A 57,143-nucleotide genomic window follows, 5' to 3' on the forward strand; every position below is an offset into this window, starting at 1 on the left:
TGCACAGGGAAAAACAACTCAAATCCGCCAAAGGGCGGCAATTTATCCGGAATCTCATCGATGGTCCGGAGCGGGAGTAGACCGTCGGGCTCATATCCGCCAGCTGGCGGACATTGGTTCGAGTCCAATCCCCGCTACCAAAGTGGAAAAAGAGGCAAAATTCAGACCCAGTTCTGGTATGCCTCTTTTCTTTTTTGTTGTAATTTGCTGAAAATAAGCAATATACAAAAACAACAAATTTATTCTCGAGGTTCGACTTTCATCTGTTTTCTTACTGTACCTAATGCCTTGAGGGAAGAGTAAAAACTGGATGCGCTGCTTGGTGTTATAATCGGCATAAACCCACTTTAAAGGCAATTCAAGGGCGAATTTGATAACGAATCCGATGCTATCATCAAGGTTCGACACCTGCCGGGACAGCGTCATCAGTTTTTCCTCTATTTCTTTCCTCTCATCGTTGTATCGTTGATGGTATTTGTGGTACAGTTCACCCCCTACTTCCTCTTCGATATATCTCTCCTCGAGTCTATTGATCTTGATTACGATTTCCCGGTGCTGTTGCTGCAGATGTTGGTAGTCATCTTGCTTACCGGCGGTCAACTGATTGAATACGGCCACGGTCTGCTGCTTTATCAGATCAATAACATCCGTTGCCTTATCGATTTTAAACGTGTCCAGGATCCTTTCAAAAAGGCTGTTGAGAACCTTTGCGCTTTTGTTGTTATTGCAGGCTTTTGTGCAGCATTTGTAATAGTGTAGATTCTTTTTCTGGACAATATAGCCGCGGAGGGGCTTTCCGCAATGATCGCAAATCAGAAATCGCTTGAGCGGGATATTGGCGTTTTCCTCTTTGACGGTGTATCCTTGATGGTTTTCTTTCAGCAGGCCGTTCACCTTCAGGAATACTTCCCGAGATATCAGTCTTTCGTGATTACCTTCCACCACCTTACCTTCCAGCATGTTGTGCGCCATCAGGCCGCAATAAAACGGGTTCCGCAGGATATTGGACATATGTTGTTTGCCGACCTTAAACCCTTTTTCGGCAAGCTTTGCCCTAACACTCTCCGTGGAGAGGTTATCATAGGCTTTCCATTCGAATGCCTGCCGGATGAGCCGACCCTTGGCATTGGCGACAATCTTGCGCTTACCGTGCTGCCGGATGATATCGTAGCCGAGAGGTGGTTTGGTTGGCCAGTCCCCGCGAAGGAGCATCTCCCTGATACCTGCCATGCACTTCTGTCTACGCAGCTGGTTGTCGAACTCGCCGAACAAAAAAAGCATCTTCTGCTGCATTTGTCCGGATGCATTAGAAGTATCGATGGGCTGCGTTACGGAGACAATTTCAATACCTAGTTTCCTCAACTCATTAGTGAGCCAGATAGAATTATCATTACGCGAGAAGCGCTCAAGGCTGTATACAAGGATATAGGATATCTTCCCCCGGTACCTCTTCACGAAGGAAATCATGGCGGTGAACTGCTTCCGCTCGTCCGTCTCGGCACTTTCATAAGTTCCCCCGAAAGTGGAAGCGATATTATATCCCATCTTCTCAGCATACAGGGTGCAGGCTTTCAGCTGTGTGGCCAGGCTGAGGTTGTCGGCTTGCTGCTGACTGCTCACCCGTGTGTAGATAACACAGTCCTTACTGTTCTTCAGTGCCTTGGCCTCTTTCTTACCTTTGGCAAAGGCGTCAAAAAATAGCATATCTGACATTAGCGATCAAATTAAAGGTTCGTGTTAGACAATGCTCTAATATACTAAAAATCACTTGATTTACCTTGCTTTTGCTTCTGATTTTTATAACAATCGAGTGCTATTTCCACAAAAACACGAATAGTTCGGATGACCTCCTGCGCTTGTTCATCTGTAACATTTTCAAACATGGGGAAGGACTTTACTTCTTCCACAGTAAGATCGTGTTTCCTTGTTATATCTTCTTTGTTTATGTATTTCATGTTGGGTTGTCTATGAATAAAGAGCGGCGGATCTATCGCTTCTATCTGAATTAAAAACCACAATAATTTGATATACAGCATATTATTAGCTATATTTGTCTATATAAGGAGACCTTGTTATGAAGACATTCGTTTACCTGTGTATCACCAGCATTATCGGCTCCGGGGCATTCCTTGCCGCATTGTCCATGTCCAATCCGTGGCCGGCGTATGCCGTGGGCTTTGGGGTGTGGGCACTGTTCTTTTGGGGAGTGGTTAAACGGTCTCAGGAGGCTGCAAAACGTCGCAAACGGGAAAGGCTTTTCGATGATTGGCTAGGTTCGCAGTCACGGGGCGGCAGGAATTATTGAGACGGCAACGGCTTACCTTTTCCCCACACCGTTGGATTTCCGAAAGCTACATGGGATTCCCGAATGGCCTATTTTTCTTTTTGCCGGTAGATGCAATGAATAGAATCGTCAGCGACTAGGTCCCATGGACAATGGCCTGTCGATAGACAGGATATCAATTTGAGAGGCAGTGAAAACGACATATTCCGGTTCATTCTTACCAAAGTCGGAAATAATGCCATCATACCGCGCTTCGACCATCATCCTGTGGGCATCTTCGTTATTCAGGGCGTCGTGCATCTCGCCGAGTTCTCCCAAACTTATTTCATCATACAAAGCCCGTAGCGCTGTGGGATTGTCCAGTTTTTCCCCGGTACCGATTTCCCAGATCAGGGACGCCTGGCTTTCCTCGTTGAAAATGGAATGGATGCGCAGGTCGAGGGGATTTCTGATGTCCAAGTGCGCGGTGACGATGGTGTCGCCGAACATCAGGACGTTTTCTTTTTTGCTGGAAAAGAAAAAACCATGCACGGTATTATCCCAAGCGGTATTACTGCCGCGGTAGTGATCCTCAAACTGTTCGAAGAATGCGTGCGTACCATGGTAGAACAGCATATTCGGATCGACTTCCATCTTTTTATATTCATACATCTATTTCGGGATTTAGCGGTTTTTCAAAAGCGGTCAATTGCTCACCGATTGGGTAATTGGCCACGAGCATTTCGGTCTTGGTCTTTTGGTCGCCGCCTTTGGCATTGACGGAGACCTTCTGCCTGACCGACCATTTCTGCCAACCATGTTGTTTGGTATACCGCTCAAGTGGCGGAGAGGGATAGGATGAGAGCAGGAATTTGCCCTTAATCTTGCTGAGTAGGTATAGCAATTCCTCGTAATCCCGCTCGCTGTACCCGTCGTAATGGCCGAGGTCAGAATTGTAATAAGGCGGATCACAATAGAAGAAACTATCCTGGGTATCCCTGCTGGCAATGACATACAGCGCATCGGCGCATTCAAGCTGGCACCTTTCCAGCCGGGTTGCAAATACCTTGGTAAGTCCGTCTCTTTTGGTATTGATTTTTCTGGTGGTTGTGTTGGAAGTCACGTCAAATCCCCAACTACCGTTGAGCTTACTGCTGAACGATTGCGAGCTGAGCACCCATACGGCCCAGGCCCGTTTTACGTCCGAAAACATGTCGGGATTGTTGTAAACGACCCATGCCTTGCGGTGCATGTCGCGGCTATGGAGGGTGTTTCGTATTTCGGTTTCCAGTCCGGCAAAGCCCTCCTTGACTACCCGGTAGAAGTTGATCAGCTCGCCGTTGGTGTCGTTGATGACCTCAACCTTAGAGGGGCGCTTGGCAAAGAAGATGGCGGCACCGCCGATAAACGGTTCGCAGTAGAGCGTGTGGTGCGGTATGAGCGAGACGATGCGAGCGGCAAGCTTCTGTTTTCCGCCGTAATAGCTGATGGGAGTCTTTAGCCTGATCATGTTCATATCTATTGTTGTAAAGGGTCAGAGAATCTCGTTGATGGTAAAGTCCATGGGTTTGCCTTCCACGAGCAGCGTGACGCGGCTCTTGAGGGCAGGCTTATCCATGCCCTGAACGGGGAAGCGCTTGCCATTGAGGTGGTAATGCGGCGAAGACGGTTCAAGGTTGAGTGTGGCGTAGCCAGATGCCCTGATCCGGTCTACGCGCTGGAATAATTTGTTCATGCTGAATGGTTTGGTAAGAATAATATATTCTGTTATGGGATAGTCTTGTGCGGTGGATAAAAGCGTTGTCTTAAAGCGCACGGGCGGTATTTGCCGGTGGTTGGGGGTGCGCTTTATGTCCACGCGTGCGATGCCCAGGAGGTTTGCGGGCGTCCCGCCGCTGGAACGCACCCGGCGATAGCGTGGTGCGCAGCGGTTTAGGGACGACCGCAGTCCTCCGGGCAATGGCTACCTCCCCCGCTTCCGGCCAGTCTCCTGCTCCGGTTCTTGCTGCCATGGCAGCGGTTCGGTTTTTTTACCGTTTTTGTGTTCAACTGATTCCGATGGTGCCTCCCGCTTCTCCTTTTTCGCCGTCGCCTTTTCCGGGAATATCGTTTCGTCCCGGATTTCGGCCATGTCCTTGTCGTAAATGTCGATGGTCTTCATCTGCGGGTTAGCTGCGATGGAAACAGGCACGCTTTTCCGGCCAACGGCCAACGTGGTGTGAACATAGTTGCCATTTCGCAGCGCGATCATGGCCTCTTGCATCTTTTCAGGCGTGTCAAGTCCCTTGATTGGGTATTTGCCCAGTGCTTCGTTTAGGTCATAACCGTATTCCGGACGGAACGTGCGCAGTGGGTGATTGCCGTAGGCATCGGTGATATCGAGATTGAGTCTGAACCACATGGGTATCTTATCAGGTTGCGCTCCCTGTTGCTGGCCCTCGCCTTTATTGCGAAGGAAAACCTCTTTCTCCAGTGAAAATCCGGAAAGCAGCTTGAAGGCTTGGTACGCCGTGATGCGGTGATCCCGCGCTAGATCGAAAGTTTGCTCCCGAACGATGGGGTCGTCCTTTTTCAGTAGCGTGACCCGGTAATCGTTAAGAAAATACATATCGCTTTCTTTGGAGCGGTTAAAATTGATCCGGAAGTCGAGAACTTCCGTTCTCGCATCGCCGAAGTCCCTACTTTCAGCAGGCCTCATCCGGGTGTTCACGCCCAAGCTGAATTTGGGCATTTCACGCTGGATAGCGGTTTCCAGTACGTCGTGGAGCTTAGTGCCAAAGCCCAGCCCTTCGAGGGTCTTCTTGAGGTATTCCAAATTGTTCTCGTTCATGCTGTATTGGATTTAAAAAGGGGTTTGAAAAATCAATGTTAATTAGAAAAGGGTCGTCTGTCCTCGTGGCGGCGGCTTGTACCCGTTCTCGATAGCAAGGTTCTCGCCGATGGCAGTCACCAGTTCCTCGATGGAGGTGTAGTCGGTTCCGTCAAGCACTTGGGTATGGAAGAAATGGGATCGGTATCCCGTTTCGCTGATGATGGGCGATTCAGCCCGGTATTCGATGTGGCTGAATAGCGGGTCTTTCTGGTCTTCCTCCTTTTTACCGGGCCAATAGAACCGGTAATTGGCTTGTACGGGAAAGCCGAACACCTTGATCTCAAGGCTGGTATTCTGCTTGAATTGTTCGGGGATCATAATGTTAAGTTTGGTGGCACAGGTCATTCAAGCGATGGACGACCATCGCGGTAAAGGACACGAAGCCCCGCGGTTTGAGGGTGCGATAGGTAGACCGCACCCCGGTGAGCGTGCGGAATCGGTGCAGGGAGAATCGGGGTGCGGGAACACGGAAAGTACTGGCCCTATAGGCAAACGCGACCTCACCGTCGTCCAATATAAATGAGGCATCCCGGCCCATCTGCCACAGCGCGACCTTGCTGTCGAGCACCCTGCCGCAGAGGTCGTCGTCGAATACGCCGACCGACCTAGCGTTGGAATAACGGTGTTTTAGTTCCAGCAGCTGGCTTGCAGTGGGACGTAAACCTATTACGGTAAACACATTGCTGCCGGCTCTTGAGAGGAGATTAGGATGGAAGTGACAGAAGCACAAAGCATCGATAGCGGTATGGAACAGGAAGTGCTGCCGTGCCATACGCGGTTCTACTACGCCTACCGTACCCGTCAGAATAGGTACTGCACCGGCGGTGTCGTCCAGCCAAGGTGCAAAGTAATCCTGCACCCGCCTATCGACATACTGTAACAACAGCATCATTGTTTATCGGGAGCGGCTTTTGCCGTTTACCCTCTGCTGCTGTTCCTGCTCGATTTCCCACTGGGGGATGGATGCTTGTTGCGGCGGCGTCTGCTTTGCGCGTTGCCATTGCCGCATGTCCTGCATTGCTTTTTGATAACCCTCTGTATAGGGGTCTTTTTGTGAGGCTTTGTTGCCGAAGAGGTTGCGTAGGCTGCGGAGCAGCAGGTAGGAAATACCACCATCGAGTATGAGCGAATACATAAGTGCCTCCCTGTTGGAAGTTACCCCGCTTCGGCTGCTTGCACGGCGCTGCAGGCGTGTCCCGTCCGCAAGCTGAACGACATCTCCACTCCGGTATTGCTCTTTCTGGAGTTCGGACAGCTTCTCACCATTGACTTTTGCTGGGACTTTTACGCTTGCAGGGTCTGAGGATATGAATTCCCTGGTCTCGGGATCGTACTCGATAACCCATGATTTCTTCTTTCCGTCAGCCGTATGATAGGTTTTCAGTACGTGGGTCAATGTGCCCTGTTCGAGCTGTTCCGCCTCGACATCCAGCAGCAGCGGATGTTTCTTTATATCACGATAGATGGGATGCAGCTGTACGGTTACGTGACCTTCCGGGGTGCGCTGGAGCGATAGTTTGGCGTCCATTTTCCTGATGTGGATGCTGTCACTGCTCAGATCTTGCAGCGTGATGAGGTCCGTCCTGTGCCCTGCGAGCAGGGCGGTGAGGTCTTCGTCTGAAAGAAGGGGCTTGCCGTTCCTGACAAGACCAAGTTTACGCAGATCACCTATCGGCAGATCATTTTCCTGAAATTGATTGTCCATAATTAAATCGTGTTTAATGTTCGCTTTTGGAGTGTTCGATAAGTTTTTGCAAAAACTTCCAAGGGTTAATGTAAGTGCCGTTCCTTTGGATGCCGAGGTGCAGGTGTTCACCGGTGGCGCGTCCCGTCCTGCCGGTGATGCCAAGAGGATACCCGGCTGTAACAGGCTGGCCGGGTTCGACAGTTATACGTGATAGGTGACCGTAGATACTCTGCACGGCATCATGATCAATGCGGACGTAGTTGCCGAGGTGCCTATGATAACCGGTGGCCGTGACCGTGCCGTCCATGATGCTCCGCACGACCTGCGCGCATGCGGCGAGGTCGATACCCTTATGGAAACTAGCCTTTCCTGTAATTGGGTGCTTGCGCCAACCAAAGCGTGAGGTAATCCTGTACTTAGCCAACGGCATATGTACCGCGGGTACCGATGGTTCGGACGTGCTAACAGCAGGCTTCGGTCCCCGGACGTGGGTTTGGATTTCCGGTTTGCGCACCGGGAATTCCACGGGATGGAGTGCAACGTGCTTGATGCAGGCTACCTGTGCTCCCGCTGCATGAGGTAAGAATAGTAGGGCAAGCATCTGGAGCATCCAATAAATAGCTGGCGTATGCGCCATCATCGTCCCGTCCCTTTCTGCCAGTGCGGTTCCCTATCCTGCGGAAGGGTCAGTTCCAGTCTGCTGGATAAGGGTATCGTGGCTGAACGGAGGATTTGCTCATTGATGAGCGCCATTCCAAGCGCCTCGTGCTGTTGGCGCGGTGTTCCGTTCTCGAGGATCATGCTGATGCTTAGCAGAATCTTGAAGTCCTGTGCGTCCATGTCCCGGAGGGCATCCATCATATCCCGGAAAAGTTCGCTGTGCGGTTTGAGCACGAGTAAGGTATCGGTGGTGTACAGCGACCTGTGTTTGTCCGCAAAGCTGACCTCGATAACCTCATTGTCATAACTTACGTGGGAAACCGTGCCCAGTTGCCCTTGCCTGTCCGCAGGGTCTGTGGTCAGCTCGGGGTGCACCAGCACGGGTCTGCCTATTAAATCTTCCATAGTACGGTATGTTTAATGGTGAATGGATTACTTTTTGAAACCCGGCCGCATGGAGCCTTTGCCCTTCGGCTGGGGCCGGGGCGGGGCGGGTGGTTTGAATTTTCCTACGACCGCCTGCACTTCGGCATTGATACGATGGAAATTCTGGAGCAGTATCTCGTCTTTCCGACCGCCCAAGTCATAGAATACGGGTAACTCGGGATAGGCTTCTTCCTCTTTGCGGATCGCTTTGAGGTCGAGGTCAATGCGACAATTGACAGCAGATGTCTCAAATTTGCCCGTGTACTTGTCGACGGCATCAGACGCAAGGATGCCAACCATCTCTCCGGCTTTGAGCGAGGCGATCTTACCTGCTGGGATAAGCGGTTCAAGCCGTTCGTTGATTGACAGCGAGGTTTTCGTCCGGTCGATGGAAAGGCTTTCGCCCATCTGCTTTACTTTTCCAAAAAGACGTTCCATCCATTCGAGTCCATCCTTATCACGGATGGATCCGCTGAGGATGTTTCCTACGATAGAGGTTATCGTGTCCGCGGTTTCCTTACCGTATTGTTGCCTGAACATGGTCAGCCCCTGTACCCCCAAAATGGCCGAAACGCGATTACTTCTGGCCTGTGAAATGATGTCCTGTACTTTATATAGGTATAATGTTGGAGCCTCATCCACCACCAAACCGACCGGGATGTTGCCCCTGGTGTTAATCAGTTTGGTAATCCGGTTGATGACCACCGAATAGGATGCGGAGTTTGTGCTCTGCGTATTCGGATTGCTCGCCAGTATCAGTATGGATGGTGCATCGGGATTGCTGATCTTGAGGTCGAAATCATCGCCCGAAAACACCCAGAAGGTTTCTTTGGTGGCCAGCCTGCTGATGAATATCTTGAGCGTGCCGACTTGCCCTTCCAACTGGTCAAAGGCGCGTGCCTTGTAGGCGGTCATGAATGGCGAGAGCAGGGATTCGAGTTCCTTGTTGGAAAACAAAGTGCTGAATATTTCCTCGTACGATCGGTTGAGGAAAGCCAGTACATGCGGGAAGCTGGAATACCGGCCACCCTCGTGTTTGCTGAAAAAGTAGATACAGGCAGCCAGAAAGTTAACGGCGGATTGCGTGAAAAATTGGTCGCTCCCGGTGGCCTTGTCGCCTTTCTTCATCGGTTCCACCAATGCCTCGGCAGTTTCAGAGGCTTCGGCCAGGGTCTGCAGGTAATCACTTCGCCAGGGATTGATACGCCTGCTCTTTTCCGGCTCGTTCAGGTTAATCACATGAAACCCTAAATCTTTCAGTTTGCCCTGTTGTTTGCCGAGCAGGTAATGGTAATAGGTAACCTGCCCAAGGTCAGGGAACTTGAAATCGAATACACAGAGTGTCCACTCAAGTGCCACGAGTTGGCGGATGATTGGCATAAAAACTGAGAAGCTCTTGCCCGATCCAGGGGTTCCGATTACCAAGCATCCGCGAAATAAATTCTCCAGCACGATAAATCCCTTGCGCACTTTCTTCCGGTAGTAGAATAGCATCGGGATGTTCACCGCGTAGGGTGTTATCTTCGGTTTGGTGGGCTGCATGAAAGATTCTTCCTCGACATTCCACCTGTCCTTACCGAGCCGCGAGCCGATAATTTTGGACACGTTATCCATCGCGATGTGCAGAAGCAGCGTTCCGATGACCGTGCATCCGATATAGCCCAGATCGTACCAACCGGTATAGGGCAGCGGCCAGCTTCCGGATGGCCTGCCATAAAACCAGAGGCTTGCTGCCAGCAATAGCAGCCCTGCGGCCAAGGGATACGCGATAGCGTTCTTGGGGTTGAGGTCTTTCTCCTTTCTGCTGAGCGTACCGATGGAGACGAGGCAGATCAGGGTGAACGTGAACAATTTGCTGTGGATCGGGTAATGGTAGATGGCAATCTTTGCCATGCGTACAAGGAAGTGCGATAATCCGTACCGTTCGCTAGCTGGACTGGCCATTACCTTTTCGGCGTAGATAAACATCAGGATGTCGAGGGTTACGGATAGGTATATGGCGAATTGCAGGAAGCGGTGCATCGCCTGCTGTTCTTTGGATTCTTCCATATGTAATTGGATTTTATAGGCTGGAAGGAGCCCTGCGGGGTTCTTCCATAATGATTTGCTTTCTGTGGCTTAGGGGCGCTGCAAAAAAAAATTCAAGGTAACCCACCTAAAACGGGTGAGATGCACAAATTTTTCGGATTAGCTAAGCCTAAATACCCCTGCCCGGCTGCTGTTGCTGGTTAGGTCTTCCTATCTGAAACTCGATCCAATCCTCGACGCTGAATACTACCGCTCCGGAAATCTTATCATGGGTCACTGCCCAATCAAGGGCTTCCTGCTGGACTTCCGGTATCCCGGTTGCATCCAACTGGTACATTTCCATAATATCCACTACGTCCGAGGCATTCATATTCAACATATCTATATCACTCCGTAGCTTATCTATTGCCATGTCTACGGGAACCAGCATCAGCAGGGCATTGGTATCGTAAAGGCCGATTACGTGGTTCTTGAACTTAACGTAAACTGAGTTATCCTCGTAAATGACGTGGCTGATCGTTCCCAAGTGTCCTTGCATGTTCACCGGATCGGTGGTCAGTTCGGGATGCACCATGACCGATGTTCCAACTAGTTTTTCCATCATAAATTCGTTATGGATGAATAAAAGGGTTGATTAAAATGTGTCGGCATCAAGGATGTCCCGGTACTTGATTCTCAGCGTAATTGTCCGCCCGGATATCTGCTTTTCCGAAAGCTCGACGTTCAGCACCTTACTCGCCGGGAAGATTGCTTTCTTCAGGACGTAGATATTCCGATACGTCCGTTTAAAGGAACTATGCGGATAGAGCTGCCATATGGGCTCTATCTCGATGGATTGTACGTTGGTGGCCTTGGTTATCTTTTTGTCCTCGATCTTGAAACGGAGCTCATCAATGTCGTAAGCAAGGTTAGTGGCATTGTGGTAGGTGATGTCCAGCAACACGAGGTCGCCCACAGTGTAGACATTATTCAGGTCAGCGCGGATACCGTAAGTGCTGGCCTTGCGGATCGGCTTGGCATTATGCCGGGAGAGCAATCTTACCGCATGGCTGCGCAGTTCGGGTGTGGTCAGCTCGACCGGGACATGGAGCGGACGGGTATGGCGGGGCAGAATGTCGACACTGGCGGCGGTAGCGGATTCGGGCGCGCCCCCGGCATGGTGGAGCCTATACTGTGCGATGAAACTCTCGCCGATGACAGTGACCACGCCAAGCCCCCCGGAACCTCGGTACCCGCTTTTCGTGGAGTCGGGCACCCATTTGAGGCGCAGGACGTTGGGTTCGGGAAGATCGCCGACCACATCGTGGGTGGAGATGTCCACGTAGCGGATGGGTTCGGGCGAGATGATGTGCAGTGAACCACTGCCGTCCATGATGATTCCGGGCAGTTCATCCCGGTAAGTTCCAGCCTTTTCCTGGGCGTCGAGGTTTAGCCCTGCCAACAACAGGGATAGGATAACGAGTAATGTTTTCATTTTTTGGATCTTGTTTAATAATTCTTCTGGTTGTTGCGCAGCTGGTCGGGGTCGATGAGGTAGACCAGCGTGTTGTACTTGATCTTGGCCTTATTCTGCCGGATTACCTTGTTAACGGCACTCGTGGTGGATTGAAACATTTTTTGCACCATACTCATCACCAGCTGGCTGTTGTTCGCTGCGGCCTGCTGAAGGGTAATGCCCTGACTTGTGTTACTTCCCAAGTCGCGCGTGAACTCACGAAATGCCGATGCCGGAACGTAGAGTCCCGGCAGGCCGTCGTGGTCGTAGACCTCGAGCCGTACCGGTAGGATATGCTGGCCGTTCATGATGGAGGTGACCGTCAGGTTGACCCGTTGCCCGGTGAAACCGGATATCTCTGCATAGATGTAAGTTCCTTTTTTGATCAGGAAATGACCCGCCATCATGTCTTCGAGCAGACGAATGCGAAGGCGTGATCCGGCGTATCCCTTGATGTCCTGGTCGACCATGGCGGTAATGAAGGTCTCCTCGCGATCCGGAGTGACCGTATTGAAAATAGCGGCAGTACCGGATGCCTTGCTGACGGTGAGCCGTGCTTGCTCTTGCTCTTGACGCTGCTTTTCGAGGTGTTCGGCTTGTCGGAGCCGTTCCTGCTCGGCTCGGTATTCGGGGTCACTGGCCTTGGCCATGCTGTCAAGCAGTTCCATCTGCTGGCGGAAGAGCTCCATCGGATCGGGCTGCGCAGACTGGGCTTGCGGCGCGGGAGGTTGCGCGGTCTGCCCATGTATTTCCGCGAGTGCCTCCTGCAACGCCTCGTCGTAGGGGTCGGATGTATCGCTGCTACGTATCGGATCGGCAGCATCCGGGAAGTCACTCCCTGATGTGCCGCTATACCTCCCTTTCATGGCACGGTCGATGGAGTCGAGTATAAGCCGTTCACGTTCGTTGTATAGGGTATTGGGCGGTTCGGTAACTGCCTGTTCCTCCTGAATGTGACCGATCGCGGTATAGCCATCGGCCTGCCGGTACCGGTCGCGGTAGGCTTCCAATTTATCGGAGAGTGCGCGGTTACGTACTTGGTCGGAGACCGCAGCGAGATCGGTCTGCAGGGAATCCCCACCCGCCTTGGATGGCTGTTCTTTGCCAAAGCTGCTCTTGTATGCATAGAAGAATATGCATAGGAATGGCAGCAGAATGAGCGGTATAATGTACCGCGGCTTTCTGAAATCGATGATCATGGTGCTGTGTCGGTGTTTTTATGGTTCATAATGGATTGCTGTATCTGTTCAAATCGCCGGAGGGCTTCCGTGAGCCGGATGCTGTCGGTGGCATCAAGTGTATCCTTTTCGATGATATGAGCGATGGTGTCTTGCAATGCGGTCACTTCGTTGAGGGCGGCATAGGTATCGATGATGCCCGTGATAGCGCCGCCCGCACCGCTTGCTGGTGGTTGGGGAAAAGCGAGCAGTGCACGGGGTTCATCCGTTCGCATGACGGTGAAAGCCAGGATGCCCGACGCGAGCATGCAGGCAAGCATCCCGGCAAAGAAATAAAGGGGATGTCGTTTCACCAGCTCGCGGCAGAAGCCGCTCACCTGTCGGAGATGGCGACGGATGCCGTCCATTCCTAGGATGTCGGATGCAGGGTCAGAAGGTGTTTTTCTGTTCATGTAGGATGTCTTTGTTTACGAGTGTCTTCCAATGAGTGATGAGCACGGCGTGGGGATTGTTGTCCGAGCGTATCTCTAGGTCACTGAGGTATCCCTCGGTGATGAGCGACCGCGTGATGGTGGAACTACGCCGGTCGATCTTCTGTGTGCCGTAATAGCGGAAGTAGCGTTTTGGCATATCAATGTGTATGCTGTCTGTGCGTATGGTCAGTACGGCGCTGGAGGACAGGATGGAGTTGAAAAATCCGTTTTCCTTGAGATTATTGTACTGCAGTGCCCCGCTCTCATCGATGAGGTACATGGCCTGCTTCATCTGGTACTCTATAAACTTGTCGTCCGGGGTCAGCGAGAAGAACAAGTTATGGAAGCGCCCCACGTGTGAGCGGTACTCGGCCTCCCGATTCATCCGCACGTCCGTTCGCCTGGCGGGCATGGGCACATTTGCCGCATCCATAATGTAGATGCTCTTCCGTGCGTCCGCTACTTGCCGGTAGGCGAAAAAGGAGACGCCGAGCACCATTAGGACCGCTGCGATGAGGCAGCTCGCTGAGAGAAATGTTGCGAGCCGCACCTTGGTTTCGATATTCTTGATGATCATGTGTGCTGTCTATCTTTTTATTCCTTTGGTTAATATCCTGCCCATCATACGGGACATGCCGGATGCGCCCCTGCCCATCGTGGAGGCGGCGGATGAGACTCCAGACGTGGAGATGATCCACGTAGAGATGCTGGGAACGGTGAGCATGGTCAGTGCGCCGATAACGAAGGTGCCGATAACTATACCGAAGGACAGGATACCGTTGCTAGCGAAGGCGGCTAGTTTTTCCATGTCGGCTACCCCCGTTTCTCCGACCAGTGCTTGGTAGCGGGTAATCTCGGCCTCCATGGCATATTGCTGGAATAGCGACGCAATGTACAGCACCAAATAGCCGATGCCCGAGTACAGGTTGACCGATACGAATCGGGCAATCCACGTGCTGAACGAGTCCCGGAAGGCGGGCAGGATGCTGGCCGCTACGGAAAACGGGCCAAGGATAATCAGGATGGTCGAGTAGATGATCTGGATAACAAAGATGACGTATACACATATGCGCAGCAGCCAGATAGCGAGGGTTTCCAACAGGGAGGTAGCCAGCAGCTGGAGTCCCACTTTCATGCGGTTACGCACTTTGACCACCGCGTTCCATACTTCGGAAAAGCCCTCTTTGACGGAGGAGGTAACAGATTCCCATGCCTTGCCATACCACGTATCGGCCTCGGCTTTCGCCGTTTCGGTTTCGGCCTCGATGGTAAGGAGCTGGTCGGCCACTTCGACCATAAGCGCGGCGCGTTGGAGACGGAGGTTATTGACCTCCGTTTGGCTGCCGTCGAATAAAACCTCGGTCTTGTTTGCCACGATGTCGGTTGGATAAGCGACGACCCGCGTAAAGGTCGGCCACCAGAGGATGACCATAACGAGGCCGAATGGCCTGAGCAGCGGCATAACCTCCAGCTGCTTGTCGCCGGCCATCATTTCGTAGGTCTTGATGGCGAAGAACACCAGCATAAAGATGGCGCAGAGTGCCTGCGCGTCGGCAATGAAGGCATCATAGTGTGTCCAGATGGTATTTTTCATCTGCTTCAGGAAGTGCATCATACCTTCCTCGTATACACCGTTGCCCTGCAAAAAATTGAAGGTTTCCTTGAAGGAATCCGGGACGCTCTGCACCCGGGTGCGGGTTGCACCGATAAATAGTTCTATCAGGTTCATAAAGAGTGTTTTATAGTTTGGATTTACTGAGGATGTCGTCGGCGATCTGCTGGTCTGTCCTGCCGGGCGGGACGGTCATGGGCTGACCGGGCTCCGTGATCCTTGCATCGGTTTCCGTCAGGGAGAGGTATAGCTTTGTCCGCTGTTTCTTCGCTTCCCACATGGCAGAAAGCTGGCGGTATTCCCCAAGCATACGGTGGTAGGCCATGATGCGCGATCCCCTGTCCATGTTGGTCGCTCGCGCGGCGTCGAGGCGCTCGGCCAGTGCCTCCCTTTCTTCGCGATACCATTCGAGCAGGCCCGTATAGGTCAGATAATCACGCACGTTGAGTTCGGCCCCTTCCAATGGGTCTGTCCCGTCTGTGAGCGGACGGAACTCACCGCGGTAGTAGAGTTGCCAGAGCGGATCGGCGGCAGATGCGGCACCCGCATAGTTCACCATTTCGGTGAGGGCAGTATTACGCAAGGTATCCGCGTGTTTCTTATAGGCTTCCTCGGTGTTCTTCATGGCCGCCACAAGTTGTAACCGAAGGGTTTGGGGGCCTGTAAAGCTCAGGGGCCGCCGGTCGGTACGGGGGTAATTGGGATGCCAGGCCCACGTTAGCCAGTACTGGTAATTGAGACCGAGGAATCCTTTCTTGGGCGTGAACTTATCGCGATTCCACTGTTTGAAAACCATGCGCTCCTGCTGGTGGACGATGTGCTTGTCGGTCTGATATTTGACGTTCTGTGCCATGCCTTGCATGAGGGAGAGCGCCAGCAGTACCGGCCATATGATAAGGTGAGTGTTCATATCATTGATCTGTTAAGAGGTTGGATTTATAGATGATATCGTCCACTAACCGCTTGTCCTGATTGATGAACTGCTGGTAAGGATTGAGCGTGCGGAATATGCCATTGAACTTTGCCCAATACATGGATTGGTGCATGCTGTAAGCCAGTGCCCGCATCACGCGGAGTTCAAGGAGTATCTTGCGAAGTAGGGCATCACGCTTTTCATAATCCATCAGTACATTCCGACCTTCTTGGAGGACAAATTCGGAGACCTCGCTGGCGAGGTTTACGCCGCGGCTTTTCATTTGCCTAGCCACGTCCTCCGCAAAGAGCAGCAGGTGCGGTGCATCCCTTGCGGTCTGCACCATTCCGTTGCACTCACGGATGATATCGGCACCGATGCGGCCGATCTGCCGGACGGTCAGCCCCGTGCGTAGTGCCTGGTCTACCTCAGTGAGCGCCCGATGGATCATGTCCTGCACCATGACCACGGAACTGACGTTGATGTTGATGTCGTTAAGGCGATCCTTGATCGTTGACAGGTAGCTGTTGTGCATGATTTCTGCAGCGGATCGCGCGGCGGCATTTTGACCAATGATGGCTAGGTGCTTGCTATCATAGATAATGGTAACGTAGCTCTGCGCCTGCGCCAACTCGGCACCCATCATCAAGCCAAATAGCAGTATCATTGTTTTCGTTCTATTCATTGCCGGATCTGTTTGAGTTTGGAGAGGATGTTGTCCACCAGCTGCCGGTCCCGGTTTACATACTCCCCGAAAGGATTTATCGATTCGAGTATCCGTTTACGGTTAGCGTGATACATATTGGCGGCAAGCCCGCGGGAGGCCCCGGCGATACGCCGGAGCTCGGTCAGTACGTGACCGAAAAGAAGTCTGCGATCGCTGGCTTTCATCTGGTTGATATCGCCGATGCTGATGGCCAGTGCGTAGAGGTACCGGCTGAGCCGGTAGGCCCGGTCTGCCAAATCCACTTCGGTCTGGTAGGCCATCGCGATGAGCATCGGGTCCTGTCCCGCCAGCCGGACGATGGTTGCTTGGTGTTCCACAATCTCCCGGATAATCGGTGCCGCTTGGAACCCGATCTGAGTAGCATCGATGGCAAGACCAATGGTATGGAACCGGCTTTGCAGGGTACGGTACTTCTGTTTGAGGTCGCCCATTTTGGAGCGGTTGACTTCCTCGTTTGCCGAGGTAAGCGCTTGCCGATTGCGGGCGGTTTGCTGGCGACCGTATTCATCCTTGCTGTGCTGGACAAGTTGGTGCAATAGTTCAACGTTCAATTGTGCATGGGTCTGGGAAATGCAGAGGAGCAATAGACCCATAATAATCAGCGTCCTCATTGCCGCAGGTATTTCGCATTGCGGACAATGTCATCGCCAATCCGCTTGTCGATGTTGATGAAACCCGCATACGGATTCAGTGAATTCAGGATGCCGCGCTGCTTGGCCCAATACATGGATCGGTACATGCCGTAAGCTACACCGCGCAGGATGGTCAGTTCGGTGACGATCCGGTTCAGCAGCTTGGCGCGTTCGCCCGAGTCCATGAGGTTGTCGCGCCCACCGCGGGTGACGAAGGAACCAACTTCGGCGGCCAGTGCCGTTGCGCGGTTTTTGAACTCCCTTGCACCTTCCTCGGCAAACAGCAGCAGTACAGGATTGCTGCCCGCGATGTCCATCGCTTTGTTCACATCTCGCACGATGTCGGTGCTGATGTCGGCGATATCCTTTACGGCAAGCAGGTTGCGCACCACGGCGGAGACTTCGCTGAGCCCCTTGTATATCTTGTCCTGCAAATCGTTCACGATGACCAGCTGTCCGGTGACGGCCAGCTGCCCCCGCTGGATGAGGGTGAGGTTGTCGTTGGTGGTATTGAGTTGTCCGTTGATGACGGCGGCATGGGCACCCGTGGCGGCAGCGACCGCCGGGTCGATATAAATCTGGGCATGCAGCTGCGTCCCGAAAAGGAACATGCCCAACAATGTGCATAATGTTCTCATGGTTGGAAATGGGTTAAAGTGGTTAATCGATGTGCGGCTCTCGGGACGTTATCGGTCGCCCGGCTTCATTGACTTTAGAGACGAACGCGCCGAGGGCGAGGCCGCTGGCCTGCATGTCGGTGACAAAGGCTTCGAGTCCAGACTGGTAATCACCATGCGCACGGACGTAGGTCTGCACGGCGTTCTTCTCGGGTTTTTCTGTGGTGTAACACAAATACTGGTAAATCGATACTTCCACACCGTAAACCTCACCGGTGGTGCCCCTGCGGATATAGACCTCCTTAAACCTGCCCCGTCCGTCCTTGTTATCAAGCTGGTTAACCGTGAATATCTTGCGCCGCTCGGTCTCGGTAATGGATAGCAGTTTGGCGATGGCATCGTAGTTTTCGCGGAACTTGGCTTGGTCGAGCAGACATATCGTATCGGAATTGGCGATGATGCTGTCCTTGACGATGGGGTTACCGAGGATGTCCCCGAGTTCCTGGGTGACCACGATGACCTCTCCCCAGAACTTCCTAACCGTCTTATACAGATAGAGGATGTACCCAGCCATAAGCGGACTCGCAATAGCCTTCCACGCTTCCTCTATAATGAGGGCTTTGCGCTGCGACGTACGGTGGCGCATCTTCTGAAGGAACACGTCCATAATAATCAAGGTCACGATGGGAAAAAGCACCTTGTTCTCTTTCAGGTTATCGATTTCGAACACAATGAAACGTTCGGAGAACAAAGACGAGTCGGCATCTTCGTTCAGCACGGTGCCGAACTCCTCGCCCGAATGGAACTTGCGCAGCACGTAGCGGTATTCATCCAGATCGAAGGTGATGGACTCCTGCTCGGTGATCTCGCGTATCCGGCCCACCGAATAGGTATAGAAGGAGTCGAAGTCCAGCTTCGCGGATCTACTCGGATTTTCCGGGCCGGGATCGAGCCAGAAGTACTCGTAATAATAGGACGAGAGTACGTTGGACAGCACGGTATCCTCAATTTGGGAGAGTTGTCCGTCAGCCCCTTTCCAGAGCAGAGCGATCAGGGTCTTGAGGAAGTCCTTTTTCTCGAGGTTGAACTCCTTTTGCGAAATAGCGAAGGGATTCATCGAGATGGGCTTTTCCTCTGTGTAGGTAATATACTTACCACGATAGTAACTGCAAAGCCCGGAATAGCTGTCGCCGGTATCGACAATGATTACGTCCATGTTGTATCGGCAATACTGCTCAACGAGCGCATTCATGTAAAAGGATTTGCCCGATCCCGAAGGGCCCAACGTAAATTTCGAGCGGTTGTTGATCCTTCCGGTGCGCATGGGCAGGTCCGCCGGGTCAATACTCACGGGTACCCCCTGCCGGTCGGTGAAACGGATTAAAAAGTCCGAATCATCGTCGGTTTGCATGGATTCCTTAAAGAGCAGGCAGAGGGCCGCATCGGACGTCGTGAGGAACCAGTCGTATTTTTTCAGTTCCACGCCATTGCCCGGCAATGCGGTCCGGAACAGTTCCAGCTGGTTATAGCTATTCCGGGAGGGTATGATGCCCTGTTGGAAGAGGGCGGCCTCGACGTAGTTGGCGGCCTTGCCGATCTTTTCGCTCTCGGCACACAGGACGATGTTGAAGTGGGCGTTGACCAGCAACTGGTTCTCGCGAGCTACGTCCACCAGCAACTGGTCGATATCCTCCACGGCGATTAGGTTGGCCGGATCGGGTACGCCCGAATGCCGTTTGCGCTTTAGTTCGAGTTTGTTCAGCGTAGCTTGTTGTCCGGGGATTTCAATCAGCTGGTTGTAGATGATGCAGCGGTAGTCAGGCACGTGGTGCAGAAAAAAGAGGTTGTCCACCGGGAAGTCCCGGAGGTTGCGTCCATCCTGCTTTTGGGTATAGGTGCTGACCGTCTCAGGTAGGTCGATGGTGTCGGTGTTGATCAGGCTGATGCTACGGAGTGTCCGGTCGCCCATATCAAGTTGCCGGTCGCTCGCCAGCAGGTTGTCCAACACAATATTTTCCGATGCGAAGTCCATTGCCAACAGGCGCGATACATAGTTGCGTATTTCCGGCTCGCCGAGGCGGTGCGGCTGCATGCCTGCACCATGCAGCAAGTCGTGGATCTTATCCATGTCCTGGCTGAAGTCAGCCAGCGCTCTGGGGTCGTGGACGTAAAAGGTTCCCCGTTTCACCTGTCGGGTGATGGTCAGGAACGTGTCGATGCTGGTGTACTCCCTACCTTGGAAGTGCTCGTTATATTTGCGCTGGAGGAATTCGTCCGCCTCCGGCGCGTGATAGGGTCCGCGGGAAAAGATATCCTGTTTCTGGACAATGTAGCCTTCGCCGAGTATCTTAATCATGTTGAGCAGCACGCCGTGGTAGGCAATATAGGGCTCCGGATCGGCTCCGTACTGCATGACGGGATTGCGGATGCGTAGCAGAGCGGAGAAGTCGCCCCGCTCACCGTACAGCAGGGCCTCCCCATGGTAATGGTCGATGCCAGCATAGGGCATGCGGAATGCCGTCTTAGGGTGATGTGTCTGCATAGTTGGTCTTGAGATGTACGGGGTGGATGAATATGCCTTTGTGGCGAGTCTTGTCGTGGAGGCCGTTCTTCTGGCGGTGGAAAGTGAAGGTGAGTCCTCCGGCGATGGCAAGGATGGTGACCAGCCCACCGAGGTACATATTGGTGAGTGCTCCGGTTAGTCCGCCACCCACCAGTCCGAGCGCCAACGAGCCGATGCCCCAGCCGATAAACTTTCCTTTGAACCCCCGATATACAAGGGGCTTCTGAAGCCCCTTGTATATGGAGAAGTAGCGGATCATCAGACGCCGAAGAATGCCTTGATGACCACCGAAACCAGTACGAGAAAGAGGCAGGATCCGCCCCAGCCCATCAATTCTTTATTGATATCCTGATCGCCTGAGTTCCACTTGATGTAGACACGGACGCCGCCGATGATGCCGACGACGGCCCCGATGGCCAGGGTCAGCGTGGAGACGGGATCGACATAACTGGTAAGTGAAGAAGTGGCGGCATTGATACCGGTGGTTCCCCCGCCGCCCTGCGCAAGCAGGGTATTTGCAGCGGCTAGGATAAGCGTAGTAAACGCGAACAATCTTTTAGTTGTCACTGTCATTGGAAAATGATTAGAAGGTGAGAAATATGGGTTAACTGATCCCGTAAAGGGCTCTGAGGAAGGTGCCGACAAGCGTAAGGAAGAGGCATGAGAAAAACCAGCCCATGACTTGTGCGTCGATGTAATGGTGCTTGCCGGATTGCCAATTGGCATAGATGCGCAGCCCACCGAGGATGCCGGCGATCGCACCGATGACCAGCACCAGATCGGAGAGACTGAAATACCAGCGATGCATCTCGCCCGATGCTTTATAAAACTCGCCAATGCCGGGCTGTGCGCTGCCCACAATGGGCTTGGTACAAAAAAGGATGATGATGGCCATCCTTACAATGAAAGATTGCTGCATGGTTAGTAGGATATCGCGCGGGTATGCTCGATAAGATTGTCCTTGGCGAGGTTGAACAGCTCCTTCAGCCCGACCGCCCCGGTGGAAAGGATCGGTCCGGACAGCCCGACCGGTGACCGCGCGGCCACCGGTGTGACGTCGGGTTCGTCCTGTGCCTGTTGGGTGGGTTCCGCGCCGGATTCCGGTAGCGGGTCGTCTGCCGGTTCGATGATCTCGGGGCGGACGTCTTCATCGAAAAAGAGCACGTTCCCCGCTTTTTCGGTACCGGGTGGCCTCCGGGTGGTGAACAGGTCGTATAAGAGGTTGAGGCCGTAATAGGCCAAATAAATGAGAGCGAGGGTGAGTAAGAAATTTGTCCAGTTCATGGTTCTGAGTTTTTAAGGGTTTCTTGGATGTGTTTCGGTAGCCAGGGGTGCTGACCGATGTACTGATGCAGCGCATACACGATAAAGCGGTTCATGTCGACACCTTTGGCCAGCTTGATACGCTTGAGCAGGTTCATCGTCCGGCTGTCTACGCGGATGAGGCTTTTCTCGGTGCCTTCGAGTTTAAACGCATCGATTGCCTGGAAAAATTCCGTGGCGTTCTGGTCGTCTTCGAAACGTTTCGGGGGCTTTCTGGGTTTCGTCGGAGGGCCTTGTGCCGTTTTGTCTTTTGCGGTCGGCCGGTCGCTTTCCGTTTCGCCGGTACGCAGCTTTTCGCGCAGCTGGTCGGCGAGCGATTTGATTTCGTTCATCTAGCCGCCTCCTTAATGAAATAACTGCCATAGATCAGGTCGAGTACCGGTAGCACAGCAGGTAGAACCGTGGCTGGGGTGTGGAGCGTGTCCACCCGCTGGAAGCCGATGCGGTCGGCGATGCCCGGACTGACGGTTCCGAAACCTGATAGCGCCCGGTCCACGTCTTGCCGGGTGTCGTAGCGTACGGTGGCTTTGATACGGTTAGGCACGAAAACGATGGATGCACGGTTGTTGATCTTTCCGGCGACCATCGCGAAAAGCAGCGTCGAGTCGACCGAAAACTCATCGTAGTTGAATGGGCAAAGGATAAGGTCGCCCGAGAGTATAACCGGAATTAGCCCGTCGTCATCCATCTTGCCGGGCAGGTCGATCAGCACCGTCTCTTTCGGATTGCGGGTAAGCACTTCAAGCAGCATGGGAAAATGGGTTAAGTCTGCCGGAATGACTTCATAGGGTGCGGGATTGTCCAGTATCTTGGCCTTTTCATACTTAGCCGCTACAGACTGTTGGTAGTCCATATCGAGTACGGTCACCTTACGTTTGTGCGCCTCGGTGAGGTAATTGGCCAGCAGCAGGGTGAGCGTGCTCTTGCCTGCGCCGCCCTTTTGGTTTCCTATCAAGATTACCATAATGGGGAGTTTTAAATTGTGTCATCTGGTGTTGGTGCGTGCCTTTTTCTTGCGGCGGCGGTTGTGCCCGAGGGTGGCCTCGTCGTCGATATCGTCCGAGATACTGATGTCGAAATCCGGTATGAACATGCCGAGACCGCTAGCATGGTCGACTGGATCGGTAGTATCGACGGCGGGGTCGGTTTCCCGCGGTCGGTCGACCGGGGGTTTGGTTTGAGACCAAGCAAGGGATTCCGCAGGGTCACTATGGGGTTGTTGCCGCCCGTCTGTAGCCGCTTGGTGCGCTATAAATTCCGCCAACGGCATGACTTCACCGCCTTTGTAGACGGCTTTTGCAGCATGGTCGATGAGGGTGTAGCCATACGGCGGCTTTCCGTTCTTACCATGAAATACGGCCTGTAGCCCAAATTTTTCATGTAAGAAGGAGGACAGTGTTGAAGTGTATCCTGCATCGGTCGTATACGGCGTTGAATCGTACTTGCTTCGATACTTTTCGATAATTGCACGCACCTGCGCGACCCTACCTTTGTCCTTTTCCCGTGCGGCGATCCGTTCATCCACTTTGGCCACATCGATGCTGGCAAGCTCCCTGCCGTATTTAGAAATGGCGTATACGCCATCTTTCAATGCCAGTGCATAGCCTTGTCCTTCGAGGATCATCATGAACTGTGCGCGGGTAGAGAAGCTGTAGCCGAGCGCTTTTTGCAGGTCGACGGAGGTGGCCTGCCGTTCATTCTTGCCTATGATTTGATTCAATACTCGGTATGCCCGTAGCTTTTCGTATTTGTCGGATATCTTTTTCCCATCCCTGCCCACACGCGTGGAGACTAGGTGCACGTGGTTGTTAGCCGTGTCTCTGTGGAGGATGAGCAGGTAGGGCTGATTACCGTATCCCATGCCCTCCATCCACTTTTGGGCGATGTCCGAGAGGTCCCCCTTGCTGTGGGCGCGACCTTTTGTCGAAATAGCGACGTGGAACTGTGGGTATTTGATGCGGGTGCTGCGTGCCGATACGGCCTCGAGATAGTTGATGTAGTCTTGCGGCCGAAGGTTTTCAAGCCCTTGGAGTGCGCCGAAATTCTGAACAAGCAGCAACTCGCCCCGGTCGTTATCGACTTTTCCGGTGTTGTACCGGACAGCCTTGAAGGTGGCAGATTTCTTAAGTATCTTCACGATCATCTTGCGGTTGTTAGGGATGCTTCATCGCCCGGAGCAGCTGGCGGAAATTCTTTTCAAGTTTGCGCTGGGTGCGGATGTAATCCGTAAACAGGCGGTTGAATTCGGTTACGACTTCCGGTGCGATCCTGCCCTGCCTGTTCAGGACGTTGGCGTGTCGGGCCAGTTGGTTGATGTTGTTGCCAGCACGACCCAACTCTGCACCGATGGTATCGAGAGCGGTGAGCAGTTCCACGGTATTTACGGCCACCGCCGAGTACCCGCCGAGTACCCGCCTGCGGATGAGTTCCATGCGGTTCATGCCGGAGGCTTTCTGGATTTCCAGCAGCTTGGCAAATTCCTCGTCGGTAAGCTTTGCCTTGATCAGGCGGGTGCGTTTACCGGTCAGCATGGGCGGCCTTCCAGGCTTTTTTCTGGGCTTGTCCATGGGCTTTAATATGATCTTTGGCCACTGTTTAGGAAGAAAAACCAAGTTGCGCAGGTTTTTCCCTTTTGCCCTAGGCTCCCCGATAGGGGTGCCGCAAGGCAAAGGCAAGATGGTTTTCGGGGGTCCCGAAAACACAACTTGCAGCTGACAAAACAACGGGGTGATGTGGTAGGGTTTTTGGCTGCTGACCGGATGTTTACGCTTGCGGACGCATTCCTGGCCGCGTGCGTAAACTCCGGAGATTTGTAAGTATCTCAACGTTTATATAGCCTATCGCCTAATCACTTGGCTTGCCAATTCGCCTAGCACTTATGCAGCCTATTAGTAAATCGCTTAGGTAGCTTAGCGACAAAACGGCCTATTGTATAGCTGCTTGGTCAGCCTATCAACAAAGCATAATACTATATAAACCGCCTAGTCACCGTTGGTAGGTAGCCATGACCTTCTCGAAAATATGTTCTTCCTCCCACGGGAGGCGGCGTGGCGGACGGGCCATGAGCATCTCATTATAATCATTGTATCCGTTATAGGCATCGGAGCCATCGCGGGCATACGGCAACGCATTGTGCAGGGTATGAAAAGCCACTTCGCCCGCCCGGTCGCGGTCGAAATAGGCGTTGATTTGCCCATAGGTACGCGCCCTGTCCACCGCGGCGTCAATCAGGTTGACTGAATTGAGGACGATAACCGTGTCGGAAGCGGCTGGATTATCGGTCTTCCAGCTAAGGTAGTCCATGTAACCTTCGAACATCGAAAGTTTGCTGGGATCGCCGGGCAAGAAGGTGATGGCCTTGCGGCCGAGGCACGCCTTGAAGTCACGGTCGCCCACGCGGTTGCGGAGTTCCCATGCTCCGGCTTCATTCTGCCAGCCTGCTGAGAAGAACTGTCTACCCTGCTTAGGGCCACTGTCGACAGCATAATAAACCTCCTTAATCTTTCCCTGGGCGGCCTCCCATATCCCGCGACTTTTCAGGTAGCGTGTAATTGCAGGGTGGCTATCCAGTTCCTTGACAGTTTCAACCCGGTAGTTGGCCACGCGTTTAGCCTGCTGGCGTGGGCGTTTCCGCTGTTTGTAATCTAGCGCCATTGTTTGCACGGGAATAGCCATGATGTTGCTGATCCGTTCCACCACCTCGGGAAAGGTCGTCGGATGCCAATAAGCGAGGCCGAAGTCGATGACATTGCCGCCCCTGATACCGGATCGGCCTTGGCCGCCGTGGTCGAACCAGACGTCCATGGTGTCATTGACACAGAGCGAAGGGGTACGTTCCTCACGGAGCATGCTCCTGTAAAACAGTTCTCTGCCCGAGCGGTAAGCTGGCGTGTGGCCAAGGCGGGTGAGCAGGTCGACCAACGATACTTGGTCTTTAATCTGCTCAGCATTTATCCATTTAGCCATAATAATTTCGTTTTTATGTTTATTGAAATAATAAAGGGGGCCGGAGCCCCCCTCTGGTTATATTCTTGGTGGTGTTTTGATTTCTATCGTTCGGATTGTTGTTGATCCTGTTGACGTATCGCTACGCGAGTGGACACTCTATATTGATAATGTTTTCGGGAATACTCACGTGGGTAATTACATACCCGCCGAAACCGGCTGCCTATGGTTCATCGGGACGGGTGCTGCTGCATACACGTATGCGGCGGGAGACCGACCGACTGCACTGTAATTCCCGGCTCTCACCGGAAACGCTTCTTCCCCAAATGTCAAAGAACGTGTCCTTTTATGGGGTCAAAATTGCCGAGGGTGCAGACGGGGATTTCCCAATTTGAAAATGTTGGTATCGATTTTTTTTGAGTGGGATTTTTTGGTTTTGGTGGGGATTTTTGGTTTGGTCAGCCCGGTGTTGGCGAAAAAAAGCGTATAAATTTCATGATAGCCCAGAAAACAAACGAACTATTTCGACTTCAGCGACATTTGTATTGATTTCTAGGATGGCATGAGCGAAATCTTTTAACAAGTTCGCCACCTTGGGAAGGCTTATTATTTTGCAGATTCTTAGATAACTTCCAAGTAAATTAATTTTCAGGTATTCGCTTTTTGGGCTTGTACTTAAAGGATTCCTCAATGTGGCCATGAATGGCCCCTCGCATTTCATCGAGGTACTTGGTATGACTGACGGTTTTACGACGGGTAATATCGACGAACATACGATAAGCCTGCGCCAAATCGACATCAAGACTTTCCTCTAGCCAACCTACAATATCCGAAATCTCTGCTTTTCCATCATTGATACGTTGCGTATAGTAAATACCATAAGCAATTTCGATTAGCTCAACCTTATCTCCAGACCATCGACGTTTTCTACCGACGAGCAGCTCGGACATGATTGAGTTGTCAGGATTCCGGTAGAGCAGCCGGAGTCTGCGTATGATAAAATCACGCACCATTTCATAGGCGCGGAACATCGAAAACAGATAGTCCATTTCGGTGGAAAACCCGCTATCCTCCGGTTGATGTTCCTGCCCCGGTGAGAAAGTGGATTTGTTCCGGCAAAGGAAAAATTCCGCATCCTTGGCCGTCTCGTCAGCTAGATAGTATTCATAGCCGAAAGCGTGTTGGCGGATAAAGCGGTTGATGACACTCAATTCGTCCATGTAGTAGTCCCGGACCATTTGGTCGGTACCGACAGGCAGGGCACCGAGGATGTGGTGCAGTTCCACCACATAGATATGCCAGCAATAAAACCGTGGTTTGGTGTACTTGAAAAAATGGATTTCATCGCGATCATCGGCAAAGGGATGTGCCCGAAGGTATTGCCGCAGGTGCTGTATGGTTGCAGCGATGCAGGAAAGAGAGTCGGTCAAATTAGAAAGAGAGTCTTTTAATGTTCCGTTGATGGATTCCAACTGTTCCGTCATACCGGAATAAAGGATTTCGATGTCCTGGGTTATCATGGCACGATGTTTTAGTAAATCCCTCCCAACAATAGGGAAAAGGAACCCCAAAATTACAGCGCCGCACACAAGAACCTTTCGTAGGTTTAGCGTACTTGAGTAGGTATGTTTCACCTATTATGTGCCTGGTCAGGACGGCGTATTGAGTTTGGCGAGCAACTCCTCGCGAGAGGTAACGCCGACCTTGATGAAAATATTCTCGCTATGTTTGTCCACGGTGCGGCCGGAGATAAACAATTTATCGGCAATCTCACGGCGCTTGAGACGGTGGCAAAGCAGAACGGCTATTTCCGTCTCCCGAGGAGTAAGCATTTCGCGGGCGCAGTTCGTGCGGATGACCTCCGTATCCATGGTCAGTTGGCGAAGATTGTCCAGTTGCCGCTGCTCGGCGCGGCTCAGGGTGACCGATCGGTAGATGAACAATGCAGTGATCACCAAAAAACCCAAATTGGTAAACAGCGCCTCGGTCAGCTGCCCTAATTCGAAGTAAGCGATAAGCGTCATGGCCGACCAGGGTGCCACCGCCAAGTACATCAGTATCTCCTCCACATACTTTTTCTTGTTTCGGTTCTCCCTATAGGCAACCCGGATGGCACGTAGGATTGCCCAGAGTAACACCATCGAGTAATAAAAAGGCACCACTACGCCATACCGGATGGCTAAATTGAGATCTTTATGCCAAGCATAGCTGATCACAAAGAACAAGAGGAACGGCAGCAGCAGGAACAGCGGTACTCCATACAGCGCATGGAAACGCAATAACCGCAAATTGAATACACGGTAGAAATAGTACGGAAAATACGCTGCCGTCAGGAAGCCGGTACCATAGGCGATGATGTTTTGGATATGTATCGGTATATCGATGGTCGGATCGGGGAACAGGCCTCCGGTGATGTTGTAGACGATGAGCAGACCAAGTAACACAAGAAAATACCCACGGTGGCGATCTGACGGACGTATCAGGTAAAGGGCCAATTGTACACAGAACATCGCACATTCCAGCAGGGTGAATACAAAGGTGACTATGTGCATCTCTGTACCCGACAGCAGCATCTATCCTCCCATCTTTGCTGGCATCCGCCGCATGAAATACAACGTATGACTACCCATATCGAGCGAACCATAGATTGTGAACCCGAACCGTTGGTACCACGGCAGGTTCTCTGTGACGGAGGTTTCCAGATAAACTGGCAGCCCGTCTCGTGACGCCACGTCAATCACACTCTGCAAAAGGGTACTGCCAATGCCTGCGTGTTGCCGGGCCGGATCCACGCCAATGAACCAGAGGTAAGCCATATCTTCTTTCGGCTGTATCTTTTTGATTTGCTCCTCCCGCCGTAATACACGGCAGATTCTGTGCAACCCAATAGCACGAAAGGCCAACTGTGCATCCAACGCTACCGATTTCAATGTTCTCCGCTTGCGATGCGGGTACAATACCAGTGCACAGGCTGCACGGTCCTCGTCAAGGTATACATTGCCAAAACGAAAGCAGAGCTCGATAGAATATTCCATTAACGCGCGAATGCGCTTCAATTGGCCATCGCCGTCCCCAACTACATAATTGACGCTGCCGTTGGCCGCGAAGGCTTGGGATAACAAGTGTACCAACAAGGGTTTGTCTTGGTGTGTTGCAAGCATCATGATTTTTTCACAGGGTTGCCGAGATTCGGCATTTCATAGACAATCGTATCGTAGCTTATATGACTTTAGCTTTTATATAAGACAACGGTTTTACAACTAAAAATGCCACAAATTCGTGATTATTTGTAAGTTTACCAAACCAGTGATAGTGGGCATCTGTTCTAAATGACCAATGGATACCCTCCTAAATCAGAAAAGACATCAGGATAAAAAGGCGTGTGTATGCGAAAGAGACTTCCGGAAAAGATGAGGGACGGTTGATTGAGTGAATATGCTTGCCGCGCGTTTCCGGAAGTGGGTGAATGAGATTAGCGAGTGTCGCAGCGGTCGAATGAACCGACTGGAGGGAGGACAAATCCCGATTTCTTTCCTATCTTAGCATGACTGTAATCCGAATAATTGATGTTGTCCTAACTCTATCTCTTGACTGTTGAATTTCAATCTTTCATTCATGAACGATATGCTAAATGTATTTCTTGACACAAATATCCTGTTTGGAGACCCCTATTTAAAGACTTCAAATCAAATTCTGTTAAAACTACGCGAGGCAGAGAAAATCAATATTTTCGTTTCAGAAGTTGTTTTGTCCGAACTGTGTGAGTTACAGAAATCCAGACTGTTTTCAATAGACAAGGAGATCAAAAGTCAATACGCTTTGTTACGCCAAATATCGGAACACAAGACAAATTTGAAGTTTAGTATTAATCCAGATCATTTGACTGAAAACCTGATCGATTTTTACAGGCGACACCTAAGAAATAAGGTTACGATCATCCCTCGAAATAACGATATTTTTGATAAAATAACTGATTCGGCGATAAAAAAGGAACCTCCATTTTTTCAAAATAGAAATGAATTTAAAGATGCAATGATCTGGTATTGCTATGCTTTCTATGCAACCAAACGATCATTGAAAAATTGCGTGTTTGTAAGCAACAATGTTAGGGATTTTTCGATATCGAAAGAAAGCCATATCCTTCATCCAAGTTTAGCGGGATCTTGGCAAGTAACATGGTTTCGTTCTCTAAGAGACTTCGCCAACGCACTTGATTTAGCGGTTGTCGAAGATAGACACACTAAAGCTCAAATTGAAGCGGACTTGACCGTGCCTAAGGAATATGCGGATTTCCTTCTTCAAAAGAGTTGGCAATCAATCGTTGATTACCTTAAGAATGAAGTCGATTGGGCTCACAATGGGATTTTTTCCTCCGATTTTAGACAACATCCGGGTACGAAATTTCTTCCGAAGATAACGAACTTACGTTCAATTCGAGTAACTGATTTCAATAAGTCTGAGGAATACGGAAATACAAATATTGAAGCTACGTTTGAAGCTGTTATTGACGCGGAGTTAATCGAAATCAAATTTGACGAAGACATAGAGGTGCGTTCGCAAGGGGAATATGAGCGGCAGATCACATTTGAGGTGAATGTTGTTGTAGATAAACACATGATGATCTTAGATTTGTCGATTCCCAACATAAATGCTCAATATGAAACACCGTTTTGACTTCAAACAATATTGTCTTTAGTTGTTATTTGATATTATGTTGGCCATCTCCAGATACCTGCAAAACGCATTCGCTAATTTCATTTGCTGCACGCTCCGACAATCCGGCTCGAACAATGATGGATTTCCTACGAGGATAAAGATTGCCCTTGCGCGCGAAACCGCCACGTTCAGACGGTTTAAGCTATATAGGAATTCCATCCCACGCGGAGCATCTTCCGGCGAGGAAGTCGCCAGTGAGAAGATAACGATGGGCGCTTCCTGTCCCTGGAATTTATCGACCGTGCCCACCTGTAGTCCATCGGGCAGTTTGCTTTTCAGCAATGCAACCTGTGCATTATAAGGTGCAATCACCTTAATATGGTCAATTCCAACGATATGCTTTTTACCTTCGGCATCGGTATAAATGACATCGCCTTTGGCTAATTCTCGGATGATCTCGGCCACGTGTTCGACTTCTTCAACGGCGCAATTTTGATTACCCACATGAGCGACATCTTCAAACCACAATCCAGAGCCGTTGAAGCGGGTATTTCCCGAAATGTTTTGTTGAGCCAATTCTGATCTCGAGTGCAATTTGTTCTCATAAAAAAGTTCGGAAACGAACGCGCATATCGAGGGATGGAGCCGCCACGTTTCATCAAGGAAAATTCCCTTATCAGGGGTTATTGTTTGCGTACCCTGAAGGATGTGTTCAAGTGCAGACACTTCCGTTCCTTCCGGATGGCTTCCCTGTTGCGGCTGTTTCAATTGCTGTGGATCGCCCAACAGTACCAGATTTTTGGCCGCCTGCGAAACAGCGACAGTGTCGATCAGCGACAGCTGTCCGGCTTCATCCACAAATAGTACATCGACGCTTGCCGCCATGTCTTCCCTTGACCAAAGGAATGGCGTACCGCCGATAAGTTGCACACCCGGCGCTGCAGCTCCTTTTGCACCAGTTCCGTTGTCCTTATAAACAGTTATATCCGATTGGGAATCATCAACACCTGCTGCACCCGCTTTGATGCAGTGTAGCTGGATACCGCGGTCGGAGGCAAATTTCAGCACTTTCAACATTAGACCGACGATAACCTTGTGGCTCAATGCGGTTATGCCGACTTTTTTACCCGATTGAATTAAACTAAGAATCATATTCGCGGCGGTATGGCTTTTGCCTGCGCCCGGAGGACCCTGGATAGGTAACACTCCGTTATCTAACGCTAAAACCCACTCCACTGCTTTTTCCTGTGGGAGCTTATCGCTTATAAAGGGTGCCGCGGTGCGAGGTACATGATTCAATAATAAATCCCTACCTGCACGGTAGTCTCCCTCGGCGTCGATTCCATTTGTCGCCACCCACTCTGCTATTCGGAAAACAGCGGCTTCTTTCACACCTTGATTTATTGTCGAATGTTCAAATACCGATGTCGGATGGATATCGGCTTTTGTTGCCCCCTTTTTTATGGTAATTATGCTCAAACTTAAATCAATGGCCATAACCTCCCCAAGACTGTCTCCGTCCCCGGAACGTAAACTATCCCCCGGTTTCAGATCAACATCCTGAACAGGGAAAACATACGTATCAACTACGCTTCTCTTATCAGGCACGCGTTGCCCAGTAAATCGTAAGCTCGAAAGTGCCGATTTTTCCTCCAGCAATTCTTCATCAGGCATCGCTGTTAACCTGAAGTATTCCCACCAAAGTGTCTTTTTCTCCCGCCTGTACCAATCCAGCATATGCGCCAACAACCATCGGGCCTGTTGTTCTTCGGTCCGTTCTGCACGGTCGACTGGAATACCAATCATCAGGGCGTCAAACACCGGCTTGATTTTTTCCTGATATTCTGTCAACCCCTCACTTGGTGTGCCTTCTCCAAGTGGTGGTCTCGGGATATCGGAACCACCTAGTATCTGTTCGCTTCTCAACTGTTCAAGCCACACTCTCAATTCCCTCGTCGATAGGCAATCTTCCTTATTATACTGTTCTACAGCCTGCTTCGTTTCATCGGTGATGGCGGCCACATTGTTCCTTTCCAACAGCCCTTCCAGTAAACGCAGTTGGGACGAAGCCTCACGGAGTTCAAGTTGCCTGATAAATCCATGAAACTGCTCCAATTCCTTGAGGGAATACGTTTCCACACCTGCCCGCAGCGCCTGCCGGGTGATGCTGTGCAAATCAACGAACCGTTGGCCCCGCAGCAAGCGGTCAACCTCTTCCTCGCGTGTCCCATATTTACCCGCCAGCCTCTTCAGTGCCCCGGTTTCATATCCGGTAAAATGGTAGATGTGAAAATCAGGATAACGTTCCCAGTTTTCCATCATGAGGTCCATGAACGATTCAAAAGCAGCTTTTTCCTGTTCGGGTGAGAACGCCCAAAAAGAACAATATTCTCCGGGAGCATATTCAAAAACAAATCCGAACAAGTATTCCATTCCCGAAGTGCCCACAAACGGGTCGCCCTCGAAATCAAAAAACACATCCCCCCGCGAGGGTTCGGGCAAGCGTGCCAGGCCCCGGTCGGTTGCGAGCGGGAGGCATTCGTAGACCATTTCCTCCTTTTCACGGGCTTCCAGCTGTACGCGTGCCTGTTCCCTTAGTCGGGCATACGTTTCTTTGGCGCCTTTATCTGGTTTAGGAAGTGGTAGTTGCATTTGTGCAAAGCTCGCCAACGTATTAACCTGCCATCCATTGATTTGCTTCACGTGCGCATTAGCAAGGCCGGCCACCAGCGACAGATGGTCATCCGCCCTCCGTTTGCCCACGCAGGATTGCCACCACCGGCAGATGTCGCAATGGGCTACCGGGACAGGATAGGTAGCCGGTATATCGTCGGATTCAATGAATCTTTCCAGATTTCGTTTCACTAACCGGTAGTAGGCCAGGTAGTCATCCACGCGGTAGGAAAGTCTTTTAAATCCGTCTTCCGGTGTGATGACGTGCACATACTCGGGCATTACGCCCTGTATTTCAGCCACGACTTCCGCATATAAGCATAACTGCAACAGTGTTCCCGTGCGCGTTTCTTTCGCCAGCTTGGAATCCACTACTTCGTATGACCAAGCACCCAGCGCACTCGGCTTATCTACCCGCTCTAAGAAATCTGCCCGTCCCGTCCATCGTCCGCTCCGTAAGGTACCCTGATAAATCACATCCTTACCGGCCCTCATGGCGGCCACCGTATGCTCAAACGCCGTTTCATCGGCTCCTTCCGAAGACACTATATCCACTTGTTTCCCTTGTTCACGCAAGCTGTTTAGATAAGCATCTTCAAATTCCTGACCCCGTTCCTGTAGCAAGGCCAGCATAGGGTCACGGTATTCCGGAGCCGCGATTTCCCTTTTTGCCATGGACAGGTTCAAAAAGCTCAGGTGGTTGCAGGCGATGTGATTAGAAAGGTCGCTTGCTGAAAGTTCGAGCGTATCGTTCGTTAGGTTCATTGTTTGTTTAGTTAGCTGTATTGCAATATTACCTATTTTCTAATGCAAATCAACTCCTTTCCTGTGCAGTCTTTTTGCACAGGAATCCTTTATCTTTGTCATAGACAGAAAAACGACAATGGCCACCAACAAAAACGCGACGATACGCTATCAGGCATTAGACCGCTGCTTCGCCAATCCGGGTCGGCGATATTACATAGAAGACCTGATGGAAGCATGCAGCCGTGCGCTGTATGATTATGACGGACGCACAACCACCGTGTCTCGGCGCATGCTGTTCAACGACATGGACTTCATGAAAAGCGAGGCTGGGTTCGCTGCTCCCATCATCGGCCATCGCGATGGCAAGCGCCTGTATTACCGGTATGCAGATTCCGATTTCTCTATCCATAAACAACCAATTAATGCCACCGAAGCCGGACAGCTCAAAACTGCGCTGGAAATCCTCGGGCGTTTTAAAGGCATGCCACCCTTCGAGTTTATCCCGGAGCTGACGCTCAAGCTGCGCAAGACCTTCGCGCTGGATGACAGCAACATGGCCGCGATCCAGTTTGACCACAACGAATACCTTACCAACCTGGAGTTACTGGGACCCTTGTTCCAACACATCCAGCGGCGGGAAGTATTGGCTATCGAATACCAGCCTTTCAGTCAGCCTGCACCCGAGCGTTATATCCTACATCCTTACCTGCTGAAACAATACAACAATCGGTGGTTCCTTTTTGGGCAGTGCGAAGGATTTGATTCGCTCACCAACCTTGCGCTTGATCGTATACAGGCTATCCAGCTACTTCCAAACACAGCCTATATGGCGTGTGCGATAGACCTGGAAGAATATTTTGAGGATATCGTCGGGGTGAGCAAACCGCCACATCAACCGAGCATACGCGTGGACATGCGGGTATATCGCCCTGTCTGGCCGTATATCGCGTCCAAACCCATCCACCCCTCGCAGGCGATTACCAAGCAGACCGAAGATTGGGTGGACGTCAAGCTGGACATCATCCCCAATTACGAGTTCTATGCAGTGATGCTGGGTTATGGCGATCAGGTGGAAATTCTGGGGCCGGCAGCGGTGCGTGATGGGTTGAAAGAGCAGGTTGAGCGGATCAGGAGACTTTACGGATAATAACGGCAGAAATGTACGAGATTGTGTAAAGAGTATCTACTTCCTGTGCAAGTAGACTGCACAGCTGTATCCGAATATTGCACATCAATTAAACAGTAAACTTAAAAACACAGTACGATGAAACAAAACTTTACATTACTCCTGCTATGCACGCTGCTATCGCTGCCATCCATGGCACAGGAACCCCAACGCAAAGGATATATCGGAATCAGCATCGGTCCGTCCTTTCCAATTGGCGAATTCAAAGAGGAAGCGTTTGCCAATACAGGGGTAAACCTGTCGCTGATCAACTTTGGTTATCTCTTCAACGGACGTTTCGGTATCGCGGCCAACTGGTTTGGAGGCGCGCACGTCATCGACGGCAGCCCATTCGGAATACCCGACGGCATGTGGTCATACGGCGGACTATTGGCAGGCCCGCTGGTCAGCAGCCGGATCGGAAACCACGCTGATTTCGACGCGCGGCTGCAGATCGGATACTCCGCGGCCAATATGGATCTCGAGGGCTACAAAGTAGACGGTGTGGGCTTCGCATACAGTGTAGGCGTTGGGGTGCGAACCCACCTTGCACGGAAATGGTCGCTGTCCATCAATCTGGATATGCTGACATCCAACAACAGGGGGGATTATATGGAGCGTAAGATACAGACTGTACACCCAACGGTCGGGCTGAGTTATCGATTGAGGTAATACCTACTAAAATACATGGATTTTATGCTATGCAAATAGGTTGCACTGTTATAATGCTATCTTTGTGCAAACGAAAAATAGTAATATCAAAACCGTATGCTAACTGGAGAACTTAGATCACAAATAGACCGAATATGGGACGCCTTCTGGACCGGAGGCCTTTCCAACCCACTCACCGTCATCGAGCAGATGACCTACCTGCTGTTCATCAAACGGCTGGACGAATTGCAGCATCAGAAAGAAAATAAGGCCAACCTGCTGAAGCGATCCATCGAGCAGCCCATCTATAACCCAGATGAGTACGACCTGCGATGGAGCCGCTTCAAAGACCGCGACCCCGATACGATGTTTCAGTTATTTATTCAGCCGAACGGCGTCTTTGAATTCATGCGCAACGTCGGTGCGCGCAATGCCACCTTCAGCAAATACATGAAGGGTGCCACGTTCATGATCCCCACGCCTCGGCTGCTGGCCATGGTGGTGGATATGCTCACCAAAGTGGAGATGAGCGATCGCGATACCAACGGCGACCTGTATGAATACCTGCTCAGCAAGATCGCCTCGGCGGGCAAGAACGGACAATTCCGCACACCCCGCCACATCATCCGCATGATGGTGGAGCTAGTGCAGCCCCAGGTGGACGACGTCGTGTGTGATCCCAGTGCCGGCACCTGCGGCTTCCTCACCGTGGCCAGCGAATATGTCCGCGAGCGGCATGAGGAGGCACTATACGATGAAAACCACCGCAAACATTTCAACGAGCGGATGTTTATGGGGATGGAATTCGACCCCACGATGATCCGCATCGGGGCGATGAATATGATCCTGCATGGCATCGAAAACCCGAACCTCCGTGACGTGGATTCGCTCAGCGAGGCGAATACCGACTTCCAGGAGCGGGCTACGCTGGTACTGGCCAATCCGCCGTTCAAGGGCAGCCTGGACAAGGATGCCGTGGACGATAAAATCCGGCAGATCGTAGACAGCACGAAGACGGAGCTGTTATTTCTCGGCCTCATCATCAAAGGGCTGAAACTCGGTGGCCGCGCGGCGGTCATCGTGCCGGATGGCGTGCTCTTCGGCAGCAGCAAAGCCCACCAGCAGATTAGGAAGGCACTTATTGACGAGCAGCGGTTGCAGGCGGTCATCTCCATGCCCAGCGGGGTTTTCAAGCCATACGCTGGGGTCAGCACCGCCGTTCTGCTGTTTACCAAAACCAACAGCGGCGGCACAGACAAGGTGTGGTTTTACGACATGAAGGCCGACGGCTACAGCCTGGACGACAAGCGGAGCGCGGTAACGCAGAATGACATTCCCGATATCATCAGCCGTTACCATCAGCCCGCGGACGAGGCAGGTCGCGCCCGCACCGAGCGGAGTTTCCTCGTACCGGTGGAAGAAATCCGCGAAAACAAGTACGACCTCAGCATCAACCGGTATAAGGAGGTGGTGTATGAAGAAGTGCAGTACGAAGCCCCGGCAACCATCATCGCCCAGATCGAGCAACTGGATGCTGAACGTCGGGAATTGTTGGCACAATTGAAGGAGGTGCTGTGATGTGGGAGAAGGTTAGATTAGGGGATGTTTGTGAGATATTCGGAGGTTCAACGCCGTCTACGAAAGAATCCGATTTTTGGAACGGCGACATTTTATGGTTAAGCCCATCTGACTTGCCCGAGGTGGGCGAAATAAGTATAGTCAGCAACACAGAGCGTAAGATAACGAATACGGCAATAGCAAAAACAAAACTCAAAGTATTACCCAAAGGTAGCGTAGTGTTTTCAAGTAGAGCCAGTATCGGGAAGATTGGAATTACTGCTAATGTTTTAACTACAAATCAAGGATTCGTCAACTTTGTATGTGGAGAGCGGGTTCTTAATCGCTATTTGGCCTATTGTCTAAAGTCATCTATCCCAGCAATAAAAAAGTTGGGTAACAGTACCACATTTTTGGAAGTTAGCAGAAATAGTATTAGAGATTTTAAAATCCCCCTCCCTCCCTTACCCGTCCAGCAACGCATTGCCGACATGCTCGACAAAGCCGATGCCCTGCGCCGCAAGGACCAGGAACTGCTGAAAAAATACGATGAACTCGCCCAAGCGATTTTTATTGAAATGTTCGGCGAATATTTAAACCAAAATCTAACTACTTTATTCGATGAGATTGTGATAAATCCGAGTAAGAAGGAGGTCACAATCAACAATGATTCCAAAGTCTCTTTTATTCCTATGGCGCATGTAGGTGAAACTGGAGAATTGAACCTAACATTATCTAAATCGTACGAAGAGGTTAGAACGGGCTTTACTTACTTTCGAGAAAATGATGTTCTTTTTGCTAAGATCACTCCATGTATGGAAAACGGAAAAGGGGCTATTGCACGGAATCTTGTGCGAGGAATTGGTTTTGGCTCTACAGAGTTTCATGTACTTAGACCGAACGAGAAAATTGTCGCTGAATTTATTTACTATTGGTTGTCAATGCCTAAAGTGCGAAAAGACGCTGAATTGAACATGACCGGGAGTGCTGGTCAGAAAAGAGTGCCTGTTAATTTCTTTTCTAAACTATATTTCAGCGTCCCCCCGATTGAACTTCAACGCCAATTCGCTACTAGAATAGAAATCATCAATCAACTAAAAGCGGAAGCAAATGCGGAGAAATCGGAAGAGTTGTTCCAGTCGCTGTTGCAGCGGGTGTTTAAAAGTGCCCTGGTTAAATGATACAGGGGTAAAAATCAGAATATTGCATTTTACTACCGCCGATATGAAAGCCGATAATAATAATAATCTATTATGAATAAGTACAAGGAAGACTTAGATAGTCTGTTCTCAAAACTTGAGACATACAAATTCACGTGTGTCAAAATTGAGAAATTAATTGAACAGGATCTAAAACAGTTGGAAGAAGGCGGTGACTTCCTAAATTTATCGACAATTTCTATCCGTGATTGGAGCAATTTATCGGATAAAAATTGGCTTGTTGATTACAAGAGATTATCCTTTTACGGAAAGGAAGAATATATTAGGGAAATAGACGAGATAAAATCATCTGTATACAAACATTATCTGATCGAGACATATGAGAGGCTTGCCGATTTCTTAGGGTCACTTCTACTCATAAACAGCAAAAAGAATGTTAACATTAAGAATGTTGTCAATAAGCTCGATGTTGCGTTAAACAACACCCAAACACCATTTGGCTTCAATATGATCACGTTCTTATTTTGTTTTTGCAAAGTAAGAAATGCTTTCACCCATAATGAAAGCATTTTAAATCAGACGGAAGAATTCAAATGCAATCAGGACTATTTAAGCGCATATGACATCGACCTTAAGAAATGCGAACAATTTATCAAAGCCTATTTTGATATTGAACAAATAGATGAATCCACACTTCGGTTGAAAGCCTCCAAAACCACATTTGATACAATTATCGGATTTACCAAATCCTTTGCTTTTGAATTGTACAAATTCTATTGCAAAAAGGACGGCATAGATTGGACATTTCCAGATGTCGCGGAGAGATACGATATAAAAACAAACGAACCTTTAACGGAAAAGCAAAAGGCATATTTCGGTAAGATTAAAGGATAGCGGGGCATATTGTTATTTACCGCCACATTATTTGATACACATAGAGGATGAACGCAAGGCAACGTTAAGCTTAGATTGACGGAGTTCAAATTACACACTGCGTGGACCGTGTAAATAATTATTAACTTACTATGAAAAACAGATTACCAACAACACTTTTTTTGTTCTCACTACTGATAATAACGTGTGGTAAAAAAGAAACACCAACCCTCAACCAAACAGGTCTCGCTACATTCATTTTCAGTCCTGGTGGCGCAGAGAGCCAGGTGAGCTATTACAGTTTCGAAGAGGTCAGGCAAATCCTGGAAACAAAACATGCGTTATACCAGATACGGGAATCTGTCAAAATAGGCGATGAAATAAAATTGGGCATGCAAACTTTTAGTAATCCGGTGGGTAATTTCGAGATTCGACTGATGATAAACAACCGGATTATTAAGACTGTTAAATGGAACGGATCGGGCGATAAAACATTGTACCTGACGCATAGGGTAACTGCGAATGATTTAAACTCAACCGAAGGAAGTGAGGGAGGGCAGTCCACCCTTAACCCTTACTATGGGGAGCTTAGGTTTAAGTTTTCAAAACCATTATATAAACCAGGGGAAGATTTGGAATTTTATTTTTACTCACCAACCAACAAAAGCTATGTTCTCAAATCTTTTGATGGGAGTATTATCAACACTAGAGAAAAGCATCACTTTCAGATCAAAGCCGCAGAGACAGGCCCCAAAACTTTCATCGTCATGGAGACTGGTGCTAACAAGGAATTTCATTACACAACAACCGTCGCAGGATCCGGATTGATAAGCTCTATATTTAATGATATCAGCAAAGACCATATTGCTAACAGCATAGGAACCTTCCATGCTTACAATGGCATTGAAACTGATAAATGGGTGCCCCCCCTAATCTCCAATAGCGTACCGGAAACGATACCTGGATATAATTGGGTAAAAACGCTGGGATTGAATACGATAGATGGTTTTTTCGGGCAGTATGAGTACTTTTTTAGTGATAGCAGTTTAGATTCCATAATTGTTAACCACGGCAACTTGATTTTTGATTCTGAATTAAACACGTATGAAGTTTATAAGGATATACAGGCCGCATTTGGAGAAGTTGCCGAAAGAAGTGAATCAGACGGCGAAGGATTTGATGTCGAGGTTGACGGTTTTATAATTAAGATATTTGTGGATAACTCGCAAGTGTATTCAAAAATTAAAAAAATCCTATGACGATACAACAAGCGTTCTCGATCATGCTAAGCTTTATCGAATTGTTAACAGACAACACAACATCCAGTTAATTACTGAGTAGCTACTTGTATAATTTTGTGCTGTCGTTTATACATCCGGTACACTGCCGAATCGGCTGTTTCCATGCTGGTCGAGGAAGCCAAAGCCCTCGGTGCTGATGGGATCATCAACTTGAAGATCGAATATATACCATCTTACCTCTCCAACCATAAGTATCCGAATGACGGCTATTCCGCCACAGGCATGGCTATTAAACAAGTTTTACATTAATCACGAATTCAAAACAATTACCACATTTTGGTAATTATGATTATTCTCTTTACCTTTGTTATACGTAAACAAAAACAAGGAAATGATTATGGGAATAGAATGATTGGTGAATAATAAGGTTTAGCAATGCAGATTATTATCGAGGATGACTACCTTGAATGGGTGATACGAAACGGTAAGGAAACAGGGAAACCAAAATTCCCAAGAGAAGTGATCAGTGGTTTCCTCCGGAAGATCGCTCAAATGAAATCAGCGAAAGACTCCAACGATCTACGGGCAATCAAGTCGCTCCATTTCGAAAAGCTATCGGGCACACGCAAGGGGCGCTACTCGATTCGGGTAAACAAAGGCTGGCGGATCATCTTTCGAATCGATAATAATGAGCGCATTGAAATTCTGGCAGTGGAGGAATTGTCAAACCATTACGGTTAACCATCATCATTCCTATTTCCACCATATCGGGAAAACATGGACAATGTAGTAAACAAAAACGGAGAAGCATTGGATATCCCCGCATTCCACCCCGGTGAATTCCTTTTGGAAGAAATCGAGGAACGGGGCTTGGTCAAAAAGGAGGTAGCTCGTTTTTTAGGTATCCAGCCGGGCCACCTGAGTGAAATCTTCGCCGGAAAGCGAAACCTTTCGGCGCGCACGGCCGTACGGCTGGAAAAGCTGCTGGGCATCAGCGCGGATTACTGGATGGGGCTGCAAAGCGCCTGGGAATTGCAGCAGGCAAGGGCGTTGGAAGCGGTGTGACGGCAATCAGTCAGATTTTTTTCACCGCCCGGAGAAAGAAATATTGCGTCCTACCTGCTGCGAATGCCAAGTATGTCTCAATACCCAGCCACTGCTGTGCACATCCCTTGCATAACAACACCCCACCTTTGCCTTAAAACAAATCCTGACAACCGAACGGGTCAGCAAAACCATCCGGCAACGGAACGAAAAGAAGCTGGACGAATTGTAAATAGGCATTCTTCCTTAGATTCATTACATTTGTAGCTATTGTTTGCCTTTATGACTAGTTTATTAGCAAAAACCCAATTATCATTATCGTAACTATAGTGACCTGAACAGATGACCAACTTCGCCTTCATACCACCCCGATGGAAAGATTTTCAGCCTACCCTGTTGCAAGCCGAACGGTATGTGTATGAAGCCCCGGACTACTGCGCCATGCTGTGCCGGAAGTCGTTGGAACAATGGTTGCGTTGGGTGTACGAACACGACCCGGATTTGGAAATGCCCTATGACGAGTCGCTGAATAACCTGCTCTATCAGGATGCCTTCAAACGGATGCTCCCCAGCGGTTTTATGGAGGCATTGAACGCCATCCGCAAGTCGGGCAACAACGCGGTGCATACCAATAAGCACATCGCTGGCGATGATACCCTGCACCTGCTTCGGCTGCTCCGGCTATTTGTGGCGTATGTAGTACAACTGTACAGCAAGGAAACGGTGAAGATACCGGAATTTGATTCCTCGTTGGTGTCGCGGGCGGCACGGAACGACAAGAGCAAAGCGGAGCTGGCTGATCTGGAGCAAAGGTACCAGAATAGTCTGCAGCAATTGCAGAAGGCCGAAGCCGAGCTGGCGGAACTGAAGGTGGTGAAGGACCAGAACATCGCCTACCTGCCGCCTCCGCAAGATCCGGACGAATCGCACACGCGTAAATTATATATCGACGCACTCCTTGCCGAAGCGGGCTGGGATCCCGATGGTGCGAACGTGCGGGAATACCCACTGGAAAATTGCTTTCCCAAAGCCGATGGTTCGCTGGGCCGGGGCTTTGTCGACTACGTGCTGTGGGGTGCCGACGGCTTGCCATTGGCGGTCGTAGAGGCTAAGCGGAGCGCACGTGACCCGCGCGTGGGCGGACAACAGGCCAAGCTGTATGCCGATGCGTTGCAGCGGAAGTTTGGACAACGCCCGGTGATCTTTTATTCCAATGGGTATACGGTCTGGCTGTGGGATGATGTGCAATACCCCGAGCGGGAAGTACAGGGCTTTTATACACGGGAAGAGTTGCAGACATTGGTGCAGCGCCGCTCGCTGCGGCAACAGCTGGGGACAGCTGCCGTCAATATGGAAATCGCCGGACGCGCCTACCAGATCGAAGCCCTTCGTGCCATGGGCGATGCGTTTGACCGCGGGCACCGCGGTGCACTGCTTGTGATGGCTACCGGTACGGGCAAAACGCGGACGGCCGCCGCTGCCGTGGAATTGCTCAGCAAGGCAGGTTGGGTAAAACGGGTACTGTTCCTGGCCGACCGCAATGCGCTGGTCACGCAGGCTAAGGAAAGTTTCAACGAACAGCTGCCCAACTACCCGGCAGTAGACCTGACCAAGGAAAAGAAAAACGACACGGCAAGGGTGGTGTTCTCAACCTACCAGACCATGATCCGCCTCATCGATGGAGAGCGCGACGGTGATAGCCGGTACTTCGGCGTGGGGCATTTCGACCTGATCATCTTTGATGAAATCCACCGGTCGGTGTATAATAAGTATCAGGCCATATTCAATTATTTTGACGGCCTGCGGCTGGGCTTAACGGCCACCCCCAAGTCGGACGGGGATAAGGATACCTACGCCTTGTTCCACTTGCAGCCAGGCGCGCCGACTTTTGCCTATGAGCTGGGCGAGGCGGTGAACGAACAGCACCTGGTGCCTTATCGGGCATTATCGGTGCCGCTCAAGTTCCAGCGTGAAGGCATCAAATACAAAGACCTCAGCGCCGAAGATCAGCGCCGGTATGAGGAGCAGTTTGCCGACCCCATTACCGGCGAGCTACCCGATGAAATCGATGCCGGGGCATTGAACAGCTGGCTCTTCAATAAAGACACGGTCATCAAGGTACTGGCTTTCCTGATGGAACGGGGCCTGAAAGTGGAAGGCGGCGACAAGCTGGCCAAGACCATCATCTTCACCAAATCGCATAAGCATTCGCTTTTCGTGAAGCAAGTGTTCGATGAGCAATACCCCGAATACAAAGGCGCATTTCTGCAACTGATCGACTACCAGACCGAGCACCACGACACCATCCTGCGCGATTTTAAGGAGCCGCAGAAAATGCCGCAGATTGCCGTATCGGTAGACATGCTGGATACGGGTATCGATGTGCCGGAAATCGGCAACCTGGTATTCTTCAAAATGGTGCGCAGCTTCACCAAATTCTGGCAGATGATCGGTCGCGGCACACGCCTGCGCAAAGACCTATTCGGGCCGGGGCAGGACAAAACCGAGTTTTATATCTTTGATTTCTGCCAAAACTTCGAGTTTTTCGACGAACATCCGAAAGGATTTGAGGCGCCGACGCCGAAATCCATCAGCCGGCGGCTGTTTGAACTGCGGCTGGACGTCGCGTACCTGATTACGCAAGACAGTACGGAAGAAAACCGGGAGTATGGCGAAGAATTGGTAGCGTTCCTCTTGCGGCAGGTGCAGTCGCTGCATACGGGCAATTTCATCGTCCGGCAGGAGCTGACCATGGTGGAACGCTACCGCGATCCGGCGGCGTGGTCGCCGCTGACGGTGGACGACGTGGGCAACCTGAAACGGCATATCGGCCACCTGGTGACCGAAGTAACCGAAGATGAACGCGCCAAACGCTTCGATGTGCTGATGCTCGACCTTCAACTGTCCATGCTTACCGGAAACCCCAAGCAGGAACGGCTCCGTAGCCGGGTGCAACAGGTGGCGCGTGGTCTCGCCACCAAAACGACCATACCGCTCGTGCAGGAGAAAATGCCCCTCATCAAAGCCGTCCAGCGGGATGACTATTGGCAGGATATATCCGTAGAGGCGGTGGATATCGTGCGGGAAGAACTGCGTGACTTGCTGTTTGTACTGGATAAGGAGCAAACTTTATCGGTCTTTACGGACCTGACCGATGACCTGGACGTACATGGTGTAAGGGAGATGGGTGCAGATTATATGGTCAACGACTTGCGGGCCTACCGCAATAAAGTGGAAGCCTACATCCGGGAGAATAGCGATTACCTGGTTATCCACAAACTGAAACATAACATTCCGCTTTCTAATGGAGACCTGGCCCTTTTGGAGCGGATGCTGTTCGATCAGGGGCACCTGGGCACCAAAGCCGACCTCGTGACGGCCTATGGCGAACAGCCGTTGGGACTCTTTGTACGAAGCATCGTTGGCTTGGATGAGCAGGCTGTTCGGGAAGCATTCCGCGACTTCATCGCCGATTCTTCACTCAATGCCCAGCAGATTCGTTTTGTGGATCAGCTTGTGAAGTTCCTGACTTCGAAAGGCACGTTCTCCACCGAAGCATTCTTTGAGCCGCCTTTTACCGACATCCATTCCGGTGGCATCACCGAAGTGTTCGATATGGATAAGACAGGGAAAATTATTTTCCTGCTGGATCGGCTGAATGCGAATTCGGATGAGGTGGGGTGAAAATCTATTTATACCTGCCTAGGTCATGTTAAACAACCAAGCTGGGATTGTTGTCCTGTCGCATTACGATGATTTCGAGAGGGCGATTATAGAAACGATCAACGCAATTAAGCTAATGATGATAGGTGGCCAAGTAATCCACCACTGTTTTCGACGAAGTAAAGTTTCGGAAATAATTACCTTTCTTTTTAGAGCATTGACTCCAATGTTACTAATAACCCACCGGCTGTAGGTAGACTTCCCTGGAATAATGTGTCCATTATCGTCTTGTGTCCAAGGCTGTCTGTCGGTGTCCTCAATAATATAATTACGCTCTTTTAATTCTTTGTCAAGTTCTTTTCTGTGCTCATAATTATGAGGATATAGCCTGTTGAGGCGGTTGTACTCGTATCTCTGAAATAGACTAAGCCCCTCACTCTCTTTTAGGTAAAAAAGAAGTGTTAACTTTAATCGGTCATTGAAATTATGCAAATTATCCATTAGACCACCTATAATCGCCTATAGTCCTATCAAAACAAAAGCATCAACTTTGTAAATTTAATCACTCTTGCCGTTAACTATCCGCTCCAAATAAGCGACTTTCTCCTTTTCAGCCTGCAGCAAGCGTTCATAAAGGTCCACGATTTTATCGGTGGTATTAAAGGTGGGTTGATAATTCACCGAACTTGCTATTAACGTCGAACTATCGCTGCTCGTATTATGATACGTGTTGTTAATGATGTTAAATACCGCTTCCTCGTCAAAATTCCTGATCGCTTCTGGATTGATGTTTAGGATAGCGGCTACCTGTTCCAATATGTCTTCTTCGACTTTTTCTTTGGCTTCCAGTTGGGATATTTTCTTTTGCGTCCAGTCTTCGCCCAATTCATAAGCAAGGGTCTCCTGTTTCATGCCGAGCATTTCCCGAAACCGTTTGATATTTCGTCCCTCGTGTATTTGTTGTGTTCTTTCCATAATGATAAAATGATGCGACAAAAGTAGCGTTCAAAACCGCTGCCACCTACGAAAATACGGAATATTTTACGAATAAGATATGCTGTCAGTGGGATAATTTATGCCGGCTAAGGGTTTGAATATGCTTTTACAGTTCAGGAGCTTTGTTGTCAGAACCAAATACTGCGAACCATGAAAAAGCAAAACACAAAGGTGAGGACGATTGACAAGTACGAGAGGTATTCCGAGATCGGAGAAATGTACTCGTCCAAATGGAGAAAGGTAGACCTATTGATCCCAAGTAATTTCCGGATGTTATGTGCCATCCTAGGCGTTAAGATGGAAGATGTGCTGCGTGATTATATGTGGATGGTGAGTTATGCAGTATCAGATGGGGGGACAGAAAAACAACGCAAGGCTGCTAAGAAATTCTTTCTTGCCTGTCAGTTCGGGCAACCGGCATATCCCGAAAAAGACATAAACGCAATGTTCAAAGAGCTGAAAGCGGTGAGGACAACCTATAACACCACCGAAAACATGGATTGGGATGACAAAGAACTGTTTTGGAAAAACAACCATATGTATATCGAATATTGGTTCAAACGCTGGTTTGAAAAGAATAGTCGGCAGGGCGATATATCCGTACTTGAAAATTATTAACCCATAGAAATCATGAAGAGCTTACCACTATTTCACAGTATCCGCATCCTTACTCGGTGCAAAGTCTCGTTACATCAGGATAGTCCATGTGGCATTCTGGTGGATGAACCGGCTGACATTACCTCATGGACAGATTACTTCATCGAAAACGAGGAATTGATCATTCAAACTAAGCCCATGCATTATGGCTTTCTATTACTAAACGACAGCTATCCTAAGATACGCGTTACATGTGCTGGCCTAAACGGCATCCATGTTCTTGACAAGGCATACGTCTCCGCCAAGGAAGAATTTCAGGTGGAGAAACTTGGTGTTATTGTCCAAACCGGTGAAGTCGACTTAAACTTAAATGCAATCGTAACCGATTGTACCGTGATTAAAAAAGGGTCCGCAAAAATACGTGGCAACGCCATTATATCTCGCATTCTAGGCAATCAACAAGGTAGATACAACGGCAGCGAACTTGAGGCATCGGAAGCCCACGTCGACCTACATGGTGACAGTCAAGCGTCGGTGTGGGCTGAGGATGAGCTGGAAGTCGGCTTATTCAGCAGAAGTAAATTACGCTACAAAGGAAATCCGAGGATGCGGGTATCTCATATTGAGGAAGGATGCTCAATTAAGCCTTTAACCAATCAAGAACTACAGAAAATCAATACTGATTAAAAAAACGTTGAATTATGGACAGAATAACATTCAGAAACTCTAAGCTCTCGTTTTTGACTAAAAAGGAAATTCTCAACCCTTTTGTTGTTTTGAAGAAAGCGTTCAAGAAAGATGCTACTTGCGAGCCCGTTCAGGACGAGTTATGGGAATTGGTCTCCACTGCTTTTAGAAAGAATTATTGGATGACTTTTAGGTCACCAAAGGTAGTCTACTTGAAATTTCTTAAAATCGTACGGCTATGCGAAGCAGCTATTCTCATTTCAAAGATACGACCAAATTACTCCGTAAAATACAGTCACTTAAGAAATATAGGGCTTTTTCAGCCGACGGAAAGAAGAAAAGAAAGCTTTCCAACCATAGCGTCCCCAGCCGATGCATATCATGCAGTAGCTTTCCATCTTAGTTCTATGCGTTCAGGGGGTGCCAAATTTGACTTTTTCAATTTTTTATATCATGGTCTAGCATCGTTGTCTTTCCAATATACCGATCTTTTGGAAGAATGTGCTTACGATACTTATCGACGAATGAGCGAACTAATTTCTGCATTATTCACAATTTATCACGCTGAACGTGATCTCGAACTTACCAGATCAGACAAGCAAAAATTGAAAAAGTTCGTTAAGGATGCTTTAGATTCAAATCGACCAAGGTTCCACTATCAAAATGACTTCGCTAATGTCTACGAAGAATATAACGCATCCGACCTGTTCAATGCATTGGATTACTTGAATTCGACTTCTTTTGACAAGATGTTCTGGCAACGGAACGATAATCCGGGAAATGTATTGTTCTATTTTGATGAACTTCTCTTTTTGTTGGAAGCCTTTTGGAATTACTCAAGACGGCTGAAACCGAAATGGAAAGAGATTGCTTGGAACCTACCGGGTGACGTGATTAAAAATATCAAGTATTTACCGAATGAAGCCTTGAAACATCCAATTTCTTTTTTGGATAAAAAATTCGTTGACAAGCCATTAGGCGCTTGGCAAACCGAACTCGAAGCGTGGAAATTAGAAATTCTGGAAGGCAATCACTACAGGTCTCATAGGTATAAAGAACTTGCGAGCTTTTTATTTTGTTTAGCCGAATTGGCAAGTTTACTGGAATACGACCCTAAGCGATTGGCTGAGCTGTCTAGATATGCGACAGAGTAAATAAATCAAACTTAAAAAGTAAACAATTGGATATGGAGACACAACAAAATACGCTAGAGCAAGTAATCCTGACCTTGACAGAAAAATACAACATCGAATGCATTTACCTTAATGCGCACGATAACGCTGATACATGTTGTGAACTGGTTATTCTCGTATCAAATAAGTATGTGAAGAACCTAGGCGAACTGGTGCCGAAAATGGTCAATACCATCAAAGCTTTTGGCGATTATCGTGTATTGTGTTATGTAGCCTTTCAGGCAAAGGATAAAATAAGGGAGGGTAATCTTTTTCTGTTTACCGCCTGTCAGCCCGATAAGTTGGCATACCAAAAGGATGCGTCCGACTTTAATCCGATCCCCGACAATCTTGATTCTAAGAAATGCTTGGAGTTAGCGAACGCCTTGCGAAGTAGGGAATCCCGGAAAATAGACGAATTCAGGGATGGATATTTTCATTTCAAGGAACAGAAGAAATATGCGATGGCTGCGTTCATGCTTCATCAAACCATCGAGCTGACGTATCGATATCTTGAGCTATTGCTGACGGCCAAAGAACGCATCACCCATTCTATCCGTTGCCATCATCGTTTCCTGCAAGAAGCATGTGCCTTTTATCCGGCTGTTTTCGATGACGAAAAAAATGAGGATATCTACCTGCTTCAGGTATTGGAGGATGTTTACCGGGCAACCCGTTATGAAGATAACTTTCAAGTTGATTTGGATACACTGCTTCAATTGGAGCATAAGATGGAAACTGCGTTGTCAACTGCTGAAACCATCTTCGAGCGGGTTATCCTAGCTTTCGAGGAGCATCAGGCTTCGAAGGTTGAAATTCCTGAACATCACGCGGAGCCGTCTAACTCCAAACAAAAAGGAGTTTTCGAATACGATAAGGACAATCCGTTGGAAAGCGTATTGAATCATATACAATCCCTTGTTGACGTGAATATCTGTGTCTTTTTGTTCGGCAGTCGGACAAGGTGCTTTGAAATACAGGGTATTAATGCGAAAGAAGGAAATCAAGATATTACAGCCCATTATTATGATTTGCTTATCGTCAGTGAAAGTGATATTCGGGAACAAGTTGGAAATATCCAGGCCTCCATCAATCAAGCTACTGGAGTTTCCGTACTCTTACTTTCGTTTACACAGGAGCAGATACAAAAGCAGCTCAACAAGAACAGTTCATTCTTTCATCAGGCTTTGCGATATGTCGAGCCGCTATTTTGTGCCGAAAATTATTCGCTGGACTTGACCTTCCACGAAAATAATGGTGTACGTACCGATGAGGAACAAAATAAAGCACAAATGAAATGGTATAATCGGGAGGATAACGCAAGTGGATTTTATAACGGTGGTCGAGCCATAGACAATTCGGAAGAGGTTTCGATAAAGATACTGCTTTATAACCAAGCGATCGAGCAAGCGTGCTTGGGATTGCTGGAATATTTCTATGGATATAAACCATACCAACATAATCTCAAGCACTTATACAGCTTATGCGCCAGTTTTTGGGCATTTCCAAACGATATCTTTCCCCGTTCGACTGAAGAAGAAAAATTGCTTTTCGATGAGTTCGCCCAAACCGTGAAAAACACCCGATATCAGGGCTGGTCTAGGGCCGACTGGGACGAAGCCTATCGCTATGATAGATGGTGCGAGCGTTTTCTGAAAGAATGCAGCAACCTAGTCCGGGGGTAATCAATCCTAAGCCTCATTTGAGTCGCTGGCGGTTTCCGTTAGCGACTTTTTTACTTCCGTTTATTCGACCTAAGCTATCTTGATATGCATTTAGGTTTGAGACCATCGTGTAAAATCATCGAAACAATAAGCATTGGAAAAGCTCAATAGATACCAAACCGTTGTCATCCTTGTTTCCGTCCTTTTGGGACGATTCAGCGGACAACATTTTAACTATCCTTAGTCTTTTGCTAATTTCAAAATCCGGTAAGCCCCCCTTGCCACAATTATAAATACGATTGCTCCGATAATTAGGTCGGGATAACTTGAATTTAGCCAGTTGACCAAGAGGCCGGCCACGATAACACCGGTGTTGATTATCACGTCGTTTGAGGTGAAAATCATAGAGGCTTGCATATGAGATTCCTTGCTTTTGCTTTTTTGCAGTAAATAGAGGCAAAGTACGTTTGCCACCAACGCCAAAACAGAAACGATAATCATCGTTTGAAAGTCCGGCATGTTTTCCGCTCCAATAAACCGTCTGATAACTTCAACAAAACCAATGACCGCTAAGACGACTTGAAAATACCCCGCAAATCTGGCTATGTTGTTCTTTCTTGCGATCGTCCCCCCAACGGCGAACAATGCTAAAGCGTACACGATACTGTCAGCAAGCATATCCAGGCTATCAGCTACCAATCCCATTGAGTTCGAAAAAACACCAAACAACATTTCCAGCCCAAAGAAAAGGAAGTTGATAATCAGTACTATCCAAAGTAATTTTCGTTGACTGTGATTGGTGTCTGTTTGAACTGTTGCATTGCTTTCTTCGGTTGAAATCAATGTTGTATTCAAGTTCAATGTTCCCAAAGCCGAAAAAATCGGCTCTGGGTCTCCACTGTGGTAAATAGTTAGCTCTCTGTTGGGAATATCAAATTCCAATGATTTTACCGGATCGAAGTTTTGTAACTTCATACGGATTAATTGCTCCTCACTTGGGCAATCCATTTTAGTTACATTGAATATGGTTTTTTTCATTCCCTTAAAGTTTGAATTTTATTCCTCCATTAATCACAAATCCGTCCAACGGTGCATAGATGTCTTTAAAAACCGGATTGGTAATCGTCCCTGTATAAATGCTGTCAAAACGTGTCTGCCGGGCGTCAAGGAAGTTCTCAAAGTTAATGTATAGCGAAAACCTTTCCCAAATCTTTTCAGCCATAAATCCGGTAATCAGGTAGTCTTTACCAGTAGTTCCATTGTTCAGTTTTTGAGGACTGAAATAATAGGCTTCCAGCCCAACTACCCACTCATCTTCTATTTCATACATCAGGACGGAATTAATACGGTGTTTTGGCGTTAAAGGACTTTCTACAGTCGTTCCATTTTGGTGTAATCGGGCATCAGTATACGTATACCCCAAGAACAATTTTAGGTCATCATAGCCGATTTTAATATTGGTTTCAGTCCCTTTGGTATGGATGTAGCCCGGTGAGTTAACGAACTGATACAGATTTACCGAGGGATTTTCAAGTAACAAGGGATTATCCAAATAGGTGTAAAAGAACAAATGGTTTATACTGAATGACCAATTCTCGCCGATGCTAGTACTGTAATTGATGTCCGCATTTGCGCCATAGCTTTTTTCCAATTTATTGGTCTTGTCGTCAATGGGCATTACATTCTGATATTGTATGCGTTCGCTTTCTTCCGTAAAAATGGTTGGTGTTTTGTAGCCAAATCCACCGCCAACCCGTGAGGTTAAGCCCTCGGCAATGTGGAATAAAGCTGAAACTCTTGGCAAGAAAACTGCTCCATAATCCATAACGTAATCTGTGCGGAAACCTGTTTCTAATTGCAGCCAATCCGTGGTTTTCCAAGAGTTTTGTACAAAGGCGCCGAAGGTGGTCTGATTGTAATCTCTCAACGGAAATGCGGTAATTTGCTCTTCTTTGAAATTATCCGTCCAGATATTGATACCTGCTACCCATTCCGCTTTTTCTGTACTGTTGGTATAATTAGCTTCGGTGAACGTAGCAGTCTGTGTCCCTTCAAATTGATAACTTGGAATTGTTGTGTTTCTGTTGAAATAACTTACGCTGTTTTTGATTTGAATAGAACTGTTTTCATTGATGAAGTGGTCGAGAGCAAATTGAGTGGAATAGCGTTGGGTTTTATTTTCCTCGAAATATTGGTGTGTATTATCCCCGTTTCCTTTAATGTAAAGCATACCGCCTCCCATACGGTTCTCAATCGTTGCATTGATGCCGAAGTTTAGTTTCGTCTTTTCATCAAAGTAAACGAAGAGCTTCGGGTTCAGCACATATCGTTCGAATTGAGGAATAGCAGATAATCCATTTTCGGCGGGGTCATACGCTGCATTACGGTTATGGGACGCAAATATGGTTGTCCCAACTTTATTAAACCTTTGCCCGTAAAAGCCGTTTATATCCAAACCTCTGCCGGAGGTTCCGTTGAGGTGAAAGCGCAAGTCCCTTTCCTCTGTTGGGGTTTTGGAAATCAGGTTAACCAGCCCGGCAATTGCACCCCCACCATATAGCGTAGATGTGGACCCCTTGATTACTTCCACCTGTTTAAGATCGAGTGGCGGTATCTGTAATAAGCCCAATCCGCTTGAGGCACCGGAATAAATAGGGAACCCGTCTTTCAGGATTTGTGTATATCTTCCATCAAGTCCCTGAATACGGATACTTGCATTGGCACTGGTAGGCGAAGTGGTTTGTACATGAATACCTGTACTTTCCGCCAAAAGCATACGAATATCTCCCGGTTTCATATTGCCTTTTTCGCCCAGTTCCTCGCTTCCAATAAATTCAATACGTGTAGGAATATTTTGTATGCTTCTTGTACTCCTTGTAGAAGATATAACCACTTCCTCTAATTCCTCTGAACTTTCTATGAGTAAGATTTCAATGGGACTGTTATCAGCCAATGGAAATTCCAATGTATCAATATGGTCGTTAAACCCAATATAGCTAAGTTGTATTTCCTGAAGTCCGTCAGGAATATTTGATATTGTGATTAGACCGCTTTCGTTTGATGTCGCCGCACGGGAGATTCCTTTTATAGATGCTGTCACACCGATCAAGGGGTCTTTGTTTTCACTGTTTCTAACAACAGCATTTAATGTGTTTTGTGCAAATACACAGAGATTTAGTGTCATGAAAAATGACGCAAAGAGTATTTTTTTCATCTAACTGTTTTTTTTATCGGCGATGAAGCTTGCCGAAGACAGGTTTCATTGTACAATGATACTTAGTGTGAAAATATACGATGACTATGCAAAGCACCGTTAATCAATTTGTGCTGAACGCACTACACATTAAGAAAGTTGCGGAGGATGCCAAACAGAAAAGGGAAAGTCTGAAACAGGTGATACAGTTATTATACCCAATTTCTTTTCAGGTTGCTGGACAGCATTCGCTGCTAAAGAATAAAAAGAGGTAATTACAAATCCGGCACAGGTATTGCATTTAGAAAAAGGCGAGCAACATTCCATACCGCAATCGTCATTGTCTTGTTCCTGAATGTTTGTTGTTTGATGAGTGAGGTCAAAGCATTTATCTTCGATAAAGCCTGGCAAGGTCGATAAGACCAAGACCATTAATGCTAATATGAATGATAAATGTTTCATTTCCCAAAGATATTATATTAAAACTATTCTTTAAAATTTCATCCGTTGTATTCGTACCGCATTCAGGATAGCCAATAACGCTACGCCGACATCCGCAAAAACTGCTACTTATCGGAACCAGTAGGATCTCGGTAAGCGAGCAGGCGTAGCGCGTTTAAAACGACCACCAGCGTAGATCCTTCGTGCGCTATAACAGCGGGCCCGATGGTAGCGACACCCAAAACGGTTAATGGGATCAGCGCCGCCACAACGCCCAGACTTATCCAGAGATTCTGCTTTATAATCGATTTGGCCTTCCTGCTCAGACCTATGGCCAGCGGCAGTGCTTCCAGTTTGTCCCCCATCAGCGCGATGTCCGCAGTTTCCAGGGCCACGTCGCTGCCAGCCGCCCCCATGGCGATGCCGACCGTACTTTTGGCCATGGCTGGGGCATCGTTTACCCCGTCGCCCACCATGGCCACCTTTGATTCCTGTTCCCGCAGCTTATCGATGGCAGCCACTTTCTCCTCGGGAAGCAGGCTGCCCCACGCATCGGTTATCCCGATTTCTTTGGCTACCGCATCAGCTACCTGTTGGTTATCACCCGTCAACATCACCATGCGCCGGATACCGATGCCCTTCAGCCTCACTAAGGTCGGTTTCGCTTCTTCCCTCGGCGTATCCATCAGGGCGATCATGCCGATATACCGGTCGCCTTGCCGGATCAGCATGGTTGTATTGCCCGCAGCCTCCAGCTTACCGACCTGCCGGGCCACTTCTTCGCCCGGCTTATGCGCATCCAGACCTTCATACAGGTCCAGATTGCCGATGTAGATTCGTTTACCCTCAAATGTGGCTTGCACGCCTTTGCCATGCACCGCTTCCAAATCGCTAGCTTCTGGCACATCCACAGCTTCCAAACGTTCCCGGCCATCGCGCACCACCGCTTTGGCCAAGGGATGGTCGCTTAACGCTTCTACGGCGACGGCTATTTTGAGTACCTCCTGTTTGTCCATTCCATCCAATGCAACGACCTCCGTCAGCCGCGGCTGCCCTTTGGTCAGTGTGCCCGTCTTGTCGAAGGCCAGGGCGGTGAGCGAACCGAGGTCTTCCAGCGGCCTTCCCCCTTTTATCAGCACACCGCTGCGGGCTGCACGCGCCACTCCGCTAAGAACCGCACTCGGAGTGGAGATTGCCAGCGCACACGGACTGGCAGCCACAAGCACGGCCATCGCGCGGTAGAAACTTTCGCTGAAGGGTTCATCGACTACCACAAAGGCAAGGCAGAGTAAAACCACAAGCACCAGTACCGATGGCACGAAGATTTTTTCAAACCGGTCCGTGAACTGCTGGGTGGGTGATTTCTGTGTCTGTGCCTCGTTGACAAGCGTGACCAGACGGGATAAGGTGGAGTCCTTGGCCACCCTGGTCACCTGTACCTCCAGCGTATTGTTTCCGTTTATCGTCCCGGAGAACACCCGGTTTTCACCCTTAATATCGGTCACGGTGGACCAGTCCCGCCCCGGATCATCAACCGGGCTTTTATCGACCGGCACACTTTCACCTGTGATGGGTGCTTGGTTAACCGAACTTTCCCCCGAAACCACCACCCCGTCTGCCGAAATCTTGCTGTTTGGCCTTATAACAATGACGTCGCCAACCGATAGCTGATCAATACTGACCTCCTCGGTTTTACCATCCTTTTTGAGCAACGCTGTTTTAGGGGCCAGCTCCGTCAGGGCAGCTATGGACTTGCGTGCCTTTCCCATAGCGTAATGCTCCAGGCTATGGCCCAGGCTGAAAAGGAATAGTAGCAGCGCCCCTTCAGCCCACTCGCCGAGTATGGCCGCACCGATCGCAGCGACGAGCATGAGGAAGTCGATTTCGAAACCGCCTTTGGCCACCGTTTCGACAGCTTCTTTGGCCGTGAAAAACCCGCCGAAAAAATAGGCCCCGATATACAGCGCCAAGCTTACCCATTCCGGGACCCCGGTATAGGACAGTCCGTAGCCGGCACCCAACAATACCCCTGACAATCCCGCAAATACCAGTTCAGCATTGCTACCGAATGTCCCGCCGTGATCATGTTCGTGACCCTCGGCCGTTTGGGCTGCGTGCGCCGCATCGCTCCCCTCACCGGAGCCCCGTGTCCGCAGTCCTGATTTCCGGAGGATGATCCGGATAGCCTTTTCGTCGATGATGCCCGAGTCAAACTCAATCCGGACCATGCCCGATGGCGCCACCGAAGCTTGGACAACGCCCGCTGCCGCCGACAGTTTTTCTTCGACCTGACGGGCGTGCCGCGCATGGCGTATGCCACCCACTTCCAACAATAGGTGTCCGTATTTGCCTGTTATTTCCGCGCCGGCCTGTGTGGCCAGCCGCTCGACCCTAGCTGTGGAAAGGATATCGGGATCGTAGTGGAAGCACAACAGCGGTTGATCTCCGGTTCCGTCCACGACGTGGACCTCTTCCAGACCCCTTACACCTTTTAACCGATCTACTAAGCGTTGAACACAACGATCCCGCTCGTCGGGCACGCCGGGAAGAATAAGCGACAGTTCCTTTTTCAGTTTTTTCACTTGCTTTCTATCTGGTTCTCTTTATTACAAACATAATTACAATACATTTTGATTTACAGTCCCCTGGAAATATCTTCAGTTTATATTACCCATCAAGTGGTCATAAAAATGCATAAATAGCATACAAATGCCCGCTAACGCTATAATTCCGATTATGATAACGAAAAAAAACAGAAACGGTTCTTCCCGCCTGAGCCGTTTTGCACCCCACGTCAGTTTTCCGGATGAACATCCGGCCCTTTTGGTCCCTTTACCCCTTTTCTTCCGTTTTAAACTCGCTGCCGAATCCCTGGACTTTTTGGAGTGGCGTCTTTGCCAATATCCCCGCTTTGATATGCGGCCATTTTTTTTCATGTCGGCGTCTTGTTAATGGACAGACATCATACGGTTTAAGCACCCGCACGCAGTCCTTCTGCGTGCGGGTGCTTAGGTTTTATTCCCAAAACTTATTATCCGGGGTTTGGCTTCCCTTTGAAATGCTCGTATTCGGTGCCATGGATCGTTAGTGACTGTGGCCACCGGTGTTACTCATTTTGGCATTAATGAAAAATGCGCCTTTGATGGCAATTTTTGATCCGGCAGGCAATTCCGTAACCGGTGTTATGGATGTGTATCCCAGACTGGTTTCCCCTTTGGCCACCTCAATCTTTTCGAAATTCATGCTGCCGTCCTCTGCGGCTCCGTGTTCATGGCCGTCTTCCTCGCTGTGCGAATGCGATTCGTCACCGCCTTCCGCTCCGCCGGCACCATGTGAATGCCCTTCTTCCTCGGGCTCTTTATCCGTAACCACAAAGATGTAGTATTTCCCTTCCGCATCTACGATTGCATCATTGGGCACGGCCGGGGATTCGACGCCTTCATGGCTGATCTGGCCATTGATGCCCATCCCATCGATCAAGCCGGTCTTATCCCCTTTGATGCTACAATGCACCGGTACTGATTTGCCATCGCCCTCAAACGCTGCCCC

60 protein-coding genes (1 of these 60 running past the window's edge) are annotated in these 57,143 nt (G+C 49.4%); 17 read left to right on the plus strand and 43 right to left on the minus strand.

The genetic code is table 11. The features are described from left to right. Positions 1–90: 90 nt before the first annotated feature. Positions 91–1,713: a recombinase family protein gene (locus tag VNQ80_RS00125; RefSeq protein WP_325635102.1), complete on the minus strand. Its 1,623-nt coding sequence runs from the start codon at positions 1,711–1,713 to the stop codon at positions 91–93. Between the two features lie 44 nt (positions 1,714–1,757). Then, positions 1,758–1,955, minus strand: a complete 198-nt coding sequence (locus VNQ80_RS00130; protein WP_325635104.1) for a hypothetical protein — start codon at positions 1,953–1,955, stop codon at positions 1,758–1,760. Between the two features lie 119 nt (positions 1,956–2,074). On the opposite strand from VNQ80_RS00130, the gene VNQ80_RS00135 reads away from it, so the two are divergent. Beyond that, positions 2,075–2,305: a hypothetical protein gene (locus VNQ80_RS00135; protein WP_325635106.1), complete on the plus strand. Its 231-nt coding sequence runs from the start codon at positions 2,075–2,077 to the stop codon at positions 2,303–2,305. Positions 2,306–2,413: 108 nt separating this feature from the next. Here the strand turns inward: VNQ80_RS00135 and VNQ80_RS00140 are convergent, their stop codons facing one another. The 31 genes from VNQ80_RS00140 to VNQ80_RS00290 form a co-directional block, all read right to left on the minus strand. Beyond that, complete coding sequence (locus tag VNQ80_RS00140) at positions 2,414–2,935, minus strand: hypothetical protein (RefSeq protein ID WP_325635108.1); 522 nt, start codon at positions 2,933–2,935, stop codon at positions 2,414–2,416. Further along, positions 2,928–3,779 carry a DNA adenine methylase gene (locus tag VNQ80_RS00145; protein WP_325635110.1) on the minus strand — a complete coding sequence of 284 codons (852 nt, stop codon included), beginning with the start codon at positions 3,777–3,779 and terminating at the stop codon, positions 2,928–2,930. The genes VNQ80_RS00140 and VNQ80_RS00145 overlap by 8 nt, the downstream gene beginning before the upstream one ends. 18 nt (positions 3,780–3,797) lie before the next feature. Continuing rightward, positions 3,798–3,998 (minus strand): hypothetical protein, encoded by a 201-nt coding sequence (locus tag VNQ80_RS00150; protein WP_325635112.1) that lies wholly within the window; start codon positions 3,996–3,998, stop codon positions 3,798–3,800. Positions 3,999–4,068: 70 nt separating this feature from the next. After that, the gene (locus VNQ80_RS00155; protein WP_325635114.1) at positions 4,069–4,275 is read right to left on the minus strand and encodes a hypothetical protein; all 207 of its coding nucleotides are present in this window, start codon (positions 4,273–4,275) and stop codon (positions 4,069–4,071) included. Further along, on the minus strand, positions 4,227–5,093 hold the full coding sequence (locus tag VNQ80_RS00160; RefSeq protein WP_325635116.1) for a hypothetical protein: 867 nt from the start codon (positions 5,091–5,093) through the stop codon (positions 4,227–4,229). The genes VNQ80_RS00155 and VNQ80_RS00160 overlap by 49 nt, the downstream gene beginning before the upstream one ends. Positions 5,094–5,135: 42 nt before the next feature. Then, positions 5,136–5,453 carry a hypothetical protein gene (locus VNQ80_RS00165; RefSeq protein WP_325635118.1) on the minus strand — a complete coding sequence of 106 codons (318 nt, stop codon included), beginning with the start codon at positions 5,451–5,453 and terminating at the stop codon, positions 5,136–5,138. 4 nt (positions 5,454–5,457) lie between these two features. Then, positions 5,458–6,027 (minus strand): hypothetical protein, encoded by a 570-nt coding sequence (locus VNQ80_RS00170; RefSeq protein ID WP_325635120.1) that lies wholly within the window; start codon positions 6,025–6,027, stop codon positions 5,458–5,460. 3 nt (positions 6,028–6,030) lie between these two features. After that, complete coding sequence (locus VNQ80_RS00175) at positions 6,031–6,840, minus strand: DUF4099 domain-containing protein (protein WP_325635122.1); 810 nt, start codon at positions 6,838–6,840, stop codon at positions 6,031–6,033. Between the two features lie 13 nt (positions 6,841–6,853). Further along, positions 6,854–7,462 carry a M23 family metallopeptidase gene (locus VNQ80_RS00180; RefSeq protein ID WP_325635124.1) on the minus strand — a complete coding sequence of 203 codons (609 nt, stop codon included), beginning with the start codon at positions 7,460–7,462 and terminating at the stop codon, positions 6,854–6,856. Beyond that, positions 7,459–7,887, minus strand: coding sequence for a hypothetical protein (locus VNQ80_RS00185; protein ID WP_325635126.1), 429 nt, complete (start codon positions 7,885–7,887; stop codon positions 7,459–7,461). The genes VNQ80_RS00180 and VNQ80_RS00185 overlap by 4 nt, the downstream gene beginning before the upstream one ends. 27 nt (positions 7,888–7,914) lie before the next feature. After that, positions 7,915–9,957: a type IV secretory system conjugative DNA transfer family protein gene (locus VNQ80_RS00190; RefSeq protein ID WP_325635128.1), complete on the minus strand. Its 2,043-nt coding sequence runs from the start codon at positions 9,955–9,957 to the stop codon at positions 7,915–7,917. A 148-nt stretch (positions 9,958–10,105) separates the two neighbouring features. Beyond that, a complete protein-coding gene (locus VNQ80_RS00195; protein ID WP_325635130.1) occupies positions 10,106–10,540 on the minus strand; it encodes a hypothetical protein in 435 nt (144 codons plus the stop codon). 30 nt (positions 10,541–10,570) lie between these two features. Next, positions 10,571–11,410, minus strand: a complete 840-nt coding sequence (traN, locus tag VNQ80_RS00200) for a conjugative transposon protein TraN (RefSeq protein ID WP_325635132.1) — start codon at positions 11,408–11,410, stop codon at positions 10,571–10,573. A 14-nt stretch (positions 11,411–11,424) separates the two neighbouring features. Beyond that, the gene (gene traM, locus VNQ80_RS00205) at positions 11,425–12,630 is read right to left on the minus strand and encodes a conjugative transposon protein TraM (RefSeq protein ID WP_325635134.1); all 1,206 of its coding nucleotides are present in this window, start codon (positions 12,628–12,630) and stop codon (positions 11,425–11,427) included. Beyond that, on the minus strand, positions 12,627–13,061 hold the full coding sequence (locus VNQ80_RS00210) for a hypothetical protein (protein ID WP_325635136.1): 435 nt from the start codon (positions 13,059–13,061) through the stop codon (positions 12,627–12,629). The genes traM and VNQ80_RS00210 overlap by 4 nt, the downstream gene beginning before the upstream one ends. Beyond that, entirely contained in the window at positions 13,039–13,659 is a 621-nt protein-coding gene (gene traK / locus VNQ80_RS00215) for a conjugative transposon protein TraK (RefSeq protein ID WP_325635138.1), read from the minus strand. Before traK ends, VNQ80_RS00210 begins: the two co-directional genes overlap by 23 nt. 9 nt (positions 13,660–13,668) lie before the next feature. Further along, positions 13,669–14,811, minus strand: a complete 1,143-nt coding sequence (locus VNQ80_RS00220) for a plasmid transfer protein (RefSeq protein WP_325635140.1) — start codon at positions 14,809–14,811, stop codon at positions 13,669–13,671. A gap of 10 nt (positions 14,812–14,821) precedes the next feature. Further along, entirely contained in the window at positions 14,822–15,604 is a 783-nt protein-coding gene (locus tag VNQ80_RS00225; protein WP_325635142.1) for a hypothetical protein, read from the minus strand. A 1-nt stretch (position 15,605) separates the two neighbouring features. Continuing rightward, positions 15,606–16,292: a hypothetical protein gene (locus VNQ80_RS00230; protein ID WP_325635144.1), complete on the minus strand. Its 687-nt coding sequence runs from the start codon at positions 16,290–16,292 to the stop codon at positions 15,606–15,608. Then, a complete protein-coding gene (locus tag VNQ80_RS00235; RefSeq protein ID WP_325635146.1) occupies positions 16,289–16,945 on the minus strand; it encodes a hypothetical protein in 657 nt (218 codons plus the stop codon). Before VNQ80_RS00235 ends, VNQ80_RS00230 begins: the two co-directional genes overlap by 4 nt. Beyond that, positions 16,942–17,604, minus strand: coding sequence for a hypothetical protein (locus VNQ80_RS00240; RefSeq protein ID WP_325635147.1), 663 nt, complete (start codon positions 17,602–17,604; stop codon positions 16,942–16,944). Before VNQ80_RS00240 ends, VNQ80_RS00235 begins: the two co-directional genes overlap by 4 nt. A gap of 22 nt (positions 17,605–17,626) precedes the next feature. Further along, complete coding sequence (locus tag VNQ80_RS00245) at positions 17,627–20,125, minus strand: TraG family conjugative transposon ATPase (RefSeq protein ID WP_325635149.1); 2,499 nt, start codon at positions 20,123–20,125, stop codon at positions 17,627–17,629. Next, a complete protein-coding gene (locus VNQ80_RS00250) occupies positions 20,106–20,405 on the minus strand; it encodes a DUF4133 domain-containing protein (RefSeq protein ID WP_325635151.1) in 300 nt (99 codons plus the stop codon). Before VNQ80_RS00250 ends, VNQ80_RS00245 begins: the two co-directional genes overlap by 20 nt. Next, a complete protein-coding gene (locus tag VNQ80_RS00255; RefSeq protein ID WP_325635153.1) occupies positions 20,405–20,719 on the minus strand; it encodes a DUF4134 domain-containing protein in 315 nt (104 codons plus the stop codon). The genes VNQ80_RS00250 and VNQ80_RS00255 overlap by 1 nt, the downstream gene beginning before the upstream one ends. Before the next feature lie 31 nt (positions 20,720–20,750). Continuing rightward, the gene (locus tag VNQ80_RS00260) at positions 20,751–21,065 is read right to left on the minus strand and encodes a DUF4134 family protein (RefSeq protein ID WP_325635155.1); all 315 of its coding nucleotides are present in this window, start codon (positions 21,063–21,065) and stop codon (positions 20,751–20,753) included. A 2-nt stretch (positions 21,066–21,067) separates the two neighbouring features. Continuing rightward, on the minus strand, positions 21,068–21,430 hold the full coding sequence (locus VNQ80_RS00265) for a hypothetical protein (RefSeq protein WP_325635157.1): 363 nt from the start codon (positions 21,428–21,430) through the stop codon (positions 21,068–21,070). Further along, the gene (locus VNQ80_RS00270) at positions 21,427–21,801 is read right to left on the minus strand and encodes a hypothetical protein (protein ID WP_325635160.1); all 375 of its coding nucleotides are present in this window, start codon (positions 21,799–21,801) and stop codon (positions 21,427–21,429) included. Before VNQ80_RS00270 ends, VNQ80_RS00265 begins: the two co-directional genes overlap by 4 nt. Then, positions 21,798–22,433 (minus strand): ParA family protein, encoded by a 636-nt coding sequence (locus VNQ80_RS00275; RefSeq protein ID WP_325635162.1) that lies wholly within the window; start codon positions 22,431–22,433, stop codon positions 21,798–21,800. The genes VNQ80_RS00270 and VNQ80_RS00275 overlap by 4 nt, the downstream gene beginning before the upstream one ends. A gap of 21 nt (positions 22,434–22,454) precedes the next feature. Continuing rightward, complete coding sequence (locus VNQ80_RS00280) at positions 22,455–23,612, minus strand: relaxase/mobilization nuclease domain-containing protein (protein ID WP_325635164.1); 1,158 nt, start codon at positions 23,610–23,612, stop codon at positions 22,455–22,457. A 10-nt stretch (positions 23,613–23,622) separates the two neighbouring features. Further along, on the minus strand, positions 23,623–24,294 hold the full coding sequence (locus VNQ80_RS00285) for a plasmid mobilization protein (protein ID WP_325635166.1): 672 nt from the start codon (positions 24,292–24,294) through the stop codon (positions 23,623–23,625). A gap of 160 nt (positions 24,295–24,454) precedes the next feature. Continuing rightward, the gene (locus VNQ80_RS00290) at positions 24,455–25,435 is read right to left on the minus strand and encodes a toprim domain-containing protein (protein ID WP_325635171.1); all 981 of its coding nucleotides are present in this window, start codon (positions 25,433–25,435) and stop codon (positions 24,455–24,457) included. Between the two features lie 76 nt (positions 25,436–25,511). Here VNQ80_RS00290 and VNQ80_RS00295 point away from each other — a divergent pair, with 76 nt between their 5' ends. Further along, the gene (locus VNQ80_RS00295; RefSeq protein WP_325635173.1) at positions 25,512–25,706 is read left to right on the plus strand and encodes a hypothetical protein; all 195 of its coding nucleotides are present in this window, start codon (positions 25,512–25,514) and stop codon (positions 25,704–25,706) included. Between the two features lie 349 nt (positions 25,707–26,055). On the opposite strand, the gene VNQ80_RS00300 is transcribed toward VNQ80_RS00295, so the two are convergent. The 3 genes from VNQ80_RS00300 to VNQ80_RS00310 all read right to left on the minus strand — a co-directional run bounded on the left by VNQ80_RS00300 (position 26,056) and on the right by VNQ80_RS00310 (position 28,578). Then, complete coding sequence (locus VNQ80_RS00300; protein ID WP_325635175.1) at positions 26,056–26,934, minus strand: RteC domain-containing protein; 879 nt, start codon at positions 26,932–26,934, stop codon at positions 26,056–26,058. A gap of 129 nt (positions 26,935–27,063) precedes the next feature. Continuing rightward, complete coding sequence (locus VNQ80_RS00305; RefSeq protein ID WP_325635177.1) at positions 27,064–27,966, minus strand: helix-turn-helix transcriptional regulator; 903 nt, start codon at positions 27,964–27,966, stop codon at positions 27,064–27,066. 21 nt (positions 27,967–27,987) lie between these two features. Continuing rightward, positions 27,988–28,578 (minus strand): GNAT family N-acetyltransferase, encoded by a 591-nt coding sequence (locus tag VNQ80_RS00310; protein WP_325635179.1) that lies wholly within the window; start codon positions 28,576–28,578, stop codon positions 27,988–27,990. Between the two features lie 451 nt (positions 28,579–29,029). On the opposite strand from VNQ80_RS00310, the gene VNQ80_RS00315 reads away from it, so the two are divergent. Further along, positions 29,030–30,088 carry a PIN domain-containing protein gene (locus VNQ80_RS00315; RefSeq protein WP_325635181.1) on the plus strand — a complete coding sequence of 353 codons (1,059 nt, stop codon included), beginning with the start codon at positions 29,030–29,032 and terminating at the stop codon, positions 30,086–30,088. An 18-nt stretch (positions 30,089–30,106) separates the two neighbouring features. On the opposite strand, the gene VNQ80_RS00320 is transcribed toward VNQ80_RS00315, so the two are convergent. Beyond that, the gene (locus tag VNQ80_RS00320) at positions 30,107–33,508 is read right to left on the minus strand and encodes a TM0106 family RecB-like putative nuclease (protein ID WP_325635183.1); all 3,402 of its coding nucleotides are present in this window, start codon (positions 33,506–33,508) and stop codon (positions 30,107–30,109) included. 118 nt (positions 33,509–33,626) lie between these two features. Here VNQ80_RS00320 and VNQ80_RS00325 point away from each other — a divergent pair, with 118 nt between their 5' ends. The 10 genes from VNQ80_RS00325 (at position 33,627) to VNQ80_RS00370 (ending at position 44,865) form a co-directional block, all read left to right on the plus strand. Further along, positions 33,627–34,637 carry a WYL domain-containing protein gene (locus VNQ80_RS00325; protein WP_325635185.1) on the plus strand — a complete coding sequence of 337 codons (1,011 nt, stop codon included), beginning with the start codon at positions 33,627–33,629 and terminating at the stop codon, positions 34,635–34,637. Between the two features lie 117 nt (positions 34,638–34,754). After that, positions 34,755–35,327, plus strand: a complete 573-nt coding sequence (locus tag VNQ80_RS00330; protein WP_325635187.1) for an outer membrane beta-barrel protein — start codon at positions 34,755–34,757, stop codon at positions 35,325–35,327. A gap of 96 nt (positions 35,328–35,423) precedes the next feature. Next, positions 35,424–36,884 (plus strand): class I SAM-dependent DNA methyltransferase, encoded by a 1,461-nt coding sequence (locus tag VNQ80_RS00335; RefSeq protein ID WP_325635189.1) that lies wholly within the window; start codon positions 35,424–35,426, stop codon positions 36,882–36,884. Beyond that, entirely contained in the window at positions 36,884–38,044 is a 1,161-nt protein-coding gene (locus VNQ80_RS00340) for a restriction endonuclease subunit S (RefSeq protein ID WP_325635191.1), read from the plus strand. The genes VNQ80_RS00335 and VNQ80_RS00340 overlap by 1 nt, the downstream gene beginning before the upstream one ends. A gap of 72 nt (positions 38,045–38,116) precedes the next feature. Next, positions 38,117–38,917, plus strand: coding sequence for a hypothetical protein (locus tag VNQ80_RS00345; RefSeq protein ID WP_325635196.1), 801 nt, complete (start codon positions 38,117–38,119; stop codon positions 38,915–38,917). Positions 38,918–39,048: 131 nt separating this feature from the next. Continuing rightward, positions 39,049–40,155 carry a hypothetical protein gene (locus VNQ80_RS00350; protein ID WP_325635198.1) on the plus strand — a complete coding sequence of 369 codons (1,107 nt, stop codon included), beginning with the start codon at positions 39,049–39,051 and terminating at the stop codon, positions 40,153–40,155. Positions 40,156–40,251: 96 nt separating this feature from the next. Continuing rightward, positions 40,252–40,446, plus strand: coding sequence for a hypothetical protein (locus tag VNQ80_RS00355; protein WP_325635200.1), 195 nt, complete (start codon positions 40,252–40,254; stop codon positions 40,444–40,446). 126 nt (positions 40,447–40,572) lie between these two features. Further along, on the plus strand, positions 40,573–40,878 hold the full coding sequence (locus VNQ80_RS00360; protein ID WP_325635202.1) for a type II toxin-antitoxin system RelE/ParE family toxin: 306 nt from the start codon (positions 40,573–40,575) through the stop codon (positions 40,876–40,878). Positions 40,879–40,914: 36 nt separating this feature from the next. Next, on the plus strand, positions 40,915–41,202 hold the full coding sequence (locus VNQ80_RS00365; RefSeq protein WP_325635204.1) for a HigA family addiction module antitoxin: 288 nt from the start codon (positions 40,915–40,917) through the stop codon (positions 41,200–41,202). Positions 41,203–41,523: 321 nt separating this feature from the next. Continuing rightward, positions 41,524–44,865, plus strand: a complete 3,342-nt coding sequence (locus tag VNQ80_RS00370; RefSeq protein ID WP_325635206.1) for a DEAD/DEAH box helicase family protein — start codon at positions 41,524–41,526, stop codon at positions 44,863–44,865. Positions 44,866–45,402: 537 nt separating this feature from the next. On the opposite strand, the gene VNQ80_RS00375 is transcribed toward VNQ80_RS00370, so the two are convergent. Further along, the gene (locus tag VNQ80_RS00375; protein ID WP_325635208.1) at positions 45,403–45,819 is read right to left on the minus strand and encodes a helix-turn-helix transcriptional regulator; all 417 of its coding nucleotides are present in this window, start codon (positions 45,817–45,819) and stop codon (positions 45,403–45,405) included. Positions 45,820–45,990: 171 nt separating this feature from the next. On the opposite strand from VNQ80_RS00375, the gene VNQ80_RS00380 reads away from it, so the two are divergent. From VNQ80_RS00380 to VNQ80_RS00395, 4 genes are read left to right on the plus strand one after another with little or no spacing between them, the layout of a single operon-like run. Further along, the gene (locus VNQ80_RS00380; RefSeq protein WP_325635210.1) at positions 45,991–46,458 is read left to right on the plus strand and encodes a hypothetical protein; all 468 of its coding nucleotides are present in this window, start codon (positions 45,991–45,993) and stop codon (positions 46,456–46,458) included. A gap of 12 nt (positions 46,459–46,470) precedes the next feature. Then, the gene (locus VNQ80_RS00385) at positions 46,471–47,124 is read left to right on the plus strand and encodes a GIN domain-containing protein (protein WP_325635212.1); all 654 of its coding nucleotides are present in this window, start codon (positions 46,471–46,473) and stop codon (positions 47,122–47,124) included. 14 nt (positions 47,125–47,138) lie between these two features. Further along, positions 47,139–48,278, plus strand: coding sequence for a hypothetical protein (locus VNQ80_RS00390; protein ID WP_325635214.1), 1,140 nt, complete (start codon positions 47,139–47,141; stop codon positions 48,276–48,278). A gap of 32 nt (positions 48,279–48,310) precedes the next feature. Beyond that, the gene (locus VNQ80_RS00395) at positions 48,311–49,981 is read left to right on the plus strand and encodes a HEPN domain-containing protein (protein ID WP_325635216.1); all 1,671 of its coding nucleotides are present in this window, start codon (positions 48,311–48,313) and stop codon (positions 49,979–49,981) included. Positions 49,982–50,200: 219 nt separating this feature from the next. Here the strand turns inward: VNQ80_RS00395 and VNQ80_RS00400 are convergent, their stop codons facing one another. The 5 genes from VNQ80_RS00400 to VNQ80_RS00420 form a co-directional block, all read right to left on the minus strand. Next, complete coding sequence (locus VNQ80_RS00400) at positions 50,201–50,998, minus strand: cation diffusion facilitator family transporter (RefSeq protein ID WP_325635218.1); 798 nt, start codon at positions 50,996–50,998, stop codon at positions 50,201–50,203. A gap of 4 nt (positions 50,999–51,002) precedes the next feature. Further along, positions 51,003–53,174: a TonB-dependent receptor gene (locus tag VNQ80_RS00405; RefSeq protein WP_325635220.1), complete on the minus strand. Its 2,172-nt coding sequence runs from the start codon at positions 53,172–53,174 to the stop codon at positions 51,003–51,005. A 129-nt stretch (positions 53,175–53,303) separates the two neighbouring features. After that, the gene (locus VNQ80_RS00410; RefSeq protein ID WP_325635222.1) at positions 53,304–53,615 is read right to left on the minus strand and encodes a hypothetical protein; all 312 of its coding nucleotides are present in this window, start codon (positions 53,613–53,615) and stop codon (positions 53,304–53,306) included. A gap of 104 nt (positions 53,616–53,719) precedes the next feature. Further along, entirely contained in the window at positions 53,720–56,176 is a 2,457-nt protein-coding gene (locus tag VNQ80_RS00415) for a heavy metal translocating P-type ATPase (protein WP_325635224.1), read from the minus strand. A gap of 502 nt (positions 56,177–56,678) precedes the next feature. Then, positions 56,679–57,143, minus strand: the 3' portion of a protein-coding gene (locus VNQ80_RS00420) for an efflux RND transporter periplasmic adaptor subunit (protein ID WP_325635226.1). 837 nt of this gene lie beyond the right edge of the window; only the last 465 of its 1,302 coding nucleotides appear in the window; its start codon lies off the right edge, out of view — the gene reads right to left on this strand; its stop codon occupies positions 56,679–56,681.

Source organism: Parapedobacter sp., from assembly GCF_035556095.1.
Classification (GTDB): Bacteria; Bacteroidota; Bacteroidia; order Sphingobacteriales; family Sphingobacteriaceae; genus Parapedobacter.

Bases quoted from the DNA above. Each gene is read 5' to 3' on its own strand.
- VNQ80_RS00335 (WP_325635189.1), top strand. From the start codon at position 35,424: ATGCTAACTGGAGAACTTAGATCACAAATAGACCGAATATGGGACGCC.
- VNQ80_RS00125 (WP_325635102.1), bottom strand. From the start codon at position 1,713: ATGTCAGATATGCTATTTTTTGACGCCTTTGCCAAAGGTAAGAAAGAG.
- VNQ80_RS00320 (WP_325635183.1), bottom strand. From the start codon at position 33,508: ATGAACCTAACGAACGATACGCTCGAACTTTCAGCAAGCGACCTTTCT.
- VNQ80_RS00175 (WP_325635122.1), bottom strand. From the start codon at position 6,840: ATGGACAATCAATTTCAGGAAAATGATCTGCCGATAGGTGATCTGCGT.
- VNQ80_RS00380 (WP_325635210.1), top strand. From the start codon at position 45,991: ATGAAAAAGCAAAACACAAAGGTGAGGACGATTGACAAGTACGAGAGG.
- VNQ80_RS00375 (WP_325635208.1), bottom strand. From the start codon at position 45,819: ATGGAAAGAACACAACAAATACACGAGGGACGAAATATCAAACGGTTT.
- VNQ80_RS00385 (WP_325635212.1), top strand. From the start codon at position 46,471: ATGAAGAGCTTACCACTATTTCACAGTATCCGCATCCTTACTCGGTGC.
- VNQ80_RS00185 (WP_325635126.1), bottom strand. From the start codon at position 7,887: ATGGAAGATTTAATAGGCAGACCCGTGCTGGTGCACCCCGAGCTGACC.
- VNQ80_RS00130 (WP_325635104.1), bottom strand. From the start codon at position 1,955: ATGAAATACATAAACAAAGAAGATATAACAAGGAAACACGATCTTACT.
- VNQ80_RS00180 (WP_325635124.1), bottom strand. From the start codon at position 7,462: ATGATGGCGCATACGCCAGCTATTTATTGGATGCTCCAGATGCTTGCC.
- VNQ80_RS00230 (WP_325635144.1), bottom strand. From the start codon at position 16,292: ATGAATAGAACGAAAACAATGATACTGCTATTTGGCTTGATGATGGGT.
- VNQ80_RS00265 (WP_325635157.1), bottom strand. From the start codon at position 21,430: ATGAACTGGACAAATTTCTTACTCACCCTCGCTCTCATTTATTTGGCC.
- VNQ80_RS00340 (WP_325635191.1), top strand. From the start codon at position 36,884: ATGTGGGAGAAGGTTAGATTAGGGGATGTTTGTGAGATATTCGGAGGT.
- VNQ80_RS00405 (WP_325635220.1), bottom strand. From the start codon at position 53,174: ATGAAAAAAATACTCTTTGCGTCATTTTTCATGACACTAAATCTCTGT.
- VNQ80_RS00410 (WP_325635222.1), bottom strand. From the start codon at position 53,615: ATGAAACATTTATCATTCATATTAGCATTAATGGTCTTGGTCTTATCG.
- VNQ80_RS00155 (WP_325635114.1), bottom strand. From the start codon at position 4,275: ATGGCAGCAAGAACCGGAGCAGGAGACTGGCCGGAAGCGGGGGAGGTA.
- VNQ80_RS00280 (WP_325635164.1), bottom strand. From the start codon at position 23,612: ATGATCGTGAAGATACTTAAGAAATCTGCCACCTTCAAGGCTGTCCGG.
- VNQ80_RS00235 (WP_325635146.1), bottom strand. From the start codon at position 16,945: ATGAGGACGCTGATTATTATGGGTCTATTGCTCCTCTGCATTTCCCAG.
- VNQ80_RS00365 (WP_325635204.1), top strand. From the start codon at position 40,915: ATGGACAATGTAGTAAACAAAAACGGAGAAGCATTGGATATCCCCGCA.
- VNQ80_RS00400 (WP_325635218.1), bottom strand. From the start codon at position 50,998: ATGAAAAAAACCATATTCAATGTAACTAAAATGGATTGCCCAAGTGAG.
- VNQ80_RS00395 (WP_325635216.1), top strand. From the start codon at position 48,311: ATGGAGACACAACAAAATACGCTAGAGCAAGTAATCCTGACCTTGACA.
- VNQ80_RS00145 (WP_325635110.1), bottom strand. From the start codon at position 3,779: ATGAACATGATCAGGCTAAAGACTCCCATCAGCTATTACGGCGGAAAA.
- VNQ80_RS00360 (WP_325635202.1), top strand. From the start codon at position 40,573: ATGCAGATTATTATCGAGGATGACTACCTTGAATGGGTGATACGAAAC.
- VNQ80_RS00190 (WP_325635128.1), bottom strand. From the start codon at position 9,957: ATGGAAGAATCCAAAGAACAGCAGGCGATGCACCGCTTCCTGCAATTC.
- VNQ80_RS00290 (WP_325635171.1), bottom strand. From the start codon at position 25,435: ATGGCTAAATGGATAAATGCTGAGCAGATTAAAGACCAAGTATCGTTG.
- VNQ80_RS00150 (WP_325635112.1), bottom strand. From the start codon at position 3,998: ATGAACAAATTATTCCAGCGCGTAGACCGGATCAGGGCATCTGGCTAC.
- VNQ80_RS00325 (WP_325635185.1), top strand. From the start codon at position 33,627: ATGGCCACCAACAAAAACGCGACGATACGCTATCAGGCATTAGACCGC.
- VNQ80_RS00270 (WP_325635160.1), bottom strand. From the start codon at position 21,801: ATGAACGAAATCAAATCGCTCGCCGACCAGCTGCGCGAAAAGCTGCGT.
- VNQ80_RS00135 (WP_325635106.1), top strand. From the start codon at position 2,075: ATGAAGACATTCGTTTACCTGTGTATCACCAGCATTATCGGCTCCGGG.
- VNQ80_RS00170 (WP_325635120.1), bottom strand. From the start codon at position 6,027: ATGATGCTGTTGTTACAGTATGTCGATAGGCGGGTGCAGGATTACTTT.
- VNQ80_RS00370 (WP_325635206.1), top strand. From the start codon at position 41,524: ATGACCAACTTCGCCTTCATACCACCCCGATGGAAAGATTTTCAGCCT.
- VNQ80_RS00160 (WP_325635116.1), bottom strand. From the start codon at position 5,093: ATGAACGAGAACAATTTGGAATACCTCAAGAAGACCCTCGAAGGGCTG.
- VNQ80_RS00345 (WP_325635196.1), top strand. From the start codon at position 38,117: ATGAATAAGTACAAGGAAGACTTAGATAGTCTGTTCTCAAAACTTGAG.
- VNQ80_RS00305 (WP_325635177.1), bottom strand. From the start codon at position 27,966: ATGCACATAGTCACCTTTGTATTCACCCTGCTGGAATGTGCGATGTTC.
- VNQ80_RS00390 (WP_325635214.1), top strand. From the start codon at position 47,139: ATGGACAGAATAACATTCAGAAACTCTAAGCTCTCGTTTTTGACTAAA.
- traN (WP_325635132.1), bottom strand. From the start codon at position 11,410: ATGAAAACATTACTCGTTATCCTATCCCTGTTGTTGGCAGGGCTAAAC.
- VNQ80_RS00330 (WP_325635187.1), top strand. From the start codon at position 34,755: ATGAAACAAAACTTTACATTACTCCTGCTATGCACGCTGCTATCGCTG.
- VNQ80_RS00240 (WP_325635147.1), bottom strand. From the start codon at position 17,604: ATGAGAACATTATGCACATTGTTGGGCATGTTCCTTTTCGGGACGCAG.
- VNQ80_RS00220 (WP_325635140.1), bottom strand. From the start codon at position 14,811: ATGAACCTGATAGAACTATTTATCGGTGCAACCCGCACCCGGGTGCAG.
- VNQ80_RS00165 (WP_325635118.1), bottom strand. From the start codon at position 5,453: ATGATCCCCGAACAATTCAAGCAGAATACCAGCCTTGAGATCAAGGTG.
- VNQ80_RS00250 (WP_325635151.1), bottom strand. From the start codon at position 20,405: ATGATCCGCTACTTCTCCATATACAAGGGGCTTCAGAAGCCCCTTGTA.
- VNQ80_RS00310 (WP_325635179.1), bottom strand. From the start codon at position 28,578: ATGATGCTTGCAACACACCAAGACAAACCCTTGTTGGTACACTTGTTA.
- VNQ80_RS00300 (WP_325635175.1), bottom strand. From the start codon at position 26,934: ATGATAACCCAGGACATCGAAATCCTTTATTCCGGTATGACGGAACAG.
- VNQ80_RS00210 (WP_325635136.1), bottom strand. From the start codon at position 13,061: ATGAACAGAAAAACACCTTCTGACCCTGCATCCGACATCCTAGGAATG.
- VNQ80_RS00260 (WP_325635155.1), bottom strand. From the start codon at position 21,065: ATGCAGCAATCTTTCATTGTAAGGATGGCCATCATCATCCTTTTTTGT.
- VNQ80_RS00350 (WP_325635198.1), top strand. From the start codon at position 39,049: ATGAAAAACAGATTACCAACAACACTTTTTTTGTTCTCACTACTGATA.
- VNQ80_RS00225 (WP_325635142.1), bottom strand. From the start codon at position 15,604: ATGAACACTCACCTTATCATATGGCCGGTACTGCTGGCGCTCTCCCTC.
- VNQ80_RS00245 (WP_325635149.1), bottom strand. From the start codon at position 20,125: ATGCAGACACATCACCCTAAGACGGCATTCCGCATGCCCTATGCTGGC.
- VNQ80_RS00315 (WP_325635181.1), top strand. From the start codon at position 29,030: ATGAACGATATGCTAAATGTATTTCTTGACACAAATATCCTGTTTGGA.
- VNQ80_RS00255 (WP_325635153.1), bottom strand. From the start codon at position 20,719: ATGACAGTGACAACTAAAAGATTGTTCGCGTTTACTACGCTTATCCTA.
- VNQ80_RS00195 (WP_325635130.1), bottom strand. From the start codon at position 10,540: ATGATGGAAAAACTAGTTGGAACATCGGTCATGGTGCATCCCGAACTG.
- traK (WP_325635138.1), bottom strand. From the start codon at position 13,659: ATGATCATCAAGAATATCGAAACCAAGGTGCGGCTCGCAACATTTCTC.
- VNQ80_RS00275 (WP_325635162.1), bottom strand. From the start codon at position 22,433: ATGGTAATCTTGATAGGAAACCAAAAGGGCGGCGCAGGCAAGAGCACG.
- VNQ80_RS00140 (WP_325635108.1), bottom strand. From the start codon at position 2,935: ATGTATGAATATAAAAAGATGGAAGTCGATCCGAATATGCTGTTCTAC.
- traM (WP_325635134.1), bottom strand. From the start codon at position 12,630: ATGATCATCGATTTCAGAAAGCCGCGGTACATTATACCGCTCATTCTG.